Below are 56,657 nucleotides of genomic sequence, written 5' to 3'. Positions count from 1 at the left end.
CATGGTGACACCCGATGCGCAGTGGCTGGAAGTGACCCGCGTGGACCACAACCTGGGCAAGATCCACGATGCCGAGATGGCCAGCTTCGAGCTGAAATACTTCGAGGCGGATGGCAAGACCCCGGTGCGCAGCGAGCGCCTGGATATCCCAGGCCACAAGTTCCGCAAGGAAGGCCTGGGCAAGGATGTGACGGACAAGTTCCTCTCCGGCCTGCCCGGGGTGCAGAAGGAAGGTACGGACGGCCTGATCACCAGTGCCCGCTGGGTGGTGCACCGCATGCCGGCCCACACGCGCACGGTGTGCATGGAGTTCTTTGGCAACGCCAAGGATGCCGTGCCCTCGATCGTCGAGATCAAGGACTACATGTTCGCCGAGCAAAAGCGCAGCGGCGTGCTGCTGGCCGGCCTGGAGCATCTGGATGACCGCTATCTGCGCGCCGTGGGCTATGCCACCAAGAGCAAGAAGGGCGACGGCCACCTGCCCAAGATGGTGCTGATCGGCGATATCGTCGGTGACGACGCCGACGAAGTGGCGCGCGTGACCAGCGAAGTGGTGCGCATTGCCAATTCGCGCAACGGCGAGGGCTTCATCGCCATCAGCGCCGAGGCGCGCAAGAAGTTCTGGCTGGACCGCAAGCGCACCGCGGCCATCAGCCGCCATACCAACGCCTTCAAGATCAATGAAGACGTGGTGATCCCGCTGCCGCGCATGGCCGAGTACACCGACGGCATCGAGCGCATCAATATCGAGCTCTCGCTGCGCAACAAGATCAAGCTGTGCGATGCGCTACTGGCGTTCCTGCAGCAGGGCAATCTGCCGCTGGGCAAGCAGGATGACGCCGGCGACATTCCCACGGCCGAACTGCTGGAAGACCGCGTGCTCCAGGCCGTGGAGCTGGTGCAGGAAGTGCGTGATCTGTGGGCGGGCTGGCTGCGCGATGTGGCCACCCTGTTCCCGCAGCTGCAGGACCACACGCTGCGCTCCAGCTGGAAGACGCAGATCAAGGCCCCGCTGGCGCAGATCTTCAACGGCGAAGCCTTCAAGCCCTTGCTGGACGAGGCAGCGCAGGTCCACCAGCGCGTGCTCAAGGGCCGTGTGTGGGTGGCCCTGCACATGCACGCCGGCGACGGCAATGTGCACACCAACATCCCGGTCAACTCCGACGACTACGAGATGCTGCAGACCGCCCACGAAGCCGTGGCGCGCATCATGCAGCTGGCCCGCAGCCTGGATGGCGTGATCTCGGGCGAGCACGGCATCGGCATCACCAAGTTGGAGTTCCTGACCGACGAAGAGCTGCAGCCGTTTGCCGACTACAAGCAGCGCGTGGACCCGGAGGGGCGTTTCAACCGCGGCAAGCTGATCCGCGAGAAGAACGGCCTGGTGCCCGCCCGCTCGCCGCGCGAAGCGCTGATGTATGCCGACCTGACCAACGCCTACACGCCATCGTTCGGCCTGATGGGGCATGAGTCGCTGATCATGCAGCAGAGCGACATCGGCGCCATTGCCGACTCGGTCAAGGACTGCCTGCGTTGCGGCAAGTGCAAGCCGGTGTGCAACACGCACGTGCCGGGCGCCAATCTGCTGTACTCGCCGCGCAACAAGATTCTGGCCACCTCGCTGTTGGTGGAAGCCTTTCTGTACGAGGAGCAGACGCGCCGCGGCGTGTCCATCAAGCACTGGCAGGAATTCGAGGATGTGGCCGACCACTGCACGGTCTGCCACAAGTGCTTCACGCCCTGCCCGGTCAAGATCGACTTCGGCGACGTGACCATGAACATGCGCAATCTGCTGCGCAAGATGGGCAAGAAGAGCTTCAATCCGGGCAACAAGATGGCCATGGCCATGCTCAATGCCACCAACCCCGACACCATCAAGCTGCTGCGCAAGGGCATGGTGGGTGTGGGCTTCAAGGCGCAGCGCATTGCGTCCGACCTGCTGCATGCGGTGGCCAAGCCGCAGCTCAAGCACCCGCCGGCTTCGGTGGGCAAGCCTGCGCTCAAGGAGCAGGTGATCCACTTCGTGAACAAGAAGCTGCCCGGCGGTCTGCCCAACAAGACGGCCCGCGCGCTGCTGGACATCGAAGACAAGGAGTACGTGCCCATCATCCGCAATCCGCAGACCACCAGTGCGGACACGGAAGCGGTGTTCTACTTCCCCGGCTGCGGCTCGGAGCGCCTGTTTAGCCAGGTGGGCCTGGCCACGCAGGCCATGCTGTGGCACTCCGGCGTGCAGACTGTGATGCCTCCGGGCTATCTGTGCTGTGGCTACCCGCAGCGCGGCAGCGGCCAGTACGACGTGGCGGACAAGATGATCACCGACAACCGGGTGCAGTTCCACCGCGTGGCCAACACGCTGAACTACCTGGATATCAAGACGGTGGTGGTGTCCTGCGGGACCTGCTATGACCAGCTGCAGGGCTACCATTTCGACAAGATCTTCCCGGGCTGCCGCATCATCGACATCCACGAGTTCCTGCTGGAAAAGGGCATCACCTTGCCACAAGGCCAGGGCGGCTACCTCTACCATGACCCCTGCCACAGCCCCATGAAGCTGCAGGACCCGATGAAGACCGTGAAGGCCCTGGTGGGCGACGGCGTGATCAAGAGCGACCGCTGCTGCGGTGAGTCCGGCACGCTGGCGGTGTCGCGTCCCGATATCTCCACCCAGATCCGCTTCCGCAAGGAGCAGGAGATCCTGAAGGGCGAGGCCGAGTTGCGTGCCAAGGGGGCTGTGGGTGGCAAGGAAAACGTGAAGATCCTGACCAGTTGCCCCGCCTGCCTGCAAGGACTGAGCCGTTATGGCGACGACCTGAAGGATGGCCTGCTGGAAGCCGACTACATCGTGATCGAGATGGCCAAGCAGATCCTGGGCGAGAACTGGCTGCCCGAGTACGTGGCCCGCGCCAACAACGGCGGCATCGAACGGGTGCTGCTGTGAGCACCGCTGAGGCCCGCACCGCACCAGCCGGCTGCCCCTTGTGCGACGGCCTGGGGGGCGCGCTGGTCTGGCAAGGGCACAACGCCCGCGTGATCCGTGCGCAGGAAGAGGGCTTTCCCGCCTTCTACCGCGTGGTGTGGACGGCGCATGCGGCCGAGTTCACCGACCTGAGCGTGGCCGAGCGCGCCGAGTGCATGGAACTGGTGGCCGCGGTGGAGCGCGTGCTGCGCGAACGGCTGTCGCCCGACAAGGTCAATCTGGCCGCCTTGGGCAATATGGTGGCCCATCTGCACTGGCACGTGATTGCGCGCTGGCGCTGGGACAGCCACTTTCCCGGTTCCGTCTGGGCCGCGGTGCAGCGCCCGCGCGATCCGGCGCGCGAGGCCGAGGTGCAGGCCCAGCTCGACGCCACGGACCGCGCGATCGCCGCGGCACTGGATGCGCGGACGTGAACACAACAGCAGCTGCATGTGCACCAGCAGCGCAGGTTTAAGATAGGTAATTGCCATGGCTGACATGCCTCTTCCCCAGTCCATCACCCTGCACGGCGCCTCGCGCGTGCTGGAGCTGGGCTATGCCGACGGCGCCGTGCACCGTCTGCCGTTTGAACTGCTGCGCGTGTATTCGCCTTCGGCCGAAGTGCAGGGCCACGGCCCTGGCCAGGAAGTGCTGCAGACCGGCAAGCGCGATGTGACCATCGTCAACCTGGAGCCCGTGGGCAATTACGCGCTCAAGCCCTTCTTCAGCGACGGCCACGAAAGCGGCCTGTACACCTGGACCTATCTGTACGAGATGGGCAGCAAGCAGGAGGCGCTGTGGGCCGACTATCTGGCGCGCCTGGCGGCGGCTGGTGTGGACCGTGACACGCCCATGCCCGGCAAGGCCAGCGGCGGCAGCTGCGGCACGGGCGGCGGTTGCGGCAGCAGCAGTAGCGCCGAGGCCCCGGCCGCCAGCGGTGGCGGCTGCGGCAGCGGTTCCTGCGGCTGCGGCGCCTGATCCCGCGCAACCCCCTTCGTGGCGACGGCAGGAACTTGGACCCCGTACAGCAGTCCAATTCTCTGCGGTGCTATAGTTAAAGTAGCTTGCGCTGTACGTGGCGCAAGCGTCTATCGCCCCTTTGGCTTGAAGTGATGCCCTGTTGCACTACGGGGTTGTCGCTGTACGAGCCGCCCGGGGCTGCTTACATTCCTGTCCTATGAGCAGCACACATTTTGGTTTCGAGACCGTTGACGAGAAAGACAAGGCCAGCCGCGTGCGCGGCGTGTTTGACTCGGTCGCGTCCAAGTACGACATCATGAATGACCTGATGTCCGGCGGTCTGCACCGTGCCTGGAAGGCCTACACCGTGATGGTGGCCAACCTCAAGGAAGGGGACCAGGTGCTGGACATCGCCGGGGGGACCGGCGATCTGTCGATGGCGTTTTCCAAGAAGGTCGGCAACAGCGGCCGCGTGGTGCACACCGACATCAACGAAGCCATGCTGCGCACGGGCCGCAACCGTCTGGTGGACAAGGGCATCATCCTGCCCACCCTGGTGTGCGATGCCGAAAAGCTGCCGTTCCCCGACGCGCACTTCGATCTGGTGAGCGTGGCCTTCGGCCTGCGCAACATGACGCACAAGGATGGCGCGCTCAAGGAAATGAACCGCGTGCTCAAGCCCGGCGGCAAGCTGCTGGTGCTGGAGTTCTCCAAGGTGGCCAAGCCGCTGGCGAAGCCCTATGACTTGTACTCATTCAAGGTGCTGCCCTTCCTGGGTAAGCTGGTGGCGGGCGATGACTCCAGCTACCGCTATCTGGCGGAGTCCATCCGCATGCACCCGGGGCAGGAAGAACTCAAGGTCTTGATGCAAGGCGCGGGGTTCGGGCATGTGGACTATCACAACATGACGGGCGGCATTGTGGCCCTGCATGTGGGTATCAAGTGCTGACGCTGAAAGGACAGGCACCTATGCAGTACGGATTTGCAAAAGGTTTTGGTTAGTTCGGAATTTTTTCTCATTATTAGGAGAGCAAAGCAATGATGAAGGTGTGGGCAGTGGTTTTGGTCGCAGCGCTGGCTGTGGTGCATCCCTCCGTGGAAGCCAAACGCATGGGCGGAGGCGGTTCCATGGGCAAGCAGTCGAGCAATGTGACGCAGCGTGACGCTGCGCCCCGTGCGCCCCAGCAAGCACCGGCCCAGCAGCAGGCCGCAGCCCCCAAGCCCGCCACCCCGGCGGCCACGCCGGCAGCACCAGCCAAGAAGCCTTGGGGCGCCATGCTGGGCGGACTGGCCGCGGGTCTGGGCCTGGCCTGGCTGGCCCACTCGCTGGGTTTTGGTGAAGCCTTCGCCAACATGCTGATGTTCGGTCTGCTGGCACTGGCCGTAATGGTGGTGATCGGCATGGTCATGCGCGCACGCAACAAGCCCAAGGCTGCCAGCGCCGCCGCATCGCCTTTCGCCTTCCAGGGTGCGGGGGCTCCGGTCCCCGACGCCGTGGCCCAGCCGCGTGACTACAACCCGAAGAATGTGGGCAATGACGCATCGGCCCGCCCCTGGGAGCAGGACCATGTGCCCGCCGCCGGTGGCAGCATGATCGGCTCCGGCCTGGCCGCTTCGGCACCGAACTGGAGTGTGCCGGCCGACTTTGACGCCGCAGGTTTCCTGGAAGCCGCCAAGCGCAACTTCGTGACCCTGCAGGCCGCCTGGGACCGTGGTGATGTCGCCACGCTGCGTTCCATGATGACCGACGAGATGCTGTCCGAGATCAAGACCCAGCTGCAAGAGCGTGAAGCCCAGAGCGGCGGTGTGCTCAACCAGACCGATGTGGTGATGATCGAGGCCCAGCTGCTGGGCATTGAAGACTTGGGCCATGCCTACATGGCCAGTGTGGAGTTCTCGGGCATGATCCGCGAAGATGCCTCAGCAGGCCCCAGCCCCTTCCGTGAAGTCTGGAATATGACCAAGCCGAAGAGCAATTCCAGCGGCTGGCTGGTGGCGGGATTGCAGGCACTGCAATAAAAATCTTTCCACTTCAGGAATAATCGGGGGACTATGGCAACACAGTCCCCTTTTTCTTTTCTCAACGGCCTGGTCGAACGCGTGGTGGAAACCGTGCAGCCGCCCCAGTGGCTGGTGCACGAAACCCAGCAGCGCGTCGTGCTCTTCCTCAACCATGTGCTGATGCAGGAGAAGGCGGCCATGGAGCGCCTGGTGCGCCAGAAAGGGCGTGTGGCCCGGGTGCAGTGGCGCAACTTCAATATGGCATTGCTGATCACGCCGGCCGGCCTGTTCAATCTGGCTCCCGAAGGCGCCACCCCTGATCTGCTGCTGGAAATTGCCGACAGCAATCCGCTGGTGCTGGCCAAGTCGGCCATCCGCGGTGACAAGCCGGCCATCCGCATCGAAGGCGATGTGCAGCTGGCGGCCGACATCCACTGGCTGGTCGACAACGTCGAGTGGGATGTGGAAGAAGATCTGGCACGCATCATCGGTGACACGCCAGCCCACATGATCGGCAGCGCTGCCCGCAAGCTGGCCCAGGGGCTGCGCCAGTTCGTCGGTGCCCGCATGGCCAAGGGCGGCGATGCCGCCACGCCTGCCAGCGGCGCGCAGAACAACTTGCCGGTGGCCGACGCCGAGCCGCGCCAGCCGCAATGAGTAAGTTCTTGCGGGGCGCCACCATCCTCTGGGTGGCCTTGCGCTATGGGCTGGATGAGCTGGTGCTCTCCGGCTTCGAGCATCCCGGGCTGCGCGGTCTGCGCCGCGTGCTGACATTGGGCCGCAAGCTGGATGCGCCGCGCGGCGTGCGCCTGCGCGAGGCACTGGAATCGCTGGGCCCGATTTTTGTGAAGTTCGGCCAGGTGCTGTCCACGCGCAGCGACCTGATGCCGCCCGATGTGGCGGAAGAGCTGGCCAAGCTGCAGGACCGCGTGCCGCCGTTCGATCCCCAGATCGCGGTGGACACCATCGAGAAATCGTTCCGCAAGCCGCTGGACCAGGTGTTCACGAGCTTCGAGCGCGTGCCCGTGGCCAGTGCCTCGATCGCCCAGGTGCACTTCGCCACCGTGGTGGACCGTGATGGCAAGGAGCGCGAAGTGGCCGTCAAGGTGCTGCGCCCCGGCATGAAGCGCGTGATCGACAAGGATCTGGCGCTGATGCACATGATGGCCAGTTGGGTGGAGCGGCTCTCCGCCGATGGCAAGCGCCTCAAGCCCCGTCAGGTGGTGGCTGAGTTCGACAACTACCTGCACGACGAGCTGGACCTGATCCGCGAAGCCTCCAATGCCGCGCAGCTGCGCCGCAACATGGACGGTCTGGATCTGGTGCTGATTCCCGAGGTGTATTGGGATTTCTGCCGCCCCGATGTGATGGTGATGGAGCGCATGAAGGGCGTGCCCATCAACCAGATCGAGCGTCTGCGTGAAGCCGGGGTGGACATTCCCAAGCTGGCGCGTGACGGGGTCACCATCTTCTTCACCCAGGTGTTCCGCGACGGCTTCTTCCATGCCGACATGCACCCGGGCAACATCATGGTCAGCCTGGAGCCCGAGACCTTCGGGCGCTATATCTCGCTGGACTTCGGCATCGTCGGTACGCTGACCGAGTACGACAAGGAGTATCTGGCGCAGAACTTCACGGCCTTCTTCCGGCGTGACTACAAGCGCGTAGCGGAGCTGCACATTGAAAGCGGCTGGGTGCCGCCCACCACCCGGGTGGACGAGCTCGAAGCCGCCATCCGCGCCGTGTGCGAACCGTACTTCGACCGCCCGCTGGCCGAGATTTCGCTGGGCATGGTGCTGATGCGCCTGTTCCAGACCTCGCGCCGCTTCCAGGTGGAAATCCAGCCGCAGCTGGTGCTGCTGCAAAAGACCCTGCTCAACATCGAGGGCCTGGGCCGCCAGCTGGATCCCAACCTGGATCTGTGGAGCACGGCCAAGCCCTTCCTGGAAAAGTGGATGCTGGACCAGATGGGGCCGCAGCGCCTGTGGCGCGAGCTGAAGGCCGAGGCTCCCCGCTATGCCAAGCTGCTGCCCGAGCTGCCCCGCCTGGTGCAGCAGTTCCTGCAGCAGGACCGCCACGGCAGCCAGCAGGCCATGCAGGAGCTGCTGGCCGAACAGAAACGCACCAACCGCCTGCTGCAGATGATTCTGTACGGAGGCGTGGGCTTTGTGCTGGGCCTGGTGGTGGTGCGCATCTTGCTAGTGACGCACTTCATTTTCTAAAACAATAACTTCGACGGGAGAACCAGCGTGTTGCTCTTCATGGTGATTGCCTACCTGTTCGTCACCATCGGCATTGGCCTGTGGGCGGCCAGGCGGGTGAAAAACACGGCCGACTTCGCGATTGCCGGCCGGCATTTGCCGATGTACATGATCATCACCACGACGTTTGCCACGTGGTTCGGTTCGGAGATCGTGCTGGGCGTGCCGGCCAAGTTCATCGAAGGCGGTCTGCATGCCGTGGTGGAAGACCCGTTCGGCGCCGGCATGTGCCTGATCCTGGTGGGCCTGTTTTTTGCCGGCAAGCTCTACCGCATGACGCTGCTGACCATCAGCGACTACTACAGGGGCCGTTTTGGTCGCGGCATCGAAGTGGTGTGCTCGCTGATCATCATGCTCAGCTACCTGGGCTGGGTTTCTGCCCAAGTCACTGCGCTGGGGCTGGTGTTCAATCTGCTGTCTGGCGACCTGATCAGCGTGCCCTGGGGCATGGCGATCGGCGTGCTCTCCATTCTGGTCTACACCCTGTGGGGCGGTATGTGGTCGGTGGCCGTGACGGACTTCATCCAGATGATCATTCTGGTGCTGGGTCTGGTGGTGCTGGCCTTTTTTGCGGCCGACATGGCCGGCGGTGCCGACAAGGTGATCGATCTGGCCACCAGCCGCGATTTGTTCAAGTTCTGGCCTGAACCCAGCTGGCACGAGATCCTGTTCTTCTTTGGCGCAGCCATCACCATGATGCTGGGCTCCATTCCGCAGCAGGACGTGTTCCAGCGCGTGATGTCGGCCAACAGCGAGAAGGCGGCCGTGCGTGGCACCGTGATCGGCGGTACTGCCTATATCTTCTTCGCCTTTGTGCCCATGTTCCTGGTGGCCAGCGCGCTGCTGATCATGCCGGAAGAGGCTACGGCCCTGTTGGGGGACGACCCGCAGAAAGTGCTGCCCACGCTGGTGATGGACAAGATGCCGGTGGTCATGCAGGTGCTGTTCTTCGGTGCGCTGCTGTCGGCCATCAAGTCCTGCGCATCGGCCACCTTGCTGGCCCCCAGCGTGACCTTCACCGAAAACATCTGGCGCCAGTTCCGTCCGATGACCAGCGACCGTGAAAACCTGCTCACCATGCGCATCAGCGTGCTGGTGTTTGCGGCCTGCGTGCTGACCTATTCCATCCTGATGGAAGGTACGCCCATTTACGAACTGGTGTCCAGCGCCTACCAGGTGCCGCTGGTGGGGGCTTTTGTGCCGCTGGTGTTCGGCCTGTACTGGAAGCGGGCCAGCACCCAGGGCGCCATTGCGGCGGTGACTCTGGGCATCGGCGTGTGGCTGCTGTTCATGGTGGTGCCGGGCTGGGCGGACGTGTTCCCGCAACAGCTGGCAGGTCTGCTGGCGGCCATGACCGGCATGGTGGCGGGTTCGCTGTTGCCGCAGTGGATCACCAACCGCCGTGACGAAGTGGTGCACTACACCTCGGACACGCCGGTTGTCGGGGTCTGAGTCCCTGCCTTGTTTTGGGCCCCGCAGCCGGGTTTGGTAACGGGCGCCCGATGGGGATTGGGACCTGCCGGGCTTTGCCAAGTCTGGCTGCCTATAATGAAGGGTTTTGCGAAACCCTTTTCTCATCCCTCTGCGCTATGCCGATCTATGCATATAAGTGTGGCTCCTGTGGCCATGCCAAAGACGTTCTGCAGAAAATGTCGGATGCGCCGCTGACGGCCTGCCCGGCCTGCGGTGCCGAGGCCTTTTCCAAGCAGCTGACGGCCCCGGGCTTCCAGCTCAAGGGCTCGGGCTGGTATGCCACCGACTTCAAGGGCGGCGCCACCTCCCAGGCGGCGGCCGCGCCCGCATGCGACAGCGGTGGCAGCGCCTGCGCGGCTGCGGGTTGCCCATCCGCTTCTGCCGAGGTCTAAGCCGCCTTATGTCAGCACTGCGCAAATGGCTGTTCACCGGTCTCCTGGTCATCGTGCCCGGCGTCATCACCGCCTGGGTGTTGAACTGGATCATCAGCACGCTGGACCAGACCCTGCAGATCCTGCCGGAGCACTGGCAGCCCGACCGATTGCTGGGCATGCACATTCCGGGTTTCGGGGTGCTGCTGACCTTGCTGATCCTGCTGCTGGTGGGGGGGGTGGCCAGCAATTTCGTGGGCCGCAAACTGGTCAGCTGGGGCGACGCCATCATTTCCCGCATCCCGGTGGTACGCTCCATCTACTCCAGCGTCAAGCAGGTGTCGGATACGGTGTTCTCCGACAGCGGCAACGCGTTTCGCACCGCCGTGCTGGTGCAATGGCCGCGCGAAGGCGTGTGGACGGTGGCTTTCATCACCGGCCAGCCATCGGGCGAAGTGGCCAGCTACCTGCGCGATGAATATGTGAGCGTGTTCGTTCCGACCACGCCCAACCCCACGGGCGGCTACTTTGTGCTGATGCGCAAGAGCGATTGCGTGGAGCTGGAGATGAGCGTGGACACCGCGCTCAAGTACATCGTCTCGATGGGTGTCGTGGCGCCACCGCCGCTGCCGGTGCCCGACGAGCCCAACTGATAAACAACCCAAACAGCGCGTCCCACGAGGGCGCAGGAAGATAAACCAATGGCCATGCGCTCTGAATATTGCGGTCTTGTGACCGAGGCCCTGATGGGCCAAACCGTGACCCTGTGCGGCTGGGTGAACCGCCGCCGTGACCACGGTGGTGTGATCTTCATCGACCTGCGCGACCGCGAAGGTTATGTCCAGGTGGTGTGCGACCCGGATCGCGCCGAGATGTTCAAGACCGCTGAAGGCGTGCGCAACGAATTCTGCGTGCAGGTCAAGGGCCTGGTGCGCGCCCGTCCTGCGGGCACGACCAACGACAAGCTCAAGAGCGGCCAGATCGAAGTGCTGTGCCACGAACTGAACGTGCTGAACGCTTCGGTGACGCCTCCCTTCCAGCTGGACGACGACAACCTGTCCGAAACCGTGCGCCTGACCAACCGCGTGCTGGACCTGCGCCGTCCCGTGATGCAGCGCAACATGATCCTGCGCTACAAGACCGCCATCCAGGTGCGCAACTTCCTGGACAAGCAAGGTTTCATCGACATCGAAACCCCGATGCTGGGCAAGTCCACCCCCGAAGGCGCCCGCGACTATCTGGTGCCTTCGCGCGTGCACGACGGCGAATTCTTCGCACTGCCCCAGTCGCCCCAGCTGTACAAGCAGATGTTGATGGTGGCCGGCTATGACCGCTACTACCAGATCACCAAGTGCTTCCGCGACGAAGACCTGCGTGCGGACCGCCAGCCCGAATTCACGCAGATCGACTGCGAAACTTCGTTCCTGAACGAAGAAGAAATCCGGGCCATCTTCCAGACCATGATCAAGGAAGTCTTCCAGACCCAGCTGAACGTGGATCTGGGCGAGTTCCCCATCATGACCTACCAGGACGCAGCCTTCCGCTTCGGTTCGGACAAGCCCGATCTGCGCGTCAAGCTTGAATTCACCGAGCTGACCGACTGCATGGGCGACGTGGACTTCAAGGTCTTCTCCACCCCCGCGACCACCAAGGGTGGCCGTGTGGTGGCCCTGCGCGTGCCCGGCGGCGCAGCGATCTCGCGTGGCGAAATCGACGGCTACACCGAGTTCGTCAAGATCTATGGCGCCAAGGGCCTGGCCTGGATCAAGGTCAACGAAGTGGCCAAGGGCCGTGATGGTCTGCAGTCGCCCATCGTCAAGAACCTGCATGACGCAGCGATTGCCGAAATCCTGAAGCGCACCGGCGCACAGGATGGCGACCTGTTGTTCTTCGGTGCAGACAAGGAAAAGATCGTCAACGACTCCATCGGTGCGCTGCGCCTGAAGGTCGGTCACAGCGAATTCGGCAAGAAGAACGGCCTGTTCGAAGACAAGTGGGCACCGCTGTGGGTGGTGGACTTCCCCATGTTCGAACACGACGAAGAGAACGACCGCTGGGCTGCCGTGCACCACCCGTTCACTTCGCCCAAGGACGGTCATGAAGACCTGATGGACAGCGATCCGGGCAAGTGCATCGCCAAGGCCTATGACATGGTGCTGAATGGCTGGGAACTGGGCGGCGGCTCGGTGCGTATCCACCGCGCCGACGTGCAGGCCAAGGTGTTTGCGGCACTGAACATCACGCCGGAAGACCAGCGTGCCAAGTTCGGCTACCTGCTGGACGCACTGCAATACGGTGCACCTCCCCACGGTGGCCTGGCCTTCGGTCTGGACCGTCTGATCACGCTGATGACCGGCTCGGAGTCTATCCGTGACGTGATTGCCTTCCCCAAGACCCAGCGTGCACAGGACCTGCTGACCCAGGCGCCTTCGCCCGTGGACGAGAAGCAACTGCGCGAGCTGCACATCAAGCTGCGCAATGTGGCAGTGACCACCACCACGGCCGAATAAGCCATGGCCTGATCCAGCGGGTGCTGCTGCGGCGCAAGCCGCTGGCGAGCCGCCCGTGCCAACGCCACCCAGTCTCGCGGCTGGGTGGCGTTTTTAATGGCCGCCGCTCCAGAGCGTGATGCCGGGGAGGGCTGCCTTTTCTGATGGAGGATGGTGCGATGCAGCATGCTTGTGGGGGCTGCTCCACCGGCTTTTCCGCGCAGGACACAGGTTTTGACCTCTTGCGGTCCAGCTCCAGCGCTACCATGGGGCCATGGCATCCATGGTTTCCTGCGCACCGGCGCCCGCATCTGTCCCTGCGGCAGCGGTCCCGGCCAGCGCCTACAAAATTCCGGAATCGGTGCTGGTCATCATCTACCGCGCCGATGGCCAGGTGCTGCTGCTGCGCCGTACCCAGGCGGCGCCCGAGGGGCAGCCCTTCTGGCAAGGGGTGACCGGCAGCAAGGACTTCGAGGGCGAAGACTGGCGTGCCACGGCGGTGCGCGAGGTGGCCGAGGAAACCGGCATCGACGCCAGGGCCTCCGGCTGCGAGCTGCAGGACTGGGCCTTGCAGAACACCTACACCATTTACCCGCACTGGCTGCACCGCTACGCACCGGGTGTATGGTTGAACACGGAGCGGGTGTTCGGCCTGCGCGTGCCGATGGGCACCAGCGTGGTCTTGAATCCGCGCGAGCACACCGCATTTGCATGGCATGACTGGCGCGAAGCTGCCGACCGCTGCTATTCGCCCTCCAATGCCGAGGCTATTCTCCATCTGCCTGCCTACCTCACCGCATGACTGTTGAGTCCACCCCTTCCCCAGAGAAGATCACCTCGTCCGGCATCGTGCTGCCGCCCGAGACCGGTTTGCTGCGCGTGGCCACTTACAACATCCACAAGGGCGTGCAGGGCCTGGGGCCCACGCGGCGTCTAGAGATCCACAACCTGGGCCATGCGGTGGAGCAGCTGGATGCCGACATCGTCTGCCTGCAGGAAGTACGCAGGACAAACCGCAAGGAGGCCGCCTACTTCGACCGCTGGCCGGACGTGGGCCAGGCCGAGTTTCTGGCCCCCGAAGGCTACGAATCCGTCTACCGCACCAATGCCTATACCAAGGACGGCGAGCACGGCAACGCACTGCTGACGCGCTGGCCTGTCAAAGGTCACAACCACCTCGACATTTCGGACCACCGCTTCGAACAGCGCGGCCTGCTGCATGTGGAGGTGGAAGTGCGTGGCCGCTCGGTACATGCCATCGTGGTGCACCTGGGGCTGATCCCCGGCAGCCGCGTGCGCCAGATCCATGCGTTGCAGCAGTTCATCGAGCACGAAGTACCGCCCGGCGCGCCGCTGGTGGTGGCGGGCGACTTCAACGACTGGGGCAACCACATCAAGCGCATGCTGGCCAGCTTCGGCCTGTATGAATTCGAGGGCGAAGACCTGAGGGCGCTGACCTACCCCTCGCGCCTGCCGCTGGCCCAGCTGGACCATGTGTATGTGCGCGGCCTCACGCCCACCGGCCTGATGGTGCCCCAGGGCCGCATCTGGTGGCGTATGTCCGACCACCTGCCGCTGATCGCGGAATTCCGGCTGTGACAACAGGGGGCTGAGGGCGGAAGCGTTGCGCATCGCCATGGGCGACGGCTGTCGCATCGGTATTGTGGTGCTATCTTAAACGTAGCTATCCGTGCGCTCGCAGACTGCGTGATATGCCCATTTCCTTGTTGTGACTGTGCCCGGGAATCGCTGGTAACATGCTTGGCATGTTTAGTGATCTGGCTGCCAACCCCATGAATCCTGCGAACCCGGACGAGGGCACACCCGTCTCCGTGAAGATCCGTGAACGGATCACGGCAGCCCGCAAGCGCTTCAACGCCAATGACAACATTGCCGAATTCATCGAGCCCGGTGAGCTGGAGAAGCTGCTGGACGAGGTGGAAACAAAGATGCAGGGCGTGCTCGACAGCATGGTGATCGACACCGCCAACGACCACAACACCCGCACCACCGCGCGCCGTGTGGCCAAGATGTACCTGAACGAGGTCTTCAAGGGCCGCTATGTGCAGTCGCCAGCCATCACCGAATTCCCCAACGCCGAGCACCTGAACGAGCTGATGATCGTCGGCCCCATCACCGTGCGCAGCGCCTGCAGCCACCACCTGTGTCCGGTGATCGGCAAGATCTGGATCGGGGTGCTGCCCAATGAACACACGAATGTGATCGGCCTGTCCAAATATGCCCGTCTGGTGGACTGGGTGATGGGCCGCCCGCAGATCCAGGAAGAGGCTGTGGTGCAGCTGGCCGACCTGATCATGGACAAAACCCAGCCCGATGGCCTGGCCATCGTGATGGAGGCATCGCATTTCTGCATGTCCTGGCGCGGTGTGCGCGAGATGGACAGCAAGATGCTGAACTCGGTGATGCGCGGCGCCTTCCTGAAGGATGCCAACCTGCGCCGCGAATTCCTGTCGTTGATTCCAGGGAGGAACTGATCCATGTTGGTGCGCCTGCTCTATGCCAGCCGCGCGGTCGATACCTCGCCCGCGGCCATCGAAGCCATTCTGTCCCAGTCGCGTGAGCACAACCCCTGCAACGGCCTGACCGGCGTGCTGTGCTACGGAGGCGGGGTGTTTCTGCAGGCCATCGAGGGCGGGCGCAGCGCCGTCAGCCACCTGTTCGGCACGCTGATGCACGACGCACGCCACAAGGATGTGGAGCTGCTGCAGTTCCAGGAAATCGACGAACGCCGCTTCGGTGGCTGGACCATGGGCGTGGTCAACCTGAACAAGCTCAACCATTCCATCTTGCTCAAGTACTCCGAGAAGGCCGAGCTCGACCCCTATGCTGTCTCCGGCCAGGTGTCGTTTGCGCTGCTGGAGGAACTGATGGCCACGGCATCCATCATCGGCCGGGCATGAAGCAGCGTTGCTGACACCGGATCTTTCCAGCCCAGGGCTGGAACCAGGGGCCTGTCGGCCCCTTTGCTTTTCTGCTTTCGCTTTGTTTTTTCTTCGCTTTTTCCTTGGCTTTTCTCGGGCCTAGTCGTTGTTATGAGTTTGCAGGCATTTGCGCTGATCATTGTGGCCGGTCTGATCCACGCGGGGTGGAACGTGGCGGCCAAGAAGGCGGGGGGCGACTCCCGCTTTGCTTTTTTCACCTCCATCATCATGATGGTCATCTGGGCGCCGCTCGGCTGGTGGGTCGGGCGTGATGTAGTGCCCGGCTGGGGTCAGGCCGAATGGGCGGTGGTGGTTATCAGCGGCCTGCTGCATGTGGCGTACTACGTGACGCTGCTGCGCGGCTACCGGCATGCGGACCTGACCGTGGTCTACCCGCTGGCACGCGGTAGCGGGCCGCTGCTGAGCTCCATGGTGGCCATCGCCTTTCTGGGCGAGCACATTTCGACGCTGGGCGCGGCCGGGATTGCCGGTGTGGTGCTGGGGGTGTTCTTCATCGCTGGCGGTCCGGCGCTACTGCGCCCGCGCAGCGACCCTGAAGCCCGATTGCGCCTGCGCCGCGGCCTGCTGTATGGCGTGCTCACCGGCGTGTTCATTGCCAGCTACACGGTGGTGGACGGCTATGGCGTGCGCCTGCTGCTGATGTCGCCCATCCTGATCGACTACATGGGTAACTTTGTGCGTGTATTCCTGCTGGCGCCGGTGGTGCTGCGCGATCTGCCGGAAGCGCGCCGCCTGTGGGCACAGCAATGGCGCTGGGCTGCCTTGGTGGCCCTGGTCAGCCCCGTGGCCTATGTGCTGGTGCTGTATGCCATGCAGACCGCGCCCATGTCCCACGTGGCGCCGGCGCGCGAGGTGTCCATGCTGTTTGCGGCGCTGATCGGCGGCCATCTGCTGGGCGAAGGCGACCGGGCCGTGCGCATCTTCGGTGCGGTGCTGATCGCCCTGGGCGTGACAGCCCTGGGACTGGGGTGAGGAACTCTGCAGTCCGGAAGGCTTCCCATGAAGAGGACGCTGCCAGCCATCATGTTTTCCGGAGTGTGACCATGCCGTATCCAACCCCATCTCTTGCGCGCAGCCCGGTGCGCCGCCGCCCCTGGCATCCATGGCGGGCGCTGCCCGTGCTGGGCGCGCTGCTGTGGGTGCTTGCAGCCCAGGCCGCACCGGCGCCCTGGTACTGGTGGGTCAGCAAGCTGGACGGCAAGCGCGTCTGTGCGCAGCACATGCCGGCCAGCGGCTGGGAACGGGCCGAAGGCCCTTTCCCCCAGGCGGGCTGCCAGGTGCAGCAGCCGCGTGCCTTGCTGGGCGGCGCAGGGCGCTGAAGCCCTTGTCCCAGCGCCGCGTCACCTGCGCGCAAGCTGCCGACGCAGGGCCCGGCGTACCATGCGGGACTGACCGGCCGCAGGAGGCCGGAATTCCACTTTGCCTACCGAGCTGCCCATGCCCTCCCTGGAATCCCTGACCGCATTTTTTGGCGTTGCCGTGCTGCTGGCCCTGAGCCCCGGCCCGGACAATGTGTTTGTGCTGCTGCAGTCGGCCCAAAAGGGCTGGCGTGCCGGCCAGGCGGTGGTGCTGGGGCTGTGCGGGGGGATCCTGGTGCACACCACGGCCGTGGCCCTTGGGCTGGCTGCGGTGTTTGCGGCTTCGGCTGCGGCGTTCACGGCGCTCAAATGGTGCGGCGCCGCGTATCTGGTCTATCTGGCCTGGGGGGCGTTGCGGGCACCGTCCCGTGTCAGTGACGGCCCGGTGCTGCAGGCCCGCGACCAGCGACTGCCATGGCACGAGGCCCTGCGCATGGTGGGCCGGGGGCTGCTGATGAACCTGACCAACCCCAAGGTGCTGATCTTCTTTCTGGCATTTCTGCCCCAGTTTGCCGACCCGGCCCGTGGCCCTGTGGCGCCGCAGATTGCCGCGTTTGGCGCGGTGTTCATGGCCGCCACCTTGATGGTGTTCGGTGCCATCGCCTGCTTCAGCGGCGTGTTCGGCACGGTGCTGCAGCGCTCGGCCCGCGCCCAGTGGTGGCTGAACCGCCTGGCAGGCGTGGTCTTTTTGGGCATGGCCGTGCGCCTGGCCACGGTGCAGCGCTGAACCTGGCCTGGGCGGAGCGTGGTCAGTGCCCAAGGAAAGCAGGCCACGGCCGCTGAATGCCGTGCTTACACCGCTGTTGGCACAGGTATGCGATCTGCTGCGGTTGCAGTGGTCAACGGTGCAGGCTGGACCACATCGCGTTGCAGTGCGGTCGGTGGTGCAGGATAGGGCGGCAGCGGTGCGCGCAGCTGTTCGAAAGCGCGGGCAACCTGCAGCACGCCCAGGTCGTCAAAGCGCGGGCCGGTAATCTGCAGCCCGATGGGCAGGCCCTGGGCCGACTGCGCACAGGGCACGGAAATGGACGGTTGCTCCGACATATTGAAGGGCACGGTGAAGGCAATGTGCTCCAGCGGGCGCAGCGGGTCGTTGGTGGGCGCGGCCAGCGCCGCATCGAAGGCGGTGATGGGTGCCACGGGCGAAAGCACATAGTCGAATGCCGCACAGGCCTGCACCGTGGCCTGGCGCGTGCGGAAGAACTGGTGCTGGGCGGTAAACAGTGCGCTGGCGGTCATCCCGTCAGCGCTGTCAGCCCACTGGCGGATGAAGGGCAGTACCTTGTCTTGCTGCGCTGCAGGCAGGGCCTGCAGGTCCATGTGGGAGCGCATACGCCAGAAATGGTCCATGCCGTCCAGCATGTCGCGGGTCAGAAACGGAGCCATGGGCTCGACGATGGCGCCGGCCTTTTCCAGCAGCGTGGCGGCCTGTTCGATGGCCTGGCGCACTTCGGGCGCCACCGGCAGGCCGCAGCCTGCATCCAGCAGCAGGCCAAAACGCAGGCCGCGCAGGCGTTCCAGCCCGGTATCCAGTTGTTCCCAGGCGATGAACTGCGGCGGCAGCGCCATGCAGTCGCGTGCATCGGGCTGGGCCAGCACCATCATCATCAGCGCGGCGTCTTCCACGCTGCGTGTCATGGGGCCGGCACAGCGGCCGGTATAGGGCGGGTCGATGGGAATGCGGCCCAGGCTGGGCTTGAAACCCACAATGCCGCACCAGCTGGCCGGCAGGCGGATGGAGCCGCCGATGTCGGTGCCCACATGCAGCGGGCCATAGCCGGCGGCGGCGGCGGCGCCCGCGCCGGCGCTGCTGCCGCCGGGACCTTTGGACAGGTCCCAGGGATTGCGCGCCGTGGCGTGAAAGCTCGACAGCCCGGAAGACAGCATGCCAAAGTCCGGCATGGTGGTTTTGCTCCACAGCAGCGCGCCGGCTTCGCGCAGACGGGCCGCGGGCGGGGCATCGGCGGCAGCAGGCACCAGGGCGGTGGCGGCCGTGCCCAGTGGTGTGGGGTCGCCGGCGGTGGCAATGTTGTCCTTGATGGTAGCCGGCACGCCGTCCAGCCAGCCCTGCGGTGCGCGTTGTTGCCAGCGTGCTTCGCTGGCACGGGCCTGTTCCAGCGCGGCTTCGGGGCGCAGCAGGTAGGTGGCGTGCAGTTGGGGCTCCCAGCGTGCCGCCTGGTCCAGCACCGCCTGCATGACTTCGACCGGGGACAGCTGGCGCGCCATATAAGCCCGCAGCAGCTGGGTGGCGCCCAGGGTGTGCAATTCGCTCATATCCCTCCTTTGCGGCCCCGCAGGGCGTTCAGAATTCAGATACCAGGAAAACGCGGCCGGCACAGGGTGCAGGCAGGGCGGCCGTCGGTGCCGCCCTTCAGGAGATCAGGCCCAGGACAGCGCGGCCAGATCGTTCACAAAGATCGGCATGTCCTTCCACAGCCCGCGCAGCCCCTTGCTGGCCACGGTGACCCACTGCGGCTGGTAGAGGAAGGCGTGCACGCTGTCCTCAGCCAGCAGGCGTTGGGCTTCGCCCAGCAGGCGGGCACGGTCGGCCGGGCGGGGGGTGTTCTTGATCTTGTCGTAGAGCTGGTTGAACTGCTCGGACTTGTAGCCCCAGTAGTAGTCCGGCTTGGCGAAGTTGCCCAGATCGAAGGGCTCGACATGGGAGATCAGCGTCAGGTCATAGTTCTTGTTGGTGTAGGTGCCCGACAGCCACTGCGCCCATTCCACGTTCTGCAGCTTGAGCTTGATGCCCACCTTGGCCAGTTCGGCGGCAATGATCTCGCCGCCCTGGCGCGCATAGGGCGCGGGCGGCAAGGTCATGGTCAGCTCCAGCGGCAGCTTGACACCGGCTTCCGCCAGCAGCTTCTTGGCCTTGTCCACGTCATGCGGGTTGATGCCGGTGGTGTCCACATAGCCAAAGGCGCCGGGCACATAGTGGCTGCCGATGGGCACGCCATAGCCTTCGGCTGCCCCTTCGATCACGGTCTTGCGGTCGATGGCGGCGGCAATTGCGCGGCGCACGCGGGCATCGTCCAGCGGCTTGCGCGCGTTGTTGATGGCCACAATGGTCTTGGCCCGCGAACCGCTGACCAGCACCTGGAAGCGCGCGTTGTTCTTGAACTGCGGCACGCTGCGGGGCGTGGCACGGGGGAAGGCATCCACATCCCCGGCCAGCAGTGCGGCCACCTGGGCGGCGGCATCGGGGATGAAGCGGAAGGTGGCGCGGTGGATGCGGATCTTCGCGGCATCGCGGTACTGTGGCCAGGCCACCAGGGTGACCGAGGCGCCCTTGTTCCACATGCCCAGTTTGTAGGGGCCGGTGCCCACCGGCTTGGTGGTGTTGGTGGCGGCGCTTTTGGGCTCGACGATGATGGCGGTGGCCTGGCCCAGCACGAACAGGAAGTCGGGGTCGATCTCCTGCGTGAGGATGACCACCTGGTGCTCATCGACCACGCTGACCTTCATGCTGGCGAAGGTGCGCTTGTCCTTGTTGGTGCTCTTGTCCGAAGCGGCGCGCTCGAACGAGAACTTCACCGCCTGGGCGTTGAAGGGTTCCCCGTTCTGGAATTTCACGCCCTTGCGCAGGCGGAAGGTGTAGGTCTTGAGGTCGGGGGAGACTTCCCAGCTTTCGGCCAGCATGGGGGACACGCTGCCGTCGCTGTTGATCTTGGTGAGCGACTCGAAGATGTTGTAGTGCACGATCTCCGCCACCGACGAGGCTGCGCTGGCCGTGGGATCCAGCATGGGGGGCTCCAGCGTCAGCGCCAGGGTGACGCTGTCCTTCTTGCCCTGTGCCAGCCCGGTCAGCGGGTGCAGCAGGGGCACGGAAGCAAGTGCACCCGTGGTCAGAAGGTGGCGGCGGTTGATCATGGGGAGGGTCTCCGGTCGAATCTTGTTGTGGTGGATGAATCAGGCTGCACAGCGTGCGCAGCGCACTCCGCTTTGTACACCACCCGGTAGTGCTGCCGTGTCGCTCTATACGGCACTGGAGTCGGCGGCGCGGGCTTGGCGGCGTGCACGCGCACGGCCGGGGGCAATGGTGGGAGCGGCCTGCACCAGCTGGCGCGTATACGGGTGCTGCGGGGCAGTGAACAGCTGCTCGGGCGTGCCGCGTTCCACGATGCGGCCCTGGTGCAGGACCACCACCTCCTGGCACAACTGCTGCACCACGGCCAGATCGTGGCTGATCAGCAGGAACGTCACGCCGTGCTGCTGCTGCAGGTCCTGCATCAGGTTCAGCACCTGGGCCTGCACGGACACATCCAGCGCGCTGACGGGCTCATCGGCCACGATCAGCTGCGGCCGGGTGATCAGCGCCCGGGCAATGGCAATGCGCTGGCGCTGGCCGCCGGAGAACTCGTGCGGGTATTTGTCCAGATCGCTGTCGCGCAGGCCCACCTGGGCCAGGACCTCGGCCACGCGCAGGCGGCGCTGCGCAGTGGTGCTGTCCTCCAGTGCTTCCAGGGGCTCGGCGACGATGCGGGCAATGGTCTGGCGCGGGTCCAGCGATCCATAGGGGTCCTGGAACACAATCTGAAAGTGGCGCCGCTGGGCCCGCAATTCGGACGCTGTCAGCGCGTTCAGGTCCTGCCCCCGCAAGCGGATGGTTCCAGCGCTGGGCTGGTCCAGCGCCATGACCAGGCGGGCCAGCGTGGACTTGCCCGATCCCGATTCGCCCACCACGCCCAGACTGCGGCCGGCGTGGATCTGCAGGCTGATGTCCTGCAGCGCGGCCACGGTTTCGGGCGCGCGCCACAGCTGGCGGCGTGGCAGCTGGTAGGTGCGCTGCAGATGTTCCACCTGCAGCAGCGGGGCGATGGCCGTGGTCGCGTCCATGGTGCCCGTGGTGGCGGTGCTCATGCGGGACTTCCTGCGACCGTGCCGGAAGGGGGCAGGGCAGCCATGGCTTCGGGCCGCAGGCAGCGCGCCCAGTGCCGGTCGCTGCCGTCCTGGGGCACGGGCACGGGGCGCTGACTGCGGCACTGCGGCTGGGTATAGCTGCAGCGGCCGCTGAAGGCGCAGCCGGGCGGCAGATCGGCCAGCTCCGGCACGGTGCCGGCAATGGTCTGCAAGGGCGGCATGCGGCCATTGGGCAGGCGGGCGGCACCCAACTGCGGTCGCGCGGCCAGCAGGCCCCGGGTGTAGGGGTGGGCCATGTGCCGGAACAGGGTGTCGGTGGGGCCGCTTTCCACCACGGAGCCGCCGTACATGACCAGCATCTGGTCCACGTTCTGGGATATCACGCCCAGATCGTGGGAGATCAGGATCAGGCCCATGCCGCGCTCGTCCACCAGATCGGCAATCAGATCCAGGATCTGCTGCTGCACGGTCACATCCAGCGCAGTGGTGGGTTCATCGGCAATCAGCACATCGGGCTGGCAGGCCAGGGCCATGGCAATCATGATGCGCTGGCGCTGGCCGCCGGAGAACTGGTGGGGATAGTCGCCCAGGCGCCGTGCGGCCTGCGGGATGCCCACGCGTTCCAGCAGAGACAGGGCCTCGGTCTGGGCGCTGCGTGCACTCAGGCCCTGGTGGCGGCGCAGCGGCTCGGCCACCTGGCGGCCAATCGGGTGCACCGGGTTCAGGGCCGTCATGGGCTCCTGGAAAATCATGGCCATGCGGTTGCCGCGCAGCTGGCTCCAGCCGGTCTCGCTCAGGTCCAGCAAGGACTGGCCGTGCAGGCGTACGCTGCCGGCGGTGCTGGCGTTGTCGGGCAGCAGGCCCATCAGCGCCAGTGCGGTGAGCGACTTGCCGCAGCCCGATTCGCCGATCAGGCCCAGCGTGCCGCCCCGCTCCAGCGTGAACGAGAGATCGCGCACAGCGGCCACCTGCCCGCGGTGGGTGTGCAGGGTGACGCAGAGGTGATCGACTTCCAGCAGCGGCATGATGCTCCTTCAGCGACGTCGCAGGCGCGGGTCCAGCAGGTCGCGCAGACCGTCGCCCAGCAGATTCAGGCCCAGCACCGACAGCGCAATCGCAACGCCGGGAAACACGGCCAGCAGCGGGGCCTGGAACATCAGGGTCTGCGCTTCGCTGAGCATGCGGCCCCAGGACGGCATGGGCGGCTGCGTGCCCAGCCCCAGATAGGACAGGGCGGCTTCGGCCAGGATGGCAATGGCGAACTGGATGGTGGCCTGCACCACCAGCACGGACAGGATGTTGGGCAGCACATGCTGGCGGGTGATCTGCCAGCGGTTCTTGCCACAGGCGCGGGCGGCCAGCACATATTCACGGGCCCACACGGCATTGGCCGAGGCGCGGGTGATGCGCGCGAAAGTGGGGATGTTGAAGATGCCGATGGCGACGATGGAGTTGACAATGCCCGCGCCGAACACGGCCGTCAGCATGATGGCCGACAGGATGGCGGGAAAGGCAAAGGTGAAGTCCGACAGCCGCATGATGGCTTCTTCCGTCCAGCCACGGCGGGCCGAGGCCAGCAGGCCCAGCAGTGTGCCGATGGTCAGGCCGATGCCCACGGCAATCACGCCCACCCAGATGGAATTGCGCGCACCCACCAGCAGCAGCGAAGCCACGTCGCGGCCGTAGGCATCCGTACCCAGCCAATGCCCGGCGTCGGGTGCCTGCAGCTTGGTGTCCAGGTCCATGACGTACGGATCCCAGGGTGTCCAGACAAAGGACAGCAGCGCGCAGGCGATCAGCAAGGCGGTCAGCGTCGCTCCTGCCACAAAGCTGGGGTGGCGGCGCGCGCGCTGCCAGAAGCCGGGGGAGGCAGTGGCCGCTGATGCGGTGGCCGGGGTCGAGCGGGGAACCATAGGGGAGGTTGCCGTGGGTTCAGACATCGCTCGCCTCCACACGGGGGTCGATCACGGCATACAGCAGATCCACCACAAAATTCACCACAATCACCATGGCGGCCAGCAGCATCACGCAGTTGCGCACCACGATCAGATCGCGGTTGGCAATGGACTGGAAGATCAGCCGGCCCAGACCGGGCAGGTAGAACACGTTTTCCACCACGATGGTGCCGGCCAGCAGATTGGCAAATTGCAGGCCCATCACGGTGATGACGGGAATCATGGCATTGCGCAGCACATGGCCCCAGAGCACGGCACGCTGGCTCAGGCCCTTGGCGCGGGCGGTGCGCACAAAGTCTTCGCGCAGCACTTCGAGCACGGCCGAACGGGTGATGCGCGCCAGAATGGCGGCCTGCACCACGGCCAGTGCCACGGCGGGCAGGATCAGCGCCTGCAGGGCGGGCCACCAGCCACCGCCAGCCTCTTCGGTCCAGCCTGGAAAGCCACCGGCGGAAAACCACTGCAGCTTCACCGAAAACAACAGGATCAGCAGGATGGCGAACCAGAAATTCGGGATGGCGATGCCGATCTGCGCCAGGCCCATGGTGCCCACATCGCCCAGCTTGTTGTGGTGCGATGCGGCATAGACGCCGGCCAGCAGGGCCAGCACCGTGGTCAGCAGCATGGCCATCACCGCCAGCGGGATGGTGACGGACAGGCGCTCCAGCACCAGCTCCAGCACGGGTGTGCCGTAGGTGTAGCTGTCGCCCATCTGGCCCTGGAACAGGCCGGAGATCCAGTCGGTGTAGCGCTGCCAGGCGGGCTGATTCAGACCCAACTGCTCGGCCATGGCATGCACGGCTTCAGGGTCTGCGTCCGGGCCCAGCAGCACCTGGGCCACGTTGCCGGGCAGGATTTCCAGCACACCGAACACCACCACGGACGCCCCCAGCAGGGTGGCGACCAGGGTCAGCAGTCGTTTGGCAAGGAAAATGCTCATAAAGCAATAGCGTGTGGTGCGCGCCGGGTGTGCGTGAGGGGCCAAGCTTAACGGGAAATCTTCGCTCCCGGTGGCAACTCGGCTGCAGGGGCTTGCCCGCACACCGGTCAGGTGCTTGGCGGACACCGATAATAGGTGCCATGTGCCCTATTTGTGTGTTGTTCCCGGGAGTGAAGCTATGGCGCTGATGATCACGGACGAGTGCATCAACTGCGATGTGTGCGAACCCGAGTGCCCCAACGATGCCATTTACATGGGCGAGCACATCTATGAGATCCATCCGCACAAGTGCACCGAGTGCGTGGGGCACTTTGACGAACCCCAGTGCATGCAGGTCTGCCCGGTGTCGTGCATTCCGGTGAACCCGGAGCATGTGGAAAGCCGGGAGACGCTGATGCAGAAATACCTGCGGCTGCAAGCGGAGGCCGGGTCGGCCGCGCATTGACCATGGCCTTGCCCCTTGGCGGGGCGGGTGGAACTGCCGGCAGGGATTGAGTACCCCACAAACCCACGAACGGCCCAAGCCTATGCCCGCGCCAATGCCGCGCGCATGGGCCGCTTTGCTCAGGACTCGGCAGTGGCCGCGGGTGGGGTCTTGCGCTCCGGCTTGGGGCGCGGCGCCTTGGTGGTGTGGATCTGCAGCGTGGCCTTGTCCATGTCGCCGGCCACGAGCTGGGGCCAGGATTTCAGGCTGTGGGCAATGCTGTCGTGGATCAGGTTCCACTGGTCCTGTGGCGGCTTCTTGAGCACCCAGCTGGCGACTTCGCCCTTGTGGCCCGGGTGGCCGATGCCCACCCGCAGGCGCCAGTACTGGTCGCTGCCCAGCTGGGCATGGATGTCGCGCAGGCCGTTGTGGCCGCCGTGGCTGCCGCCTTTTTTGAGCTTGACGATGCCGGGCGTGAAGTCCAGCTCATCGTGCACGACCAGGATTTCCTCGGGCTGAATCTTGAAAAAGCGTGCCAGCGCGCCCACCGACTTGCCCGACAGGTTCATGAAGGTCTGGGGTTGCAGCAGCCACACGGTCTGCCCCTGCACATTGGCGCGGGCCATCAGGCCCCAGTAGCTGCGCTCGGGGTTGAGCTGCACTTTCAGTTCGCGTGCCAGTCCATCGATCCACCAGAAGCCGGCGTTGTGGCGGGTGTCTTCGTATTCCGGGCCTGGATTGCCCAGGCCCACAAACAGTTTGATCATGGCGGTGATTATCCCGGTGGGGCCGCGCCCGCGCAGGGCGCTCCCCAAAAACAAATGGCCCACGCAGGGTGGGCCATGTGGGGGGCATGGCCCTGGCGGGCCATGCGGTGCCAGGCACAAGAATTACTTCTTGCCCTTCTTGGCTGGAGCGGCAGGAGCAGCAGCGACAGCGGCGCTGGCATCGGGAGCCACTTCAGGCAGCTTGATGGAGATCAGGGCAGGGTTCTTGTTGGAACCACGCACCACAGCCTTCACGCCGTTAGGCAGCTTGACGGACTGCAGGCCCACCACCGACTTGGAAGTCAGGGCGCTCAGGTCCACGTTGATGAACTCGGGCAGAGCGGAAGGCATGCACACCACGTCCAGTTCATGGATCAGTTGGGTCACGGTGCAGCTTTCGCCCTTGACGGCGGGAGACTCTTCCAGGCCGGTCAGGTGCACGGGCACCTTCAGGTGCACCTTGGTGGTGGCGTCCACGCGTTGGAAGTCCACGTGCAGCACCAGGGGCTTGTAGGGGTGGAATTGCACGTCGCGCAGAACGACCTTGGTTTCCTTGCCGTCCACTTCCAGGTCCAGGATCGAAGAATGGAAAACTTCCTTCTTCAGAGCGTGGAACAGGTTGTTGTGGTTCAGCTCGATCAGTTGGGCTTCAGCAGCGCCACCGTAGATGATGCCGGGGGTGTTGCCCGAATTACGCAGGCGGCGGCTCGCACCCGTACCTTGCAAAGCGCGCGAAGTTGCGGCGAATTTCATAATGAACTCCAGAGGGGGCGGACCGCGACCAGTCTCGCCCTGTTAATAAAAAGATGGGGCAGCACCTGCTGTCCCTGTCTTTGCGGTGCCCCGGAACACACCGCAGCCTCCGCGAGGGAGGCTGTGGGGTTTCGGACTTGAAAGGGGCTTAGTCCTGGAACAGGCTGCTCACCGAGTCACCCGAGGAGATACGCTGAATGGTTTCAGCGAACAGGGGGGCCACGGAGAGCTGACGGATCTTGGTGCAGGCCTGGGCGTTGGCGTTCAACGGGATGGTGTTGGTCACCACCACTTCGTCCAGTGCTTCGCCTTCGGAGATGCGCTGGATGGCCGGGCCCGAGAAAATGGGGTGCGTGCAATAGGCATACACCTTCTTGGCGCCGCGCTGCTTGAGCACTTCGGCTGCCTTCACCAGCGTACCGGCGGTGTCGATCATGTCGTCCATGATCACGCAGTTGCGGCCTTCGATGTCACCGATGACGTGCATCACTTCGGACACATTGGCCTTGGGACGGCGCTTGTCGATGATGGCCAGATCGCAACCCAGTTGCTTGGCCAGCGCACGGGCACGCACCACACCGCCCACGTCGGGCGAGACCACGATCAGATCGTCGTAGTTCTTCTGACGCAGATCGCCCAGCAGCACCGGCGAGGCGTAGATGTTGTCCACGGGGATGTCGAAGAAGCCCTGGATCTGGTCAGCGTGCAGGTCCATGGTCAGCACGCGCGACACGCCGGCAGCCTGCAGCATGTTGGCAACCACCTTGGCGGTGATGGCCACACGGGTGGAGCGCACGCGGCGGTCCTGGCGGGCATAACCGAAATAGGGGATGACAGCGCAGATGCTCTCAGCGGAAGCACGCTTGAGTGCGTCCACCATCACCAGCAACTCCATCAGGTTGTCATTGGTGGGAGCGCAGGTCGGCTGCACGACGAAAACGTCACGGGTGCGAACGTTTTCCTTGATTTCGACAGTGACTTCACCGTCAGAGAAACGACCAACGTCGGCAGCGCCCAGAGTCGTGCCGAGATGCTGAGCGATCTCCGTTGCCATGGCAATGTTGGCATTGCCGGTGAAGACCTTGAATTGAGAGTGATTGGAGTGCATGTGCGTCCCAGTTATTGGGGTTACCTGTACGCAAAGAAATCTGGCAGGGGAAGAAGGATTCGAACCTTCGCATGCCGGAATCAAAATCCGGTGCCTTAACCAACTTGGCGACTCCCCTACACTGGCCTGCTGCTGTTGCAGCAAACCGGTAGTTCTTTAATCTGCTACCCACTCTTTCAGTGGATGGCGCGGCAGATTCTCGCAAATTCGGATTGTCCAGCTGCATTGCTCTGCAATTGGAAAATCCGCTTGCTTTATTTGCGCAAACACTGCACTTCCTGAGCCCGTCATTCTAGCCTGTAAACCGCGCGATTCGAGCCAATTTCTGACTTTTTTCACATCGGGGCACAAAGCCTCTGCAACAGGCTGCAAGTCGTTGTGACCAAAGTCAAAGTGATTTGCAGCAAAGTCTTCGATTGTAGCATTGTTTGTATCGCGCTGCAGCGAAGGCGAGGTAAAAATCCCCTTGGTGTCCAAACCGGCGGCCGGTTTGACCACGACAAAGCGGGCGGCAGGCAGAGGATGGGTGGGCGCCAGCGGGGTGATGTGCTCGCCGATGCCCTGCACCCAGGCATTGTCTCCGCCAATGAAGAACGGGACATCGGCGCCCAGTTGCAGGCCGATGCGCGCCAGGGCGGCGCGGTTCAGCCCCAGATTCCACAGGCGGTTGAGCGCGATCAGGGTGCTGGCGGCGTCGGACGAGCCGCCGCCCATGCCGGCCTGTGACGGGATGTGCTTGTCCAGCGCGATGCGGGCGCCTTGTGTGCAGCCCGTGGCCGCTTGCAAGGCCCGTGCGGCACGCACGATCAGGTCGTCCGCTGGCAGCGCCGGGGCATCGGCGTTCAGATCCTGGCGCGTGATGGCGCCGTCGCTGGTTTTCTCAAAATGCAGCCGGTCCTGCCAGTCGATGAGCATGAAGACCGATTGCAGCAGGTGGTAGCCGTCGGCCCTGCGTCCGGTGATGTGCAGAAACAGGTTGAGCTTGGCCGGTGCGGGCACATCGTAGAGCGAGTGCATGGGAATCCGAGAGTAGGAAAAAGGATGGGTGAGGCCGTGCGGTCTCAGCGGTCCAGGATCAGGCGCAGGCTGGCGGCCGGTGTGGGGCTGTGGCGCGTGGCGGCAATGCGGCCATCGGCATAGCGTTCCAGGTCCACGCTCCAGCCATCCACCGCCTGGTTCTGGCCTTGCAGCCAGGCAAACAGGGCGGGAACGGGAATCTGGGTGCCCAGGGTGTCCCGCACCAGTTCATCCAGCGATGCGGAGGTGCGTTGTGTCGTGCCCTGCTGCAGCAAGGCGCTGCCGGGTTGCCAGCTGATCAGGGCCACACTGGAGCCCAGCGGGGTGAACAGCTGCAGGCTGCCGGCCTGGGGCGAACCGCGCAGCTCGAACGAGGCGCTGAAGGACTGCGGGCCGTTGCTGTTCAGTGCGGTGTCGTCCTGCAGTTGCAAGGCCATGCGGCCGCTCCAGAACTGGTTGCCGGCCTCCGCCGCGCTGCGGGGCGGTGTGCTGCAGGCAGCCAGCCAGCCGGTGGCGCTGAGACCTGCCAACAGCAGCACCCTGCGGGAAACCGCTTGCGTCACGGACGCACTCCCAGGCGCTTGAGGGTGGCCCGCAGCGTGTCGTTCTGCGGATCGCGCGCCAGCGCCTGCTGCCAGATGGTGCGGGCACGGGTCTTGTCGCCCAGCTGCCACAGCACTTCGCCCAGGTGGGCGGCGATGTCCACATCGTTGCGCAAGCCGTATGCCTTTTCCAGGATCGCCAGCGCTTCGGTCTTGCGGCCTTGCTGGAATTCCACCCACCCCAGGCTGTCCAGGATGAAGGGGTCATTCGGCGCCAGGTCCAGCGCCTTCTGGATCAGGGTCCTGGCTTCATCCAGGCGGATGCCGCGTTCCGCGAGGGAGTAGCCCAGCGCGTTGTAAGCATGGTGGTGGGTGGGCTGGCGTTCGATGACGCCGCGCAGCAGTGCCTCGGCGGTGTCGTACTTGCCGGCCTTGTCGGCCAGGATGGCCGTGTCATAGGCAATGTCGTTGTCTTCCGGCGACTGGTCCAGCAGGGTGCGCTGCAGCAGGTAGGCCTCTTGCGGCGCACCGGCATCGCGCAGCAGCTGGATTTCGGCGCGGCGCTTGAGCTTTTCCTGGGCGGGCGAGCGCGTGGGCACGGCGCGGATCAGCGCACGTGCCTGGGGCAGCTGGCCCTGGCGCGCCAGGATGGTGGCGCGCAGGCTTTGCACATTCAGGATGGCATGGCCGTCCTCGATCTTGTCCAGCCACTGGCTGGCGGCCTTGTCATTGCGCTGCTGCAGCGCGATGCTGGCGTGCATCAGATAGGCCTGGGTCAGCACGGCCTGGCGGGTGCTGTCGTCGGGCACTTTCTCGGCCAGCGGGATGAACTGGTCCAGCGAACGCTGGGCCGCTTCCGGTTCGCCGTTCTGGAATTGCAGGCCGGCCAGGGCCAGCCAGGCATCGGCAAACTCGGGATTTTCGTTGGTAATGATCTCCAGCTGCTCCCGTGCCTGGGCATTGCGTTCATAACCCATCAGCACCCGGGCGTAGGCCATGCGGATGGTGGCGGAAGGCGAATGCTTCAGATAGCCCTGCACCAGCGGCTCGGCTTCGGGCATGTCGGCTTCCATCAGCTCCAGGGCCAGCAGGGCGGCGGCGCCGTTGTCCGGGGCCATGGCGTGCGACTTGCGCGCGGCGTCCAGTGCCAGTTCCTTTTGCCCGGCGACGATGCGCAGGTGGCCGACTGTGGCCCAGGCGGCCGGTCCGGTGTCGGGCTTGCGCAGTTCCTTGGCCAGTGCCTGCTCCACCACGGCTGCGGCCAGGGACTTGTCCGAAACCCGGCTGTACAGCTGGGCAATGGCCAGAAAGGAGGCCGGTTTGGAGGCGGCCGGGGTGAAGGCGATTTCCTGCTGCAGCGGCTGCAGGCTTTCGGAGACACGGTTCAGTGCCAGCAGCAGTTGCAGCACATAGCGGTTGGCGTCGCGTGACTGGGGAAAGGCGTGCTTCCATTCCTGCGCGGCCGACAGTGCACGGTCACCGGAGCGCGACTGCAGGCCCAGCTCGGTGGCGCGGCGGTACAGCTGTTCGCTGCCCGATTGGCGCGCCGCTTCCAGCATCAGGGCCATGGCATTGACCATGTCGCCCTGGCCTGCGGCCATTTCGCCCACCAGAATTTCGTAGAACAGCTCGGCCGACAGCTCTTCGGCACTGGTTTCGGGCTGGGCTGCGGAGGGGGCGGCGGCTGCCTTGGGCGTCGCTGGCCGGCCCTGGGCAAGCACGGCGTGCGACCCCAGAAGCAAGGCAAGGGCGAGGGGCAAGTGCAGAGGGCGGAAGTGAAGCTGCATCAACCCATAATAATCCAAGCCAACACCCCTTTGTCTCTATCTGCCCATGCCTGAATTGCCCGAGGTTGAAGTCACACGCCGCAGCTTTCGCGATGCCATCGTCGGGGCGCGGGTTCAGAGCGTGCGCATGGGCAAGCCTTTGCGCTGGCCTTTGGGCGTGGAACCCCAGGCACTGGCCGGGCGCGTGGTGCAGGAGGTGCGTCGCCGCGGCAAGTATCTGTTGGTGGATCTGGACGCGGGCATGCTGCTGCTGCACCTGGGCATGTCGGGCAGCCTGCGTTTTGCGCCAGAGCAGGGGGCTGCCGGCGTGCACGACCACTTTGACATGCAGACCGACCAAGGCATGCTGCGGCTGCACGACCCGCGCCGCTTTGGCGCCGTGGTGCATGTGACCGGCGAGGAAGACCCGCTGGCGCACAAGCTGCTGGATGGCCTGGGCATGGAGCCGCTGGACCCGGCGTCCTTCCGCCTCGAGCGCTTTGCCGCCGGGCTACAGGCCAGCCGCACGCCGATCAAGCAGCTGCTGCTAGGGGGCAAGCTGGTGGTGGGGGTGGGCAATATCTATGCTTCGGAAGTACTGTTTCTGGCGCGCATCGACCCCCAGTTGCCGGCCAGGGAGGTCGGCCCGCGCAAGGTGCGGCGCCTGTTTGACGGCATCCGCGAAGTGCTGGCACTGGCCGTGGCCCAGGGGGGGACGACCTTGCGGGACTTTTCCAGTGCCGACGGCATGCCGGGCCACTTCCAGCTGCAGGCCAAGGTCTATGGGCGCGAGGGCCAGCCTTGCGTGGGCTGTGGCCGCCCGATCCGCATGCTGCGCCAGGGCCAGCGCAGCACCTACTTCTGCGCGCACTGCCAGAAGTAGCCTTGGCCGGTAGCTGCTAGCCGGTGGCCGATCGCCAAGCGGGGCTTTGCGGCCCGAATGGGCCAGCCGCAGCAGCCGTGCAGCGCTTGCCGCACAATGGCTCCCGCTGTCAGCGTAGCGCCAGTGTCCTTGCACCTGTCAGGTGCGAGGTGATGCCTTCCCCAGCGGGCGAAGCCGCTGGTGAGATGGTGCTGAGCAGCTGGAGCCATGAATATGGGCCATGCAGCAGCACCGGGTCTGTGCCGGAACGCTGCCAGCCCACACACCTACTTTCCCACGCGTGACCACTTCTTCTTTGTCCCTTGCCTCCGCTGTGGTGCAGTGGCAGGCCAGCCATGGCCGCAACCACCTTCCCTGGCAGCAGACCCGCGACCCCTACCGCGTGTGGCTGTCCGAAATCATGCTGCAGCAGACCCAAGTCACCACGGTGCTGGGCTACTACGACCGGTTCTTGCAGCAGTTTCCCGATGTGGCCAGCCTGGCGGCTGCGCATGAGGATGCGGTGCTGGCGCTGTGGAGCGGCCTGGGCTATTACAGCCGGGCGCGCAATCTGCACAAATGCGCCCAGGCCGTGGTACGCGACTTTGGCGGGCAATTTCCGCGCACCGCGGTGCAACTGGCCACGCTGCCGGGCATTGGACGGTCAACGGCCGCCGCCATCTCGGGCTTCTGCTTTGGAGAGCGGGCCGCGATTCTGGATGCCAACGTCAAACGGGTGCTGACCCGGGTGCTGGCGTTTGGCGACGACCTGTCGGTATCCCGGAACGAGAAAACCCTGTGGGCCTTGGCCGAAGACCTGCTGCCCACTGACGACCTGCAGGTGCAGATGCCGCGCTATACCCAGGGCCTGATGGACCTGGGGGCCACCGTCTGCCTGCCGCGCAGCCCCAACTGCCTGATCTGCCCCGTGCAGGTGCTGTGCCAGGCTGCCGCCCAGGGCAATCCGCAGGATTACCCGGTCAAGACGCGCAAGACCAAGCGCAGCACGCAGGCCTGGTGGTTGCTGGTGTTGCGGGATGCCGCAGGCCACACCTGGCTGCAGCGCCGCCCGTCCAGCGGTATCTGGGCCGGTCTGTATGCACAGCCTGCCTGGGAGGCTGCCGTGGACGGCGTGGATGCGGCCGTCGCCGGACTGGGAGCCGTGCAGTCCCGCCAGGATTTGCCAGCTGTGCTGCATGTGCTGACCCACCGCGATCTCTTCTTGCACCCGGTGGTGGTACAGCTGGAAGGGGATCGCCCTGCGGTGGCCGGTGACTGGGCTGCGGGGGGCGCGTGGTTCAGCCCGCGGGCGTGGCCCGGCCTGGGGTTGCCGGCGCCGGTGCGGCGCTTGCTGGAAAGCCTGGAATAAGCCGAGCCGGAGCGGTGTACGGTGGGTGGCGTGCAGGCCGCTGCACGCCACCTGCTGTGCCCATTCTCAATGGCGGCGCTGGTCCATTTCGCGGTGGCGGCGCAAGGTGGTCCACTGGCCCAGGTAATGGTTGGCCAGTTGCTCCACCAGATAGACCGAGCGGTGCTGGCCGCCGGTGCAGCCAATGGCCACCGTCACATAGCTGCGGTGGTTCTGGTTCAGCATGTCCAACCAGTGGTCCAGAAACTGGATGATGTGGGCCTGCATGCGCTGCACATCGGGTGACTGGCGCAGATAGTCCATCACCGGCTGGTCCATGCCGGTCAGGGGGCGCAGCTCCTGCTCATAGTAGGGGTTGGGCAGCATGCGGACGTCAAACACATAGTCGGCATCCACCGGCAGGCCGTGCTTGAAGCCAAAGGACTGGAACACCAGCGTCATCTGCCCTGGCGGGACCGAGATCAGGCTCTTCACATAGCTTTGCAGCTGGGCGGAGCGCAGATTGCTGGTGTCGATCACGTGCGCGCTCTCGCGCAGCGGGCCCAGCAGTTCGCGTTCGTCCTCGATGGTTTGCACCAGGGCCAGGCGTGCGCCGTCCGTGTCCTGGCGCGAGAGCGGGTGGCGGCGGCGGGTTTCGGAAAAGCGGCGCACCAGCGTGCCGGTGGAGGCGTCCAGAAAGATGGAATGCACCACGGCACCACGCGCCTTGAGGGCGGTCAGTTGCTCGGGCAGCAACGGCAGGCCCTTGGGGCTGCGCGCGTCCATGGCCACGGCCACCTTGTGCCCATAACGGCTGGGCTCCAGCTGGGTCAGCGGGCCCAGCAGCTCGGGCGGGAGGTTGTCCACGCAGTAATAGCCCGCATCTTCCAGTGCGTGCAGGGCAACGGACTTTCCGGAGCCGGACATGCCGGTGATGAGTACAACTTCCAGGGCCATAGCGCGATACGTCTCCTTACAGCGCTCCACTATAGGCGATCAGCCCACATGGGCCTGGGCCAGCATTTCCCGGGCATGTGCCAGCGTGGTGTCGGACAGGCGCTCGCCGCCGAGCATGCGGGCCACTTCCTGCACCCGGGCCTGCTGCTGCACGGGGGTGACCGAGCTGGTGGTGGCGCTCTTGTCGCGCCGCTTGCTGACCACATAGTGCTGGTCGGCGCAGGCGGCGACCTGGGGCAGGTGGGTGACGGCCAGCACCTGGCGGTCGCGGCCCAGGGCGCGCATCAGCTTGCCCACGGTCTCGGCCACGGCGCCGCCTACGCCGGAGTCCACCTCGTCAAAAATCAGGGTGCCGGCCTGGCCCAGCTGGCTGGTGGTGACGGCAATCGCCAGCGACAGCCGGGACAGCTCGCCGCCCGAAGCCACTTTGCCAATCGGGCGCGGTGTGGCGCCCGGGTGACCGGCCACCAGAAACTGCACGCCATCCAGGCCGCTGGGTGTGGGTTCTTCCAGCTTGTCCAACTGCACGGCGAATTTGCCGCCCTGCATGCCCAGGCCCTGCATGGCCTGGGTGATGGCGCGCGAGAGCTTGGGTGCGGCCTTGGCGCGCTGCAGCGACAGGGCGCGTGCGGCGGCCTGGTAGGCCTCGTGTGCCTGCTGTTCCAGCTGGCGCAGCCGGCCCACATCGACCACGGCATCCAGCTGGCGCAGTTCGTCGCGCCAGGATTGCAGCAGACCGGGCAGCTCTTGCGGCGTGCGCTTGTAGCGGCGCGCCAGCTGCATCCACAGCGTCAGGCGACTGTCCAGTTCTGCCAGGCGTTCGGGGTCCAGCTCGGTGCGGCGCAGATAGCTGTGCAGGCTGTGGCGGGCATCGTTGACCTGGGCCAGGCTGGAAGCCAGCACATCGGCAATCGCCAGGAATTCGGGCTCCAGGTGTTCCTGGTGCTGGAGCGTGCTGTGGGCGCGGGTCAGCGGGCTGGTGATGCCGGTTTCATCGTCTTCCAGCAGATGCAGTGTGCCCAGAGCGGTTTCCAGCAGGCTCTGAGCGTGGGACAGACGGGTGTGCTGGGTGTTCAGCTCTTCCCATTCATCGGTGCCGGGGCTGAGTTTGTCCAGCTCGCCAATCTGCCACTGCAGGCGTTCACGTTCGCGCTGCAGCGTGTCCTGGGCGGCCAGAGCATGTTCCAGGTTCTTGTGCGCGGCACGCCAGGCGGCCCAGTGGGCGCGCAGCGATTGGGCGTCCACGCCGGCGTAGGCATCCAGCAGCTCGCGCACGGCTTCGGGCCGGGTTAGGCTTTGCCAGGCGTGCTGGCCGTGGATGTCCAGCAGCGCATCGCCCAGGTGGCGCAACTGGGTGGCTGTGGCCGGTGCGCCGTTGATCCAGGCGCGGCTGCGGCCCTGGGCATCGATCACGCGGCGCAGCAGCAGGCTGTCTTCCTGGGCAAAGCCGCCTTCGTCCAGCCACTGGGACAGGTGGGGCGGGCAGTCGAATTCGGCGGTGATATCGGCCTGGGGCGTGCCTTCGCGCACCACGCCGACATCGGCACGGCTGCCCAGCACCAGCTGCAGAGCGTCGATCAGAATGGATTTGCCGGCGCCGGTTTCGCCCGTCAGCACCGTGAAGCCGGCGTGCAGGTCCAGGTCCAGCGCCTGCACGATGACAAAGTCGCGCAGTGCAATGCGTTTGAGGGCCATGGCTCAGGTGCCCCCTTCGTTCCAGCCCAGTTTCTTGCGCAGCGTGGCGTAGTAGTTCCAGCCCAGGGGATGCAGAAAACGGATGCCATGGAGCGCACGGCGCACATAGATGCGGTCTCCGTGGCGCAGCGAGGCCAGCGACTGCATATCGAAATTGGCGCTGATGTCGCGTCCGCCCACCACCTCGATCATGACTTCGCCCTGGTCGGGCAGCACGATGGGGCGGTTGGACAGGGTGTGGGGGGCAATGGGGGCCATCACCCAGGCGCCCACGGACGGATGCAGCAGCGGACCGCCCACCGACAGCGCATAGGCGGTCGAGCCGGTAGGTGTGGCCACGATCAGGCCGTCGGCACGTTGGTTGGAGACGAAACGGCCATCCACCTCCACCCGCAACTCCACCATGCCCGAGGTGCTGCCCCGGTTGACGACCACATCGTTCATGGCCAGGGCCTCGAACACGCATTCATCGCCCCGCATCACGCGGGCTTCGATCAGCGGGCGGCTGTCTTCTTCGTAGCAGCCTTCCAGCATGGCTTGCAGCGTGGGCTGGAAGTTCTCATCCAGCGGGATGTCGGTGACAAAGCCCAGGCGCCCTTGGTTGATGCCGATCAGCGGCGTGCCGTAGCGTGACAGGTGGCGGCTGACGCCCAGCATGGTGCCGTCGCCGCCCATGACCAGGGCCAGATCGCAGGCTTGCCCCAGGGCGTCCACATCCAGACTGCGGTACTGTGCGGGCAGACCCATGTGCAAGGCGGTCTCGGCTTCCACAATCACTTCACAGCCCTGGGTGGTCAGAAAAGCTGCAATATCTTCCAGGGCCTGGCGCGGGCTGTCCTGGGGAAGGCCCGTGGGGGAAGCGACACGGTACTTTCCGATCAGGGCTACATGGCGAAACTTGGACGTCATAAGGGAAATTACATCATTAAAATCGTTCCATGCTCGATGATCGTTCCAAGTTGTTGTTGAAAGCGCTGGTCGAGCGCTACATTGCCGACGGCCAGCCTGTGGGGTCGCGCACGCTGTCGCGCGCCTCCGGCCTGGAACTGTCGCCGGCCACCATCCGCAATGTGATGGCGGATCTGGAGGAACTGGGCCTGATCGTCAGCCCCCACACCTCCGCAGGCCGCGTGCCCACCGCCAAGGGCTACCGGCTGTTTGTGGACACCATGCTGACCGTGAGCCGCGACATGCTGCCTGCGCAGGAACTGGTGCCGGAACAACCGCAGAAGGTGATTGCGAACGCCGCCAACATGCTGTCCAGCCTGTCGCAGTTTGTCGGTGTGGTGATGGCGCCGCGGCGCAGCTCGGTGTTCAAGCACATCGAGTTCGTGAAGCTCTCCGAGCGGCGCGTGCTGGTCATCATCGTGTCGCCGGAAGGCGATGTGCAGAACCGCGTCATCTTCACCGACCATGATTTTTCGGGCTCGCAACTGCTGGAAGCGTCCAACTTCCTGAACGCGCACTACGCCGGTCTGGCCATCGAGCAGGTGCGCGAGCGCATGCAGTCCGAAGTGGAGCGCCTGCGCACCGAGGTGGCCAACCTGATGCAGGCGGCGGTCAATGTCAGCGCCGAGGCCATGAACCCCCAGCCCCAGGAGCAGGTCATCATCTCGGGCGAGCGCAATCTGCTGTCGGTAAGCGATTTCTCCAGCGACATGGGCAATCTGCGCAAGGCGTTCGAACTGTTCGAGCAAAAGACCCAGATCCTGCGGCTGCTGGATTTCTCCAGCCAGGCCGAAGGTGTGCGCATCTTCATTGGCGGCGAAAGCCAGGTTGTGCCCTTCGAGGAGCTGTCCGTGGTCAGCGCGCCTTACGAGGTGGACGGCCAGATTGTGGGCACGCTGGGCGTGATCGGCCCCACGCGCATGCACTACGACCGGATGATCCAGATTGTGGACATCACCTCCAAGCTGGTCACCAATGCGCTGAGCAGCCGGCGCTAAGCCGTTACAATGCGTGCGCCCTGCCATGCGCCGGGCTGGCAAGGGGCGTTAGCTCAGTTGGTTAGAGCAGAGGACTCATAATAGCTCCGCCCAAACAACTTGATGTCTTGCAAGTGATTGATTTTAAAGAGTATTGCGGTGTTTGAGGTGGTGTAGAAAAGGGTTCTTTTCCATTATTTTTCCACCGTATAAAAAAGTGGGTCAGAAGCCTGAGGTGCTTAGGTTTCTCACCATGCTTTGAAGTTTTGGTGTTATCGTTTTACGATGACTTGGGGCCTTAGCTCATGTCGGTTAGAGCAGCGGACTCATAATCCGTTGGTGCCCGGTTCGACTCCGGGAGGCCCTACCATCAATGTTTTGATGCTGCGGAATGCGTAGCATGCAAGACAAGAAAAGAGCGATGCTTTCCTTTTGGAGGCATCGCTTTTTGTTATGTTGAGTTGTATTTTTGGCAACTTAGTTGGACTGTTCTTGACTCGTGACACCTTTTTGGTGAATGGGTTCCGGAAGTCCATGCACCAGGGTTTCCGCTTCGCCGAGAAACTCGCGCACCCTCAACCTTCGCAGTGCCCAAAAAGCGTAGACCCCGGAAGCGAAGCTATCGGGGTCTGTGCGTTCTCCGAAATTGGCAGAGCTAAGCCCGTCTCGTCTGGCTGCTGCCTAAGCAGTAGTCAGACGAGGCGGGCGGCCCAGGGGCGCATCCCCTTCAAGCGTGGCGAACGATGTTCTCGAATGCGAGCTTCGCAGTCTTGTAGTGCATGAAGCCCGGGGCGCCGTTCGGCTCCAGCACCACGAAGGCCCAAACCCCACCGGCCACGAACGTCTTCCGCACCCGGCGCTCACATCCAGCTGCCTCGAGCGCAGCATTCACAGTCGCTTCCGTGCAGCGCATCGGGAAGTTGAACTGCTTCTTCTGCAGCCCATGCAGCTGCGCAATCTCCTCTTGCATCGCTGTGATACGCGCTTGCAGAACGTCAATACGAGTCATCTTTGCTTGCTTCATTTTTGTCTCCAAAGTTGGGTAGTGATGACACGTATAGCGATGCGTTTTATACGTAGCCTTGGAGGTTCTCTGTTCTGCGCGAAAATGACGCTCAAGGGGGCCAAAAAAGGAGAGATTTGTGATTGATTTGCTGCCGCTGCTTGAGAACGCTACAAAGAAAATGAGGGAATCTATGACGCAGTGGTTCGCGGGCTACCCGCCGGGAATGCCCTGGACAATTGTGTCGGACTACTGCATCGGTGATAAAGAAAAGAATAACGATGTTTTTTCATTTGTCGTCATTGCAAATCACGATAAAACCGAGAACATCATTAAATATATTTCGGCGGCAGTACCCCGAGACCTTAAGAAAGTCCAGAGCGCACCCCTCGGCTTGATTCAGTATTTGACGTGCCCACAGCCCATAACTTTTAGCGTGTCTTTTGTCATAGACCAGGAGTCGTCATTGCTACGGGATTACTTACGTGTCGAGGACATGGTGGACTTTATTCCCGATTCCTCTGAAACGATAGAAATCTTTCGGAACAACTCTCATGCAAGCAGTTCAGTGGACCCCAAGTACTTCGACGAAGCGCTTCAACGTCTGCGCGTATTCGGGAAAGACCTGACCCGAAAGCAGCCGAATGCAAGGCTATCGCGTCAAATTCATCTTGCGGCGGCATTTGCCGCAATCATGTTTTCATTAGTGACTGAATCGACGGGAGCTGGATATATCCGATGGATTTCTGACCGGGATAAGCTCATTGAGCACAATGATACAGTAGTGTATGACTTGGCGTACTTCTACTTCGCATTAATGGCTTCGAACCGGCCTGGCTTAACTCGTGATGCGGAGGGCCACATTAGAGTAGAGATACCAAAAATCATGTTCGAATTGCCGGATAAAACAGGGAAGAATCGTTTCGATGCGCTTATCAGGCTACCTGATTACCTCGCAGGAACCTTAGCTGACATGGCTCCTGACCTTTCTTGCTCAAGAGAGAAGTTCTGCGAAATAGTAGATAGTGTCTTTGTTGATTCGACGACAAACTGCGTCGTGCAGCTGTCGTCGAATGGCGAGCGAATTACTATCAGGAATGCCTCACTGCGTACTGAGCAATAAGACGGGCCCTTTTTAAGCAGCATGAGCTGCGTTGTTCGCATCCGCGTGAGCCTGCTCTGCCGCGTCGTGAGCCCAGGCGGCTTTGAACAGCTCAGGGCGGACGGTGTCTGTCCACGACTTGCCAGGAGCGGGCGCGGCGAGGCTGAGGGACACTTCGCGGGCCAGGTCGCGAAGTACGCAGTCGGCGCCTCCGCACAGCTTGAGCAGGGCGTGGTACTCCGCGTGCGAGATTGCGATAGTCGTCATGTAGTCGCGATTCGCTGAGCGACCAGGAGGCAGAGTGCGACCGGGTTTGAACACATACAAGTGCGGGCGTTGAGTCATTGCTTTCTCCGAAAAGTCGGTGGATGGAATGACTCGTATAGCGATGCGTTTTATACGGGGTTGCGGCGGACGCTCTTGTCTTCTTCAGGTGCTAAGCCACCTTCACGCACACCGGCAGGAATAGCGGGTAAGGGCTCAAAGCCCGCTGGGAAGGCGGCAGGGAATGGGCGCATGGCCTTGCCGTTGTCGTCGTACCAGCGAGAGAACGTGAGTGGCGCATAGTCCTTCACACTGGGCTTGAAAGCCGTGCCGGTTTGGCCGGCAGGACGTGGAGAGCGGCCGACCACGGGAAGGCTGCCGCGGCAGGACTTGTACTCGGGGGTGCCAGCACGACAGAACACACGAGTCACGATTGCACCTTCGCCGGAGTGGGGGAAGTCGGTCAGGATTTCGTAGGTTCCCGTGTTGCGCAGCTCGATGATGTCGCCTTCCATCAAACGAGGAAATTGGTCAGGGACCACTGCCGCGCGGAAGGCAAAACGCACGCCATGAGCCCAAATGGGTAAATAGCCAGGGAGCGGCGGGTCCAGCAACGTCATGTACGACTCGACGATTCGGAAGTGGTATGTACCGTTATCCGACTCCACGCCCAAGGGCATGTAGCTGGTGCGACGAGGCAGCACCAGGTCGCCAGTAAACAGTTCGCTGCGACTCACCTCAGCGTAGACGTGCGCGTTGACGGAGTCTTCGTGCAGCTCATAGCCATGGTTCTGCATCTTTGTGACAGTCTTCATGTACTGCGCGCAGCCGGACTGCGTCACGACAGCAGCGAATGCAAGCGCTGTCTTGATTGAAAACGTGGAAATCTTCATTGCTCTTCATTTGTAACTCAACGTTCTCAGTTGTAACCTGGATTTCGACGAGAGCAGCACAGTTACGCAATAACAACGAAGCGAAGAAGCATCCCATAATCAAAGTAAGAAAACAGGGAGGACTCTGTATGTCGCCGAAAGTTAAAGAAGCATTCGAGCACTGGATAAAGATGCCCAGCTGGCACACAGGGCACGCGGCAGATGAAGGCCGTTTCTTTGCGTTTGTCTGGACTGTCTGCAGGGTGTCTCGGAAGCCACCCACTGAGAGAGAAGTGCGAGAAGAAATCATGCGAGCGTGGTCGGAACGCCTCGGTGCGGAGTTTGTAGGGGAAAAGGCTCTGTATTTCTCGGGTCTGTACCAGACGCTTTATGACTTCGCGAAGGCTCGAAACGAGGCGCGGTTTTTCCTCACGGATGAAGATGGAGCCCCCCTTATTTGAAGGTGATTTCAGGCCAGGGGGCTCCCCCCTGGCCATTCCGCAAAACCCATACAGGGCGTGGCTTTCCGGGTGCTTGACCGTTGCCACCCAGACAACGGTCAAGACAACGGTGAATCAGCCCCTTAATGCTATACAGCTGCGATACGAGGCGATGAACTTTGCGTGCAGCCCGGAGCGGGCGGAAGGAGTGCCGCGGGTGTACGCGCCCGGGCGCCACGTGCGGAGGTAGAGGGCCCAGGCGCCTTCAGCATCGCCGAGGGCGGGCAGCGGGTGAGGGTCGGAGTAGAGCAGCAAGCGGGCGAGGCCGGCAGCAAGGACGTCGCAGTGCTCGATTGCGTTCCAAATAGCCGCGTCGGTGGCTGGCACGTTGTGGGCCGTGTAGAGGGCTGCTGCGAGCGTGCGTGTCGCGGAGTGAGTGCGGACGCCGTGGACCATCCCGCCGCCTTGTTCGGCTTGCCAAAAGCTCTTTGCGGGGCCGAGGGGGGCTACCCTCGAGTTGGCGGCGGTGCAGGAAGAGAGACTTTTGCAGGCTTATCGCGAGGAGGATGGCACGGACAGCCGGTGTGTTGAGGGAAGGCGGTAGCTGGGTGAGGGCAGCGGCTACGGCAGCGCGGCCAAGGGCGAAGGACATTCGAGATGCTCAGTAGTTTGAACATCTCATGTAGCAAGCACTCTATGCGCTTCGCGTATGCACCACGAAAGGAGCGGCGGGAAGGATTACTCCGGCTCTTAGTCTTTGCCGTTCCCGAAAATCTTGGGTAGTAGAAGCGGTACCAGGACCGACACTATCGTCACGAGCAAGAGGATTTCGAAGAGGGTAGTACTCATGCTTGGAATGTTAAGCCCACCCCGTCCTGTCCTGGTGCATAGTCGCGCAGCGACACCAAAAGAGAAGTCAGTGCGACTAGCTTCCCTGCGGTTCCTTTCTTCTGAGGTGTTCGTTCTCAGGTGTCGAACTTCTGCATGATTTAATAAATGATTTCGGACCCCGTAAACCCAATGCCGGTGCGGGTTTCCAGCCATCGCGGTGTGTGATTTCGCCGAAGTCGGTGTGTAACTTCGCCAAACAATGCTTATTTTTTAAGCAACTTTGGGCTGATTTCCCGCCCCGCCCACCTCTCCGGTGTGTAACTTCTCCAATTGCCTGGCCCTCCGGTGTGTGATTTCGCCAATTCCGACGCTTAAAACCTTGAGAGCAATAGTTCGCGCCATTCTTTGCTATTTATTTTGAACTTTTGCAGTCGACGGTGTCATATAAAACACGTTGCTATACACATCAAGAACAGCAAATCGTTGTTCTAGCAACCGCCACTTCCCAGGAGACAAAAATGGCTCGACTTATCACTCGTACTTTCGGCAATCGCACCTTCCTTGACTTCCCCGTGAGCTTGAACGACAACGCTTTTATGTTCTGTCGTGGGACCAGTGAGCTGGCCCTCGTAGCCCCGGGTGATGTTCCCGCGGCTCGGAACATTCGCGCCCTGTCTGCTGAGCAAGCTGAGGCCTTAGAAGTGGCAATCGCGGAGGAGCACGACGGCGTACGCTTGACCTTGAGGGCCGAGCAAGTGTGGGTCTCTGCGCGCTGAGCAAGCTACTGCGGCGAATGAGAAGGGGCCCTTCTTCACGCTGGGAACTTGAAATACAGCACGTGCTCTTTGCAGGCAATGCCTGCGCTGTTCTCGGTCCAGATGCGGAGCCGGCCAAGGCGTTCACCTGCGGGGACGTGGGCTGTTGAAATCGTGGTTGTAGTCGCGCCGACAGCGGCCCGAGTGACGTCGCTGCTGTCCGGCCACTCCCCAGTGCCCCCGATGCGAGGCGGCAGCACACACGTGCGCCTGGCGCAGGCATGTCGCGCGCGTCGTTGTAGTTCGTTATTGCGTGCAAGTCTCGATTGCGGTTCTTCCAGTCCACGACGACGCCGGTTACGCGTGGGACCCCGTAGGCGTCGTTAAGCTCGTGCAGAAACGAAATTGTCGCTGCGACACCGGTCTGCAGGTCCTTCATCTCACTATTGCGCGCCACTCCTTTTTTCAGGCCGCCAATCATCACAGCGCTGATAGCCGCCACGGCAGCAGCAGCGGCCGCGGCTACTCGTGTAGCTATCGTTTTAGGCTCGCGGCGAAAGCTTTGGGCAAAAGAAAACCCGCCGAGGGGCGGGTTGGTGAAGGGGTTAGCGGGCCTTCTGGAATGTGATGTTGTACCGAGTACGCACGACAGGGAAAAGTCCGAGAGACTGGCTCTGGCTGGCGATAGCTGTTGCAGTCATCGTCCAGCCTGCGTCGAGCATTTGTTGCACATAGCTATCACCGAAGCCGGGGCAAGAGAGTCCCGTAGCGTTTTTTATCTCGTCAGTAAGCTCATCAGTTGTGCAGAGAGTCATTGTTCCGACTCGCACGGACTGCAGCTCTTTCAGTCGCTTAGCTTGCTGAGCTTTGCGCTTCTCGTCTTCAGCGTGCCGGCGTACTTCGGCAGCACGCTTCTCTTCGCTGCGACGTGCGGCATCGGCTGCATCACGAGCGGGAGCACCAGCTTTCCACGCTTCGTGTTTTGTGGCTATCTGGGTGCGAAGTTCGAGGGCTTCACCCGGAGAAAGCGCTACGGCTGTGAATTGATAGTCTGTATCTTCGCCGAAGTCGAGTCCATTCGAGCGTTGCTCCCTAGAAGGGTTCTGGCCCGCGAAAGGTCGAGCTAAATCAGCTTTGATGGCTGACATAGCAGCGAACGAAAAATTGGTCGCTCGGGGCGAGGAATTTCTTATTAAAGGCTCAGAATACAAGCAGCCCTTGCTCTCGTCGCAAACGAGCCACGCTATTGAGTCTGCGGATTCAGTTACGGTTTTACCATTCCGCAAAGTGACGGTAACTTCGCGCACGATGGCATTCGCCTTCTGCACTGAAGAAGACTGAATAGTTTGAACGTCGGCGAGGTTGTAAGCTTCTTTACGAATGCCCAACGCGACAGCTGTACCAATCGGTTTTCCCAAGGTAGACCACACTACTCTGTTCCCCACCTGGAATGCAAACGAGTTGTCGGCGTAGTACTTCATAGATGCGCTGCGCGCGCCCTTGTATTCCGCTGGAGTGGAAACGCGCTTTGCGTTACCGTTACTGCCGCTACCGATTTGTATGGTGCAGCCCACCAGCGTAGCTCCCAATAAGGCAATCGAAGCCACTCGCGCAGCACTTCTCTTAGTCATCCCCATCTTCTCTCTCCGGAAACAAATTACAGGTGAATCGGGGATGATATAACGCAATTTGTTACATATTTTCGAGTGGGAAATTAACAACGATTTATTCAATTAGCCGTCAGGTTTTTGAGAATTAAGTGATGAAAGCCTCTAATTAGCGAATCTCCTGCACCCGCGTGACTTTAAAAGTAAGTGTGTAATAACGTGCGTTGTCTTCAAAATCGCTGACGCACGAGGTGTAGCGCAGGCGTTTGAAGAAGTGGAGAGCGCGGATGACGCTGTGGACAGCAGGGCCGTCGTCGTTGTCAGACGAGGAAGATGAGCCCAACGTCGTATGTCTGCTCCGCTTCGAATACCTCGACGCCGATTTTTTTGAGGACTTGCTTGCCGGCGAAGCACACAACAGCTACCGGACTCGGCTGGGTGCTTGATGAGTGTCAGGCGCAGTGACGTGTAAAGCCGGGCGGAAACTTGAAGCCCAGACTAATCTGCAGGCAGCTCTTTGCTGCCGAAACGGTGAACGCTGCTGCCGACGTTGCGGGGTGTGACGTTAGGCTCATTGCACCACCTCAACGAGCCGGCTGCAGTCACGTGAATGAGTGCGACTTTGCGGCGAATCTCTTCAATTTGCCACGTGCCTTCACGAAATGGCCACTGTCGAACCACCTGCGAGTGCACATACCCTGGACATGCCGACTTTCCCCATGAACGCTGGGTTTCGATGCGATTTCTCGTGTCAACGGTTGGCGTCAATGTGGGTTGTCAAGCCAACAACTCTGTCCAGGGTGCTAGTCGGTGGCTTCTGCCGGACCGTGACGATGAGGGTACGTTGCCCGGCGGGGATAGCTCGTCATCGGTGTTTGCATCACTGGATGCGGCTAGGGCTGCCGTACCCATGGCATCACCGGCTCCATTATCGCAGCCAGATTCCTATGCTTCGCGCAGAACTGACGAGCTGCCTCTCATCTGAAATATTATCATTCGTATATCTGGCGTTTATCGGCAGCAGCTCGCGTTGTGCTCTCGGGGCCCGCGGAACTTTGGATATTCCTTACGCTTATTGAAATATGCAAGTATTGACCTACAGGAATGGGGGCGCGTGGCGCGAAGTTAAAGACCCTCAGGAGGATGGCAACGGACGCGCCATCCCTGACCCAGCACTTGCAGAAATCAACCGCAACCTTTCCGACTGCTTCAGGTGCACCAACCTTGTTGTTCTCACAGGGCTCGGCACATCCCTGCATGTGAACGTGCTGCCGAAAGCTCCTGGGGCGTCTGGTCCACGCGCAGCACAGCCTGGCAAGCGCATCGCTCCCACAATGGCTGACCTGTGGAACGCGTGCAAGGCAAACCGCGAAGAGCTCTTCGAGAAGGTCATTGCGCTAACGCATTTCCCCGCTGCCAAGGGAGAGAACATCGAAGCGCTGCTCTCGCACTGCAAGATTGCCGAAGAGTTCCTTGGAGACGGGGACGACAAGGCTCTGGTAACGGGATTCATCGCCACCGCCGAGCAAACGGTTCGCGATTGCGTGCGCTTCTTGGATGTTGAAGACGAGGTCGGCCTCCATGCCGACTTTCTTCGCCGGCTGGTTCGCCGGTCCACGCGAAAGCTGCGCACAAAAGTCTTTACAACCAACTATGACCTGTGCTTCGAGTACGCTGCGCGCAAAGGACGCTACGTAATCGTTGACGGTTTTTCGCATACGACGCCGCAAGTCTTCGACTCGCTCTACTTCTCGTACGACATCGTGAAACGGGAAAGCAGCCCAGAAAGTCACGATTTCATTCCGAACGTCTTCCATCTCTACAAACTTCACGGCTCTGTAGATTGGACGAAGAACACGAAATCCGGGGAGATTGAAAAAAACCCCGCCTCTGAGTCGCCGCTGCTTATCTATCCGCGAAATACAAAATACGAGTTGTCATTCGAGCAACCGTATCTCGAGATGATGTCGGCATTCCAAACTGCATTGCGGCAGCCGGATACCGGCCTTCTCGTCTTGGGATTTGGATTCAATGACAACCATTTGGCTGAGCCAATACTGTCGGCCATCAATTCCAATCTGCATCTCAAGGTCGTGGTCTGTGACCCTGGCCTTGGTCCATGGGAACATAAGGAAAAGGGTGTCCAGGATGGCAACGATGCGAAGCACCCCTACCTGTCAAAGCTCAGGTACTTGATTGAACACGGCGATGCCCGCCTGGCGCTCATTTCCGCCACCTTTGAGCAATCCGTTCCGTTGATGCCGGACATCGCGGCGGAAACCGACCTCGAGCAGCACTACGAGCGCATCCGACTGATGCGGGAGGCAGGATGACCGGTAGGCTCGCAACAAGCCCGTTTGACCCCAGCCGATACATTGGTGCGGTCACCTTCGTTGGGCCGGACAGTGCTCGCATCAACCTGCCAAAGGCTGCAGGCGTTGCTCCACGGCAATACTCGGGCTATGCAGTGCTCGGCGGCCAGGTCGGCGAGTTCATCTTCATCGAGGGCGAAGGGGTTGCGGTGCTGGGGCGCATCACCGAGGTGAAGCTGCCCGACAACGAGCGGCTCAAGGCCGAACCCTCCCTGGGCGCTCCCCCCGACGCCAACCCCATCGGGTTTGTCCAGCTCCTGACGACTCTCGAGCTGGCGACCGCCAAGGTCATCTCAGGGATTCCGTTCCATCCCCGCATCGGGCAGCACGTTTTCTCGGCGCATCCGCTTCTCGTGAAGCACATCGTCGAGGGGCAGTCCGTCTCCAGCGCGGGAGCCGTCGAGCTCGCCACGATTCCGCATGACCCGAGCACGATGGTCAACGTGAGCCCAGCGCACTTGTTTGGACGTCACTGCGCGGTACTGGGCGCGACCGGGGGCGGCAAGAGCTGGTCCGTCGCTCGCATCATTCAGGAAGCTGCCAGGCTCGGAGGCAAGGTTCTCCTCGTAGACCCCAGTGGCGAGTTCCACACGTTCACCAAAGGCGTTCGCTCTGTGCACCTCGGCGGCGCACCTAAGGGTGATGAGGACACTCGCAAGTTTGTTGCCTTTCCGTATTGGGACCTCACCGAAACGGACCTGTTCGCAATCTTCCAGCCGTCACCTGGCGCCCAGGTTCCGAAACTGCGGGAAGCCCTGCGCAGCCTGAAACTGAACTACGTCCTGCACGGCGACCAGGAACCTCATCAGTACGTGAAGGCGAACGCGGAGAAGAAGGTCTTCAACAAGGCAGTGAACAAGCACGAGGCAAAGGTCGAGGCGCAGGGAGCCAAATACTTAATCAAGGCGCTGGCGCACCAGGTATATGAAGAATGTGTCCAAGAAAACGGTGGCACGTATAGCCAACCTAACTATCTCTTTTGGGGTGGTCGGGATGAGCGGATTCGGGGCTACTGCGACACGTTAGTGTCCAAGATTCACAGCATCACCCGCTCGACAGCGCTTCGATGCCTCTTCGCGCCTGACCAGTTCGCTCCTTTGACGGAAGAGATTCAATCCTTTTTTGCTTCTGACGACGCCGTGTTGAGAATCAGCTTGGCCGACTTGCCCTTCGAACACCACGCGCGCGAGCTGCTCATCAACGCCATTGGGCGACACCTTCTAGGCTTGGCTCGGAACGGGGCGTTCCAAGAGATGCCCACGGTGGTGGTTCTCGATGAAGCCCACCAGTTCTTGAGCAAGTCCATCGGTGATGAGAACAACCGCGTGTCGCTCGACGCGTTCGGGCTGATTGCGAAGGAGGGACGAAAGTACGGCCTGACGACTTTGCTTGCTACGCAGCGTCCGCGGGACATCCCCGAGGATGTGTTGAGCCAGATGGGCATGTTCATCGTGCACCGCCTGATAAACCAGCGCGACCGCGACATTGTTGAGAAGGCCTGCGGCAATCTGGACGGTAGTGCAGCAGCCTTCCTGCCCACGCTGGGTCAAGGGGAGGCAATCTTGGTTGGCGTTGACTTCCCAATGCCTACGCCCATCAAGGTAACCGAGCCAGAGTACCCGCCCAAGTCGGAAGGCCCCTCCTACGCAAAGTTCTGGAAGAAGAAGCCTCCACCAGACGCTGCCGCCGCTGCAGCTGACCCGGTGCATTGACGGGGGCCAATCATTCATGACACAAGAGTCGGCACGCGTCCGTCCAAGCGCCCACAGTGGGCCGAGCACCGCAAGCGTTCGACATTCGGAACATGAGCAGGACGTCCTGATGAGTGCCGTCTTAGACCTACATCTCCAGTTCTAATGGTCGGAAATGGACCATGTGGCGCAGTCGGCGTCCAAAAATAGAAGGGGAGGCACATGGCGAAGAAGAATGGTTTTAAGGGAAGTGCCGCCATTGGCAATTCCGGCATCAAGAAGCACTTCGGGAACGACGAGCTCTGGGTGCCCCTTTTCGAGCTGGCCTGGAATGGATTTGATGCCGGTGCGAACACAGTTGCACTCACCGTGGTCGAGAATGAGCTGCACGGCGTGGAACGGGTAGTGGTTCTGGACAACGGTTCCGGTATCGAATTCGCCACTCTGGGCAACACGTTTGGCAACTTCAACGACTCCTCGAAGAAGGCGAACCTATCGCTTAAGGGGCAGCACGGTCGCGGGCGTCTTGCGTTCCATAAGCTATGTCGCAACGCCGCGTGGTTCACCAGGTTCAACAATATCGATGCGGTAATCGAGGTCGCCGAGCCAACCATCAAAGACTTTGAGGCCTGGCTCATCGAGGAAGCTGACCAGAAGCAAGAGGTGCTGTCGCACGGCCACGGTACGCTGGTGGAGCTTACTCACTTTACCGGTGTCTTGCCGACGCAGGAAAAGCTCCGGGAGATGTTTGCCGTTGAGTTCGGCTGGTACCTTGCCGTGCACAAAGAGAAACGGCTGTTCTTGAACGGCGAAGCTGTGGAGGTGCCGAGACACGACAACTTCGTTCAGGCCATTTCTGCAGACAACGAAGTCTTCGATGCCCAGGTCATCCGTTGGGAGCAACGCCCAACATCAGAAAAGTCATATCTCTACCTGCTCAACTCCAGCGGGGAGCCGGTCTTCAAAGTGCTGAGCTCGCTTAATCAAAAACCCAACTTCTTCACCAGCGTCTGCGTGAGGTCATCGTGGGCTGACACCTTCTCGCAAGAACAGGATTTGTTCAATCCTGAAGCACATACGCCGGCGTCACCGGTATGGAAGAAGTTCAGGATTCAGTTGGACCGACTTGGTCAGTCCATCTACGACGAGTTCCTTCGCTTACAGGCAGAGGAGGTTGTGCAGGGCTACGAGGATGAAGGCTACTTCCCGACCTATGTAGGGCTGGATGAGGAGGAAAAAGCATGACGACACCAGCACACCCGCGATTTGGTGAGGAACATTTACATCGCCGAGCCGCGCGTCTTTCAAACCGCCAGCAAGAAGCAGGCGAAGCTCATCATTCGACTCCTTGACCGACTTGTGGTCTCAAATGAGAACGACGCTCTGTTCGAAGTGCTCGAGGGTGCGCTTGACCTCGACGCAAAGTCGGTTCAAGACCTCGCGAACCAGCTCAAGAACGCGACGTTCGAGAACATCGTTGCGAGCATCGAAGTACTGCAACGACGGGCTATGGCTGTGGAGCAGCTGCGTCACGTGATGAACGTGCACTACCGAGAAGTCCTTGAGACGCCCGACCTTCAGAAGGTTATCGAGAGCAACACTTGGTTGTTCGGTCCGCGCTACGAGACTCTCGGGGCGGAAGAGGACACCTTCACCCAGATTGCTCGGAAGATGCGCGATGAGGTGATGGCTCGGAATCCGGTCGGCGTGGATGATGTTGACGACGAGGAGGACCTACCCGGTGCAAAGCGGCAAACCGACCTCTTCCTGGCGCGCAAGTTTCCGTCCCTCGATTCGACTGGAAACAAGGTCTACAAGTGCATCGTAGTGGAGATAAAGCGGCCGGCCATTTCGCTAAACAAGAAGCATCTTCGACAGCTCGAAGACTACGCAGAAATCATCAAGCGTCAGCCCCAATTCAAGTCGGAAAAGATGCACTTCGAGCTCATCTTACTGGGGCGTCAGATTTCCTCTGCGGACACAATCATCACCAGCCGGCTGAACTCCCATGTCCTGCGCAACGACCCCGGCCTCGTTACAGAGGACCCGCGCATGAAGCTGTATGTCATGAACTGGTACACGCTGCTTGACGGGTTCGAACTGACACACGGGTTCATGCTCGAAAAGCTCAAGCTCAAGAGGGACGACTACAGCGCCTCGACGAGGGAAGAACTGGTCGTGGAGCTACAGACCGAACACTGAACCCGTGGGAACTTGCGGCCGGGCTTCGTGCGCACATTGGTCACGTCCAGAAGACGAGCACGGGGCACGCAAAGGCAGGCTTAACTCAAGCAGACGAGCGAATAACAGGAATAAAGAGGCATCGCGAGGTAGGCCGCGATGAGGTGGAGATAGGAAAATGCAAGTTCATCAGGTCATCAGCCAGAGGCTGAACGTCTCGCTGGGGCGCAAGCTCTCGGACAGTGGCAACTACGTCGATGTCATTACTGGGCCAAACGGGTGCGGAAAAACGGAGCTGCTAGAGGTACTTTTGCAGTACGCGAAATCGCCATATCAGAGCCGGCCCAACCAACCCAACCTATGGCCTGTGGTCCACGCTACCGGCATGCCAGAAAGGGTCGTTGTACAGACATTCAGTCCCTTTTCACGCTTCGAGGCACCCAAGGCTGGCGTCACCTCGCTCACAGAAAGGTACACCGAAGAGGATGTTGAGCAAAGCAAGTACGTCTGCGCTGGTCTTCACAGGTCCTCTCGAAGCGTCGGTGCCACTCTGTCGCGCAAGGTTCTGGAAGAAGCACTTATAAGGCTGAGCGAAAACCCAGAATCGGCCGAGACTCTTTTTTCTGTGCTGTACGAGCTTGGCTTCCAGACCCGATTCAATCTTGGGTACAAGCTGAAAGCGGGGTTCAAGAATGCGTTTGAAAAAAATGACCCGACTCGTTTTATCGAGTCGCACCTGCAAGACATGCAGACCAAAGGCAGGCTCCGTCCCAACGAAGCACGGATTCTTCGCGAACTCAACTCGGGCAAAAGCGAGGAGTTTCTTGGCGTACTGCGCCATTCCATCAGTGTCGTCCGCGACCACTACAACCAACGCGCCAAGAGCTACATCCTTCCTATCTCACTTCAGAATGTGAGACGGAATTTCCACGTCATCCAGGCCTTTGCGCTCCTGCGTCGGCTGGACCTCCTGAACCTGACGTCGTGTGAACTTCGCGGCTACGAGGTTGAGTCGATAGACGTTGCTAAAACCAGTTCCGGCCAGCAGCAAATGCTGTGCGCCATCTTCGGCCTCGCGACCTCCATAACTCCCGGCTGCCTCGCCTTGCTGGACGAGCCTGAACTGAGCCTCCACCCGGAGTGGCAGTTGAAGTATGTAGACGCCCTCTTCAGAATCGCGCAGTCGGTGCAGGACGCCCACATCATCGTTGCGACCCATTCACCGTTGGTGGTCCAACAAGCCGTGCTCCACGGAGCTGACGTGGTGCAGATGGGGGACAGGACTGGCAGTTCTGCGAACCCATTGCCCATGCGTTCAGACGCGCCCTTGTCGATTGAGCAGGCACTCGTTGACGTATTCCAAACCCCCATCGCCGGCAGCGCCCACGTTTCAAACGAAATCTTCCAGGCCGTGGTCATGGGGGAGACGGGCGACTGGCTTGAGAAACAAGAGGCGTTGGCCAAGCTCGACCAGCTCGGCAAGATTTATCGGGACGAGAAGGACGGGAAGACTGCTCGGCTTGTCAGGGATGCGATACGGCTGATAAACACGCCGGATACCCCACCACCTAGCGGCGACGTGCGTCAGTTCCTTGGGTGAACACGATGACATTCAGAGAGAAAGCAGCCCGCCTGACTCAGTTGACCACCCTCGACGACGTGGAGCACGGTACGCTCAAGACCGACGGCGCACAGAATCACCATCTGTGGTCCGACACCCAGTATCCGCACCGACAACTCGTCAACAGGTTCAGGGCAGAGGTCAAAGACCACTACTTTTGGCAGCAGCGCTTCCGGTGCTGCTACTGCAGTACGGAGCTCCAGCCGAATGCCCGTGTCTACGACGCCGAGCACATCCTGGACAAATCTGGTTTTCCAGAATTCATGTTCCATCCGGAAAACATCGCGGTAGCTTGCGTGATATGCAACACGCACAAGTCTGCGAAGTCAGTACTAACCGATGGCACCGTGCGGCCTCAGACCATCCCCGGCACGTCTACCGACTACAAGATTCTTCACCCCCACCTCGACGAGTGGGACCACCATCTGAGTTTTGACGAAATAGGCCGCATAGCACCGATTCCAGGTAGCACCAAAGGCCCTAAGACCATCTCGATATGCGCGATGGACGGAATCAACCTCTTGCGCCTGTCCGGACATTTTGCTGCGAAGTACCGTAAGAGGGTCTACGAGATGATGTGCAAGGTAGTCACCTACGTCAGCCCATCGAAAATCGACGACACATTCCGCATCATGCGGGAACTGGCAGAGCAATCGCCCGACGCTCTTGCCGTTGTTGCAACGCTGAAAGACCGCGTCGCTCAGTTGCAAGCCCAGCGAGCCGCGGATGCTGCCGCGGCAAGAGCAGCGCAGGTCTCGTGAACGTCCTGGTCGTTGGCCGCCTGGGCCACAGACACGCAACGCTCAACGACCAGTTTGACCGCCTCGAGTTTGAACTCGTGACTGAATGTCCTTCTTCTCTCCATTAACCACCTCAGGTTTCATCTTTCACCTTGACAAGGTGTCATCGAACCCGGAAACAGCCCAAAACTTACTTCAAAAAAGCAGTTGTGTTCCTGGCACACGAGACAGAAACAGCGGAATTTGGGAGAAGATTCAAGAGTGCGAGGGGCTTGTCAGCGGTGACAAGTTCCAGCGTCGACACGTTTGTGATTAATTGCGTCATCAGAATCCAGTGTTGAATGGGTCAATGACTTGTGTAGCGGCCGAAAGGGAATACGATGTTTAAGTGGATTACAGACATGTTCGGCTCCAGCCCCTCAGGAGGGGTGGACGATATGAGCAAGCCAGCCGTCAACGTGGACGGGGCGCTTATGGTGGGCGACGTCGACACCAACGGCAACCCATTCGGAGTGACTAGCGACGATTCGTTCAGCGGTGGCTTCGGCGGTGGTGGTGGCTTCGGCGATGACTTCTAGCATGCGCTTTGCGTATGCACCATGAAAGGAATGTGTGGCGCTGGAAGTTACAGCAACCTCCAGCTCTCAGGCACCCCCATTCGTGGTACATAGCCGAGCAGCAACCAGCTTTCACCCGCAGTGGGAGTTCATCTCAAGAAACATCAGAGCGAACGAGCTTCCTGATTACTTACGTACTGTCTCGGTGCTCAGTGCACTTCCTGCAGTGTGTGCTTCGTAATCCGCACTGTGCCGTCCTTCAACTCGAAGCTGTCGATTTCCCCGGCAGCTACCAACCCTCCCAACTTTTTACGTAGCACCCGGGAAAACTCTTTGGGAGCGTAGCCCGTTAGGCCGGTCCACGCTTGCAGTGATTCCAGTTTGAACGGCACGAAACATGCGTCGGCTTTCACGAAAGAGTACAGCCAGCTCTCCAGCCCGTCCTTGGCCGCGAAACGAGCGTCTTTGTCGAGGCACGTGAAGGTGCTATCCGCCAGTAGGGCCGCGACACGCTCGCTTAACCACACCCGCCACACGCCGCGCTCAAACTCCACGTTCAATACGAACGAGTAGTGAGCTTCCATCTGCGCAGTCAAAACGCGGATACGGGCCTTTTGCAACCGCACCAAACTCTCTTTGAGCACAGCAACAGAAGAAGAGCTGTCAGCGCGACCCATTGCGGCACAAAACTCGCGTGGGGAGAACTGCAGTTTGCGGCTCATCAGCGAGCCCTCGCGCAGCTTAATCAGCGCCAGCAGGATGCGCAGGTCGTCTTGCTGCAGCTCTTCGCCTGTGAAAAGGATGCGGACTTTTGAGGGGTTGTGCGCCTGAATTTCGACTTCGCTCATGTGAATTACGCGAGGGCCTTTCGAGGCTTTGAATAGCGCTGATTTTAGAAGAGCAGGGGCGAATATGAGGGTGTTCGAGTGCAGTTTGGGAGAGAAGCCGGCTTGGGTCTCGGCTTGGGCTGCAGCGAGAGAAATTTTGGGAATTGTGTGCTCCAGAGGAAAGTGAGTGTTGTGCGATGTATAGCAACTGCACAAAACTTAGTTCGAAGCACTTTCTCACCGCTGCTAAGCCTATGCGATGAGCTGGGGGTAAGCCAAACCCCCTGCTACAACCATATAAAAGATGAAATTCGCGCTCGTCTTCGGTGCGCTATCTATTTGCCATGGATATTATTTTTTAGATTCCACTATTTTATTAAGTGCCATGGGGTGGATTTTTGAAAAATGCAAGGATAATAGAGCGATGAAAATAGCTAATAGAGTTGTTGCATATGTTGGAGAAATATATTCTGTTAAACTGGATTCCTCGGAAATAGCGTTACTTATAGAATATATGGGACCCTACTCTGCTGCAGAGCTGTTTTACACATGCGCGGATTCAGGCGCAACGGCTTTTGCGCTCATGAACTTTAATGTCGGAGAAGTCCGAAACTGGCAGCCGCGCACCGAGTACCCCGCAGTGAGGGGGCTGCGGGTGGATGAATTCCGCTCGCTCAGCGCGTTAGCGAGCGTGCGCGAGCGACCAGTTGCGTACGTCGGCCGACTGCCTCCCCCTACAAAGAAAGGGGTGCCCTTCGTTGCCGTGCTTTTGAGTGAGTCATGCGTTGTAGAGACCAGTCATCTGTATCTCTGCGAAGACTTCGATGCAGCTGCAAGAGTGCTGTCCGGCTTGAAAGCTAAAGTCAAAAACTGGGAGCCGAACTTGCGCAAGCGCGGGCTGCCAATTGAGCCCCTCGAATACGGGGAGTTTCAGTATGCTGAGTTGCTCGCTAGCGTCGCAGTGCAGTTGCCCGATGATGAGGAGGAGGGCTAGCAGGCATGCATAAGGCACTTGATAAAGGCGGAGTTCTTGTCGGCACGACAAAGGCGCAGCTCGGTCGCCGTGATGGAGCCCCCAAGCAGCTCAATCTGCTCACACTCCACTCCGCGAAGGGCACGGAGTACGACGTCGTCATCATCCTGGGCCTGGACCAAGGCGAGTTCCCCTCCCCGAACTGGGCTGACAACACTCCCGAGAAGATGGAGGAAGCGCGTCGCTTGTTCTACGTCGGCATCACAAGAGCGCGCGACAAGGTCCACCTGATGTACAGCGGTTTCAGGCGAGATAGGTTCGACAGGACATGGCGCGAAGGGCCGTCGCAGTTCTTGGATGGCCTGCTTCCGTAGCTCTACACCGAAGGACGCATCGCAAAGCGATGCCGGTGCATCGGATGGCGCAATCGAAAGCGGCCCTTCACTGAGGTCCGCTCCTGGCCGATAGCTGCCATCACAGGAACACCAGTTGAGTGGCTCAGCTACGCTGGAGCTGGTTTTCGGCTACGCAAGTGTTCACGTGTCGTGCACTGCACGATTAGGTGGTGGGTTTGGCATGCGAACCGGTGGTGTTTTTGCTATGCGAACACTTGGAGGATTTCACGCGAATACCCAGTTACTCAAGCATGCGGAAAGACGTGTCCTGCACAGCTTTCTTCGTCTGCTCGCGATACGCGATGTTCGGCACTTCCGCGCCCAGCTCGCGCAGAAACGCGGAGTCGATGGTGTACGCCGTGATGCCCTGCGTTAGCTCCGTTTTCGACTGTTCTCCGGCAAGCTCTAGCAGGGCCTTGGAGATTTTCTCGGTCACGCTCCTCATCTTGTCTCGCTGGCCCTGAACGTAGTCAAGGGTGATAACGGGCGCGCTGATTACGCTAGCGATAGACTTGTTAGAGTGCATCATCAGCAGAGATATATGCACCATACTTTCACTTGCGATAGTTGCAGCAAGGCTCGCGAAAGTTCGTCGCAGGTCGTGCTTTGAAATGTGCATCCCCACGACGCGCTCGACGCTCTCCCAGGCCTTGCGGGGGTCGACAATTCTCT

Annotated in this window: 54 protein-coding genes, 2 tRNA genes and 1 pseudogene (2 of these 57 running past the window's edge); 35 read left to right on the top strand and 22 right to left on the bottom strand. The window is 61.9% G+C overall.

Annotated features, from left to right (window positions below; genetic code table 11):
• The 18 genes from B3349_RS06460 to B3349_RS06375 form a co-directional block, all read left to right on the top strand.
• Positions 1-2,941 carry the 3' portion of a DUF3683 domain-containing protein gene (locus tag B3349_RS06460; RefSeq protein WP_291587428.1) on the top strand. Its footprint begins 959 nt before the window's first position, so 2,941 of the gene's 3,900 nt are visible here — the last part of the coding sequence; its start codon lies off the left edge, out of view; it ends in the stop codon at positions 2,939-2,941.
• Positions 2,938-3,393, top strand: a complete 456-nt coding sequence (locus tag B3349_RS06455; RefSeq protein ID WP_291587426.1) for an HIT family protein — start codon at positions 2,938-2,940, stop codon at positions 3,391-3,393. The genes B3349_RS06460 and B3349_RS06455 overlap by 4 nt, the downstream gene beginning before the upstream one ends.
• A gap of 55 nt (positions 3,394-3,448) precedes the next feature.
• Positions 3,449-3,937 (top strand): gamma-butyrobetaine hydroxylase family protein, encoded by a 489-nt coding sequence (locus B3349_RS06450; protein ID WP_291587424.1) that lies wholly within the window; start codon positions 3,449-3,451, stop codon positions 3,935-3,937.
• A gap of 199 nt (positions 3,938-4,136) precedes the next feature.
• Entirely contained in the window at positions 4,137-4,868 is a 732-nt protein-coding gene (gene ubiE, locus B3349_RS06445) for a bifunctional demethylmenaquinone methyltransferase/2-methoxy-6-polyprenyl-1,4-benzoquinol methylase UbiE (protein ID WP_291587422.1), read from the top strand.
• Between the two features lie 89 nt (positions 4,869-4,957).
• Positions 4,958-5,938, top strand: coding sequence for a Tim44 domain-containing protein (locus B3349_RS06440; protein WP_291587420.1), 981 nt, complete (start codon positions 4,958-4,960; stop codon positions 5,936-5,938).
• Positions 5,939-5,971: 33 nt separating this feature from the next.
• The gene (locus B3349_RS06435) at positions 5,972-6,577 is read left to right on the top strand and encodes a hypothetical protein (RefSeq protein WP_291587417.1); all 606 of its coding nucleotides are present in this window, start codon (positions 5,972-5,974) and stop codon (positions 6,575-6,577) included.
• Entirely contained in the window at positions 6,574-8,142 is a 1,569-nt protein-coding gene (ubiB, locus tag B3349_RS06430; protein WP_291587416.1) for a ubiquinone biosynthesis regulatory protein kinase UbiB, read from the top strand. The genes B3349_RS06435 and ubiB overlap by 4 nt, the downstream gene beginning before the upstream one ends.
• Positions 8,143-8,169: 27 nt before the next feature.
• The gene (locus tag B3349_RS06425; protein ID WP_279998084.1) at positions 8,170-9,633 is read left to right on the top strand and encodes a high affinity choline transporter 1; all 1,464 of its coding nucleotides are present in this window, start codon (positions 8,170-8,172) and stop codon (positions 9,631-9,633) included.
• Between the two features lie 137 nt (positions 9,634-9,770).
• Positions 9,771-10,046, top strand: coding sequence for an FmdB family zinc ribbon protein (locus B3349_RS06420; protein ID WP_291587414.1), 276 nt, complete (start codon positions 9,771-9,773; stop codon positions 10,044-10,046).
• A gap of 8 nt (positions 10,047-10,054) precedes the next feature.
• On the top strand, positions 10,055-10,678 hold the full coding sequence (locus B3349_RS06415; RefSeq protein WP_291587412.1) for a DUF502 domain-containing protein: 624 nt from the start codon (positions 10,055-10,057) through the stop codon (positions 10,676-10,678).
• 48 nt (positions 10,679-10,726) lie between these two features.
• Positions 10,727-12,535 carry an aspartate--tRNA ligase gene (gene aspS, locus B3349_RS06410; RefSeq protein ID WP_291587410.1) on the top strand — a complete coding sequence of 603 codons (1,809 nt, stop codon included), beginning with the start codon at positions 10,727-10,729 and terminating at the stop codon, positions 12,533-12,535.
• Positions 12,536-12,797: 262 nt separating this feature from the next.
• Positions 12,798-13,316, top strand: coding sequence for a dihydroneopterin triphosphate diphosphatase (gene nudB, locus B3349_RS06405; protein WP_291587919.1), 519 nt, complete (start codon positions 12,798-12,800; stop codon positions 13,314-13,316).
• Positions 13,313-14,113, top strand: coding sequence for an endonuclease/exonuclease/phosphatase family protein (locus B3349_RS06400; protein WP_291587408.1), 801 nt, complete (start codon positions 13,313-13,315; stop codon positions 14,111-14,113). The genes nudB and B3349_RS06400 overlap by 4 nt, the downstream gene beginning before the upstream one ends.
• A 167-nt stretch (positions 14,114-14,280) precedes the next feature.
• Positions 14,281-15,009, top strand: a complete 729-nt coding sequence (folE, locus tag B3349_RS06395) for a GTP cyclohydrolase I (protein WP_291587917.1) — start codon at positions 14,281-14,283, stop codon at positions 15,007-15,009.
• A gap of 3 nt (positions 15,010-15,012) precedes the next feature.
• Entirely contained in the window at positions 15,013-15,435 is a 423-nt protein-coding gene (locus tag B3349_RS06390; protein ID WP_066540617.1) for a BLUF domain-containing protein, read from the top strand.
• Between the two features lie 132 nt (positions 15,436-15,567).
• Positions 15,568-16,449, top strand: coding sequence for an EamA family transporter (locus tag B3349_RS06385; protein WP_280011683.1), 882 nt, complete (start codon positions 15,568-15,570; stop codon positions 16,447-16,449).
• Between the two features lie 71 nt (positions 16,450-16,520).
• Entirely contained in the window at positions 16,521-16,796 is a 276-nt protein-coding gene (locus B3349_RS06380; protein WP_349682182.1) for a hypothetical protein, read from the top strand.
• Between the two features lie 118 nt (positions 16,797-16,914).
• On the top strand, positions 16,915-17,562 hold the full coding sequence (locus B3349_RS06375; protein WP_291587405.1) for a LysE family translocator: 648 nt from the start codon (positions 16,915-16,917) through the stop codon (positions 17,560-17,562).
• Between the two features lie 65 nt (positions 17,563-17,627).
• On the opposite strand, the gene B3349_RS06370 is transcribed toward B3349_RS06375, so the two are convergent.
• From B3349_RS06370 to B3349_RS06345, 6 genes are all read right to left on the bottom strand, one after another.
• Positions 17,628-19,109: an amidase gene (locus B3349_RS06370; RefSeq protein WP_291587402.1), complete on the bottom strand. Its 1,482-nt coding sequence runs from the start codon at positions 19,107-19,109 to the stop codon at positions 17,628-17,630.
• A gap of 105 nt (positions 19,110-19,214) precedes the next feature.
• Positions 19,215-20,705 (bottom strand): ABC transporter substrate-binding protein, encoded by a 1,491-nt coding sequence (locus tag B3349_RS06365; RefSeq protein WP_291587400.1) that lies wholly within the window; start codon positions 20,703-20,705, stop codon positions 19,215-19,217.
• 105 nt (positions 20,706-20,810) lie between these two features.
• Positions 20,811-21,695, bottom strand: coding sequence for an ATP-binding cassette domain-containing protein (locus B3349_RS06360; protein WP_291587399.1), 885 nt, complete (start codon positions 21,693-21,695; stop codon positions 20,811-20,813).
• On the bottom strand, positions 21,692-22,720 hold the full coding sequence (locus B3349_RS06355) for an ABC transporter ATP-binding protein (RefSeq protein ID WP_291587398.1): 1,029 nt from the start codon (positions 22,718-22,720) through the stop codon (positions 21,692-21,694). The genes B3349_RS06360 and B3349_RS06355 overlap by 4 nt, the downstream gene beginning before the upstream one ends.
• 9 nt (positions 22,721-22,729) lie before the next feature.
• A complete protein-coding gene (locus tag B3349_RS06350) occupies positions 22,730-23,608 on the bottom strand; it encodes an ABC transporter permease (RefSeq protein WP_291587397.1) in 879 nt (292 codons plus the stop codon).
• Positions 23,609-23,627: 19 nt separating this feature from the next.
• A complete protein-coding gene (locus B3349_RS06345) occupies positions 23,628-24,590 on the bottom strand; it encodes an ABC transporter permease (RefSeq protein ID WP_291587396.1) in 963 nt (320 codons plus the stop codon).
• A 178-nt stretch (positions 24,591-24,768) separates the two neighbouring features.
• Here B3349_RS06345 and B3349_RS06340 point away from each other — a divergent pair, with 178 nt between their 5' ends.
• Entirely contained in the window at positions 24,769-25,035 is a 267-nt protein-coding gene (locus tag B3349_RS06340) for a YfhL family 4Fe-4S dicluster ferredoxin (protein WP_066540635.1), read from the top strand.
• A 119-nt stretch (positions 25,036-25,154) separates the two neighbouring features.
• Here the strand turns inward: B3349_RS06340 and pth are convergent, their stop codons facing one another.
• The 7 genes from pth to B3349_RS06305 all read right to left on the bottom strand — a co-directional run bounded on the left by pth (position 25,155) and on the right by B3349_RS06305 (position 30,961).
• A complete protein-coding gene (pth, locus tag B3349_RS06335; protein ID WP_291587395.1) occupies positions 25,155-25,781 on the bottom strand; it encodes an aminoacyl-tRNA hydrolase in 627 nt (208 codons plus the stop codon).
• 123 nt (positions 25,782-25,904) lie between these two features.
• Positions 25,905-26,534, bottom strand: a complete 630-nt coding sequence (locus B3349_RS06330) for a 50S ribosomal protein L25/general stress protein Ctc (RefSeq protein ID WP_291587394.1) — start codon at positions 26,532-26,534, stop codon at positions 25,905-25,907.
• Between the two features lie 148 nt (positions 26,535-26,682).
• A complete protein-coding gene (locus B3349_RS06325) occupies positions 26,683-27,642 on the bottom strand; it encodes a ribose-phosphate pyrophosphokinase (RefSeq protein WP_066540638.1) in 960 nt (319 codons plus the stop codon).
• A 41-nt stretch (positions 27,643-27,683) separates the two neighbouring features.
• Positions 27,684-27,760, bottom strand: a tRNA-Gln gene (locus B3349_RS06320).
• 38 nt (positions 27,761-27,798) lie between these two features.
• On the bottom strand, positions 27,799-28,659 hold the full coding sequence (gene ispE / locus B3349_RS06315; protein ID WP_291587393.1) for a 4-(cytidine 5'-diphospho)-2-C-methyl-D-erythritol kinase: 861 nt from the start codon (positions 28,657-28,659) through the stop codon (positions 27,799-27,801).
• Positions 28,660-28,703: 44 nt separating this feature from the next.
• Complete coding sequence (locus B3349_RS06310; RefSeq protein ID WP_291587392.1) at positions 28,704-29,222, bottom strand: lipoprotein insertase outer membrane protein LolB; 519 nt, start codon at positions 29,220-29,222, stop codon at positions 28,704-28,706.
• Positions 29,219-30,961, bottom strand: coding sequence for a tetratricopeptide repeat protein (locus B3349_RS06305; RefSeq protein ID WP_291587391.1), 1,743 nt, complete (start codon positions 30,959-30,961; stop codon positions 29,219-29,221). Before B3349_RS06305 ends, B3349_RS06310 begins: the two co-directional genes overlap by 4 nt.
• 73 nt (positions 30,962-31,034) lie before the next feature.
• Between B3349_RS06305 and mutM the strand changes: the two genes are divergently transcribed.
• Both mutM and mutY read left to right on the top strand, forming a co-directional pair.
• A complete protein-coding gene (mutM, locus tag B3349_RS06300; protein WP_291587390.1) occupies positions 31,035-31,850 on the top strand; it encodes a bifunctional DNA-formamidopyrimidine glycosylase/DNA-(apurinic or apyrimidinic site) lyase in 816 nt (271 codons plus the stop codon).
• Positions 31,851-32,130: 280 nt separating this feature from the next.
• Positions 32,131-33,198 carry an A/G-specific adenine glycosylase gene (gene mutY, locus B3349_RS06295; protein ID WP_291587389.1) on the top strand — a complete coding sequence of 356 codons (1,068 nt, stop codon included), beginning with the start codon at positions 32,131-32,133 and terminating at the stop codon, positions 33,196-33,198.
• A 66-nt stretch (positions 33,199-33,264) separates the two neighbouring features.
• Here the strand turns inward: mutY and rapZ are convergent, their stop codons facing one another.
• From rapZ to B3349_RS06280, 3 genes are read right to left on the bottom strand one after another with little or no spacing between them, the layout of a single operon-like run.
• On the bottom strand, positions 33,265-34,134 hold the full coding sequence (gene rapZ, locus B3349_RS06290; protein ID WP_066540654.1) for an RNase adapter RapZ: 870 nt from the start codon (positions 34,132-34,134) through the stop codon (positions 33,265-33,267).
• Positions 34,135-34,173: 39 nt separating this feature from the next.
• The gene (recN, locus tag B3349_RS06285; RefSeq protein ID WP_291587388.1) at positions 34,174-35,829 is read right to left on the bottom strand and encodes a DNA repair protein RecN; all 1,656 of its coding nucleotides are present in this window, start codon (positions 35,827-35,829) and stop codon (positions 34,174-34,176) included.
• A gap of 3 nt (positions 35,830-35,832) precedes the next feature.
• Positions 35,833-36,738 (bottom strand): NAD kinase, encoded by a 906-nt coding sequence (locus B3349_RS06280; RefSeq protein WP_066540658.1) that lies wholly within the window; start codon positions 36,736-36,738, stop codon positions 35,833-35,835.
• A 29-nt stretch (positions 36,739-36,767) separates the two neighbouring features.
• On the opposite strand from B3349_RS06280, the gene hrcA reads away from it, so the two are divergent.
• Positions 36,768-37,775: a heat-inducible transcriptional repressor HrcA gene (hrcA, locus tag B3349_RS06275; RefSeq protein WP_291587386.1), complete on the top strand. Its 1,008-nt coding sequence runs from the start codon at positions 36,768-36,770 to the stop codon at positions 37,773-37,775.
• A 271-nt stretch (positions 37,776-38,046) separates the two neighbouring features.
• Positions 38,047-38,124 (top strand) — tRNA-Ile (locus B3349_RS06270).
• 357 nt (positions 38,125-38,481) lie between these two features.
• Here B3349_RS06270 and B3349_RS06265 read toward each other — a convergent pair.
• On the bottom strand, positions 38,482-38,778 hold the full coding sequence (locus tag B3349_RS06265; RefSeq protein ID WP_291587384.1) for a hypothetical protein: 297 nt from the start codon (positions 38,776-38,778) through the stop codon (positions 38,482-38,484).
• A gap of 118 nt (positions 38,779-38,896) precedes the next feature.
• On the opposite strand from B3349_RS06265, the gene B3349_RS06260 reads away from it, so the two are divergent.
• The gene (locus B3349_RS06260) at positions 38,897-39,880 is read left to right on the top strand and encodes a hypothetical protein (protein ID WP_291587383.1); all 984 of its coding nucleotides are present in this window, start codon (positions 38,897-38,899) and stop codon (positions 39,878-39,880) included.
• Positions 39,881-40,254: 374 nt separating this feature from the next.
• Here the strand turns inward: B3349_RS06260 and B3349_RS06255 are convergent, their stop codons facing one another.
• On the bottom strand, positions 40,255-41,016 hold the full coding sequence (locus B3349_RS06255) for a hypothetical protein (RefSeq protein WP_291587381.1): 762 nt from the start codon (positions 41,014-41,016) through the stop codon (positions 40,255-40,257).
• Positions 41,017-41,144: 128 nt separating this feature from the next.
• Between B3349_RS06255 and B3349_RS06250 the strand changes: the two genes are divergently transcribed.
• Positions 41,145-41,456 (top strand): hypothetical protein, encoded by a 312-nt coding sequence (locus B3349_RS06250; RefSeq protein ID WP_291587379.1) that lies wholly within the window; start codon positions 41,145-41,147, stop codon positions 41,454-41,456.
• 2,170 nt (positions 41,457-43,626) lie between these two features.
• On the opposite strand, the gene B3349_RS06245 is transcribed toward B3349_RS06250, so the two are convergent.
• Positions 43,627-44,754, bottom strand: coding sequence for a hypothetical protein (locus B3349_RS06245; RefSeq protein WP_291587378.1), 1,128 nt, complete (start codon positions 44,752-44,754; stop codon positions 43,627-43,629).
• A gap of 161 nt (positions 44,755-44,915) precedes the next feature.
• Here B3349_RS06245 and B3349_RS06240 point away from each other — a divergent pair, with 161 nt between their 5' ends.
• From B3349_RS06240 to B3349_RS06210, 7 genes are all read left to right on the top strand, one after another.
• Positions 44,916-45,074, top strand: a complete 159-nt coding sequence (locus tag B3349_RS06240) for a hypothetical protein (protein WP_291587377.1) — start codon at positions 44,916-44,918, stop codon at positions 45,072-45,074.
• 636 nt (positions 45,075-45,710) lie between these two features.
• On the top strand, positions 45,711-46,961 hold the full coding sequence (locus B3349_RS06235) for an SIR2 family protein (protein WP_291587374.1): 1,251 nt from the start codon (positions 45,711-45,713) through the stop codon (positions 46,959-46,961).
• Positions 46,958-48,712, top strand: coding sequence for an ATP-binding protein (locus B3349_RS06230; RefSeq protein ID WP_291587372.1), 1,755 nt, complete (start codon positions 46,958-46,960; stop codon positions 48,710-48,712). Before B3349_RS06235 ends, B3349_RS06230 begins: the two co-directional genes overlap by 4 nt.
• A gap of 201 nt (positions 48,713-48,913) precedes the next feature.
• On the top strand, positions 48,914-49,936 hold the full coding sequence (locus tag B3349_RS06225) for an ATP-binding protein (RefSeq protein ID WP_291587370.1): 1,023 nt from the start codon (positions 48,914-48,916) through the stop codon (positions 49,934-49,936).
• A 24-nt stretch (positions 49,937-49,960) separates the two neighbouring features.
• Complete coding sequence (locus B3349_RS06220) at positions 49,961-50,893, top strand: hypothetical protein (RefSeq protein ID WP_291587369.1); 933 nt, start codon at positions 49,961-49,963, stop codon at positions 50,891-50,893.
• 157 nt (positions 50,894-51,050) lie between these two features.
• On the top strand, positions 51,051-52,472 hold the full coding sequence (locus B3349_RS06215) for an ATP-binding protein (RefSeq protein WP_291587368.1): 1,422 nt from the start codon (positions 51,051-51,053) through the stop codon (positions 52,470-52,472).
• A gap of 5 nt (positions 52,473-52,477) precedes the next feature.
• Entirely contained in the window at positions 52,478-53,254 is a 777-nt protein-coding gene (locus B3349_RS06210; protein ID WP_291587367.1) for an HNH endonuclease family protein, read from the top strand.
• Here the strand turns inward: B3349_RS06210 and B3349_RS06205 are convergent.
• Positions 53,248-53,358 (bottom strand): annotated as a pseudogene (locus tag B3349_RS06205) (transposase); the annotation flags it as partial. The gene B3349_RS06210 and the pseudogene B3349_RS06205 overlap by 7 nt on opposite strands.
• 255 nt (positions 53,359-53,613) lie before the next feature.
• Here B3349_RS06205 and B3349_RS06200 point away from each other — a divergent pair.
• Complete coding sequence (locus B3349_RS06200; protein WP_291587366.1) at positions 53,614-53,811, top strand: hypothetical protein; 198 nt, start codon at positions 53,614-53,616, stop codon at positions 53,809-53,811.
• Between the two features lie 188 nt (positions 53,812-53,999).
• Here the strand turns inward: B3349_RS06200 and B3349_RS06195 are convergent, their stop codons facing one another.
• On the bottom strand, positions 54,000-54,638 hold the full coding sequence (locus tag B3349_RS06195) for a replication initiation protein (protein WP_291587365.1): 639 nt from the start codon (positions 54,636-54,638) through the stop codon (positions 54,000-54,002).
• Positions 54,639-54,921: 283 nt separating this feature from the next.
• On the opposite strand from B3349_RS06195, the gene B3349_RS06190 reads away from it, so the two are divergent.
• Positions 54,922-55,611 (top strand): hypothetical protein, encoded by a 690-nt coding sequence (locus B3349_RS06190; protein ID WP_291587364.1) that lies wholly within the window; start codon positions 54,922-54,924, stop codon positions 55,609-55,611.
• A 5-nt stretch (positions 55,612-55,616) separates the two neighbouring features.
• Positions 55,617-55,964: a 3'-5' exonuclease gene (locus B3349_RS06185; RefSeq protein WP_291587363.1), complete on the top strand. Its 348-nt coding sequence runs from the start codon at positions 55,617-55,619 to the stop codon at positions 55,962-55,964.
• Positions 55,965-56,226: 262 nt separating this feature from the next.
• On the opposite strand, the gene B3349_RS06180 is transcribed toward B3349_RS06185, so the two are convergent.
• Positions 56,227-56,657, bottom strand: partial view of a site-specific integrase gene (locus B3349_RS06180; protein ID WP_291587362.1) — the end only. It continues 1,042 nt past the right edge of the window; the window shows 431 of its 1,473 coding nt (coding positions 1,043-1,473); its start codon lies beyond the right edge, outside the window; its stop codon occupies positions 56,227-56,229.

This window comes from Comamonas sp. UBA7528 (genome assembly GCF_002479375.1).
Taxonomy (GTDB): Bacteria; Pseudomonadota; Gammaproteobacteria; order Burkholderiales; family Burkholderiaceae_C; genus Comamonas.
Note: the sequence above shows the minus strand (reverse complement) of the source record. Positions and strands in the feature narration are given on the sequence as shown.

Coding starts and splice junctions, on each gene's coding strand:
- B3349_RS06375 (WP_291587405.1), top strand. CDS start 16,915: ATGCCCTCCCTGGAATCCCTGACCGCATTTTTTGGCGTTGCCGTGCTG.
- aspS (WP_291587410.1), top strand. CDS start 10,727: ATGGCCATGCGCTCTGAATATTGCGGTCTTGTGACCGAGGCCCTGATG.
- B3349_RS06280 (WP_066540658.1), bottom strand. CDS start 36,738: ATGACGTCCAAGTTTCGCCATGTAGCCCTGATCGGAAAGTACCGTGTC.
- B3349_RS06255 (WP_291587381.1), bottom strand. CDS start 41,016: ATGAAGATTTCCACGTTTTCAATCAAGACAGCGCTTGCATTCGCTGCT.
- ispE (WP_291587393.1), bottom strand. CDS start 28,659: ATGCACTCGCTCTACGATGTGCCCGCACCGGCCAAGCTCAACCTGTTT.
- B3349_RS06370 (WP_291587402.1), bottom strand. CDS start 19,109: ATGAGCGAATTGCACACCCTGGGCGCCACCCAGCTGCTGCGGGCTTAT.
- recN (WP_291587388.1), bottom strand. CDS start 35,829: ATGGCCCTCAAACGCATTGCACTGCGCGACTTTGTCATCGTGCAGGCG.
- B3349_RS06390 (WP_066540617.1), top strand. CDS start 15,013: ATGTTGGTGCGCCTGCTCTATGCCAGCCGCGCGGTCGATACCTCGCCC.
- B3349_RS06340 (WP_066540635.1), top strand. CDS start 24,769: ATGGCGCTGATGATCACGGACGAGTGCATCAACTGCGATGTGTGCGAA.
- B3349_RS06240 (WP_291587377.1), top strand. CDS start 44,916: ATGACGCTGTGGACAGCAGGGCCGTCGTCGTTGTCAGACGAGGAAGAT.
- rapZ (WP_066540654.1), bottom strand. CDS start 34,134: ATGGCCCTGGAAGTTGTACTCATCACCGGCATGTCCGGCTCCGGAAAG.
- nudB (WP_291587919.1), top strand. CDS start 12,798: ATGGTTTCCTGCGCACCGGCGCCCGCATCTGTCCCTGCGGCAGCGGTC.
- B3349_RS06225 (WP_291587370.1), top strand. CDS start 48,914: ATGGCGAAGAAGAATGGTTTTAAGGGAAGTGCCGCCATTGGCAATTCC.
- B3349_RS06440 (WP_291587420.1), top strand. CDS start 4,958: ATGATGAAGGTGTGGGCAGTGGTTTTGGTCGCAGCGCTGGCTGTGGTG.
- B3349_RS06210 (WP_291587367.1), top strand. CDS start 52,478: ATGACATTCAGAGAGAAAGCAGCCCGCCTGACTCAGTTGACCACCCTC.
- B3349_RS06325 (WP_066540638.1), bottom strand. CDS start 27,642: ATGCACTCCAATCACTCTCAATTCAAGGTCTTCACCGGCAATGCCAAC.
- B3349_RS06230 (WP_291587372.1), top strand. CDS start 46,958: ATGACCGGTAGGCTCGCAACAAGCCCGTTTGACCCCAGCCGATACATT.
- B3349_RS06215 (WP_291587368.1), top strand. CDS start 51,051: ATGCAAGTTCATCAGGTCATCAGCCAGAGGCTGAACGTCTCGCTGGGG.
- B3349_RS06200 (WP_291587366.1), top strand. CDS start 53,614: ATGTTTAAGTGGATTACAGACATGTTCGGCTCCAGCCCCTCAGGAGGG.
- ubiB (WP_291587416.1), top strand. CDS start 6,574: ATGAGTAAGTTCTTGCGGGGCGCCACCATCCTCTGGGTGGCCTTGCGC.
- folE (WP_291587917.1), top strand. CDS start 14,281: ATGTTTAGTGATCTGGCTGCCAACCCCATGAATCCTGCGAACCCGGAC.
- hrcA (WP_291587386.1), top strand. CDS start 36,768: ATGCTCGATGATCGTTCCAAGTTGTTGTTGAAAGCGCTGGTCGAGCGC.
- B3349_RS06360 (WP_291587399.1), bottom strand. CDS start 21,695: ATGAGCACCGCCACCACGGGCACCATGGACGCGACCACGGCCATCGCC.
- B3349_RS06345 (WP_291587396.1), bottom strand. CDS start 24,590: ATGAGCATTTTCCTTGCCAAACGACTGCTGACCCTGGTCGCCACCCTG.
- B3349_RS06235 (WP_291587374.1), top strand. CDS start 45,711: ATGCAAGTATTGACCTACAGGAATGGGGGCGCGTGGCGCGAAGTTAAA.
- B3349_RS06355 (WP_291587398.1), bottom strand. CDS start 22,720: ATGCCGCTGCTGGAAGTCGATCACCTCTGCGTCACCCTGCACACCCAC.
- B3349_RS06365 (WP_291587400.1), bottom strand. CDS start 20,705: ATGATCAACCGCCGCCACCTTCTGACCACGGGTGCACTTGCTTCCGTG.
- B3349_RS06415 (WP_291587412.1), top strand. CDS start 10,055: ATGTCAGCACTGCGCAAATGGCTGTTCACCGGTCTCCTGGTCATCGTG.
- B3349_RS06450 (WP_291587424.1), top strand. CDS start 3,449: ATGGCTGACATGCCTCTTCCCCAGTCCATCACCCTGCACGGCGCCTCG.
- B3349_RS06195 (WP_291587365.1), bottom strand. CDS start 54,638: ATGAGCGAAGTCGAAATTCAGGCGCACAACCCCTCAAAAGTCCGCATC.
- B3349_RS06185 (WP_291587363.1), top strand. CDS start 55,617: ATGCATAAGGCACTTGATAAAGGCGGAGTTCTTGTCGGCACGACAAAG.
- pth (WP_291587395.1), bottom strand. CDS start 25,781: ATGATCAAACTGTTTGTGGGCCTGGGCAATCCAGGCCCGGAATACGAA.
- B3349_RS06265 (WP_291587384.1), bottom strand. CDS start 38,778: ATGAAGCAAGCAAAGATGACTCGTATTGACGTTCTGCAAGCGCGTATC.
- B3349_RS06330 (WP_291587394.1), bottom strand. CDS start 26,534: ATGAAATTCGCCGCAACTTCGCGCGCTTTGCAAGGTACGGGTGCGAGC.
- B3349_RS06400 (WP_291587408.1), top strand. CDS start 13,313: ATGACTGTTGAGTCCACCCCTTCCCCAGAGAAGATCACCTCGTCCGGC.
- ubiE (WP_291587422.1), top strand. CDS start 4,137: ATGAGCAGCACACATTTTGGTTTCGAGACCGTTGACGAGAAAGACAAG.
- B3349_RS06350 (WP_291587397.1), bottom strand. CDS start 23,608: ATGGTTCCCCGCTCGACCCCGGCCACCGCATCAGCGGCCACTGCCTCC.
- B3349_RS06250 (WP_291587379.1), top strand. CDS start 41,145: ATGTCGCCGAAAGTTAAAGAAGCATTCGAGCACTGGATAAAGATGCCC.
- B3349_RS06435 (WP_291587417.1), top strand. CDS start 5,972: ATGGCAACACAGTCCCCTTTTTCTTTTCTCAACGGCCTGGTCGAACGC.
- B3349_RS06380 (WP_349682182.1), top strand. CDS start 16,521: ATGCCGTATCCAACCCCATCTCTTGCGCGCAGCCCGGTGCGCCGCCGC.
- mutM (WP_291587390.1), top strand. CDS start 31,035: ATGCCTGAATTGCCCGAGGTTGAAGTCACACGCCGCAGCTTTCGCGAT.
- B3349_RS06190 (WP_291587364.1), top strand. CDS start 54,922: ATGAAATTCGCGCTCGTCTTCGGTGCGCTATCTATTTGCCATGGATAT.
- B3349_RS06385 (WP_280011683.1), top strand. CDS start 15,568: ATGAGTTTGCAGGCATTTGCGCTGATCATTGTGGCCGGTCTGATCCAC.
- B3349_RS06420 (WP_291587414.1), top strand. CDS start 9,771: ATGCCGATCTATGCATATAAGTGTGGCTCCTGTGGCCATGCCAAAGAC.